The following is a 40,582-nucleotide window of genomic DNA, read 5'->3' as shown; positions in this document are numbered from 1 at the left end:
CGCCCTCGCCAGCGAGGGCGTCCCCACCGCTACCGCCCTCCGTGAAGCTCAAACCCACTACAACTCCACCCGGGCCCGCATGATTGCTCTCCAGGAGGAGCTGGATTGGCAGGTGTACTCCCTGTACGACTTGCACTCCGAGGATTTGCGCCTGCCTGAATTCTCGGCTGTGCCCAAACTCGCCCTCGGCGAGCGGGCTTTCGAGATCGTCCTTGCGCGACAGGTCGCGGCTGGCGAGGCCAGTGGCGAGTGGTTCAAGCGGCACGGCTCGACGCCAATCACGGAGATCCCCGCGCACTGGCCCGCCGACTACCAGGCGCTCGTGCAGAGGCGGATCGACGTCATCGAGTCGAACCGCGCTATCGGCATGGTGGAGCGGCCGGAGTACAAGCGGCGCTGGGCCACCGAGGGCTGGGACGCGATGCGGCAGAAGGCGCTGAAGTCCTGGCTGCTCGACCGAGTTGAGGACCGCGCGCACTGGTTCGACGCCAGCGGCAACCCCACTGTCATCACCCTCGCCCGTCTCGCCGAAAACCTGTCCGCCGACGAGGACTTCGTGTCCGTCGCCGAGCTGTACGCGCCCCGGCAGGACCTCGCGAAGACCGTAAGGGAGCTGCTGTCCGAGGAGCACGTGCCGTTCGTCTCCGCGCTGCGGTACAAGCCGTCCGGGCTCAAGAAGCGCGCCGACTGGGAGTACGTTTGGAAGAAGCAGCGTGAGGCGGACGCTGCTCCCGACGAGCCCACCAAGCGGCAGATCCGCAAGGGGACGCCCGTGCCGCCGAAGTACACCGCGGCGGACTTCCTGAAGCCGAGCTACTGGCGTGCGCGCGGCAAGCTCGATGTACCCAAGGAGCGGTTCGTGTCGTACGGCACGGCCAACGCACAGTCACCAGACCTGTATGGGTGGGCCGGCTGGGACCACTTGGAGCAGGCCCTCGCGCTTGCCTCCCATATCCAGCAGGCCGGGCTCGGTGAGGATGACCTCGTGCCGTACCTGGCCGGGCTGCTTGAGCTGCAGCCGTGGCTGGAGCAGTGGCATGGCGAGTACGACCCGGAGTTCGGGGCGTCGCCGGCCGCCGAGATCCTTGCATTCCGGCAACAGAAGCAGGGCGAGCTCGGGCTGACCGACGACGCGCTGCGGGCCTGGCGCCCGGCCGCGGCCACCCGCGGCAGCGCGAAGAAGGCAGCCGCGCCCAAGAAGCGAACGGGCGCGAAGGCCGCCGTCCAGATGTCCGTCACGGACAACGTCACCGACGCCGCCACCGGCGCAGAGTCCGACTGATCAGGGCGAGGAGCTTAAACACCATGGCGTTCATGAGCAGGAACAACACTCGCCCCGAGGACCGGCCGCTTCTGCGGGAGCTGATCGACATCCCGGAGTCGGTGTCCACCTCTGACTTCGTGCTGAAGCTGAACGAGGCGGTCACCCCCGAGGGGGCTGAGGCGGCCCTGAAGGACTACGTCGTCACCGACCGGCTGCTGGGTAATTTCGACGAGGCCCTGGACCTGATCAAGTCGGCGCTCGACAGTCACTCGTCGAAGGCGGCATATCTGCACGGTTCGTTCGGTTCCGGTAAGTCGCACTTCATGGCGGTGCTTTACGCGCTGCTCTCGCGCAACCAGGCCGCTCGGAACCGTAGCGAGCTCGATCCGGTGCGGGCCCGGCACTCCTGGCTGGACGCGGGCGACCGTAAGTTCCTGCTGGTGCCGTACCACATGCTCGGCTCCAAGTCTTTGGAGCAGCGGGTGCTCGGCAAGTACGTGGAGCACGTACGCAAGCTGCATCCGGACTGCCCGCTGCCGCAGGTCTACCGGACCGACGGGATCTTCGAGGACTTCGCCGAGCAGCGCCGCCGTAACGGCGACGACTGGGTTATCGCACAGCTCGCCGATGCCGGTGGGCAGGAGGACGAATGGGGTGATTCTTTCACCTGGACCAGCAGCCTTCTCGACGAGGCCATGGACGCGGTGGAGGAGCACGAGAACACCAAGAGCCTCGATCTGGACAATCCCTCCACGCCGAGGGAACTGCGTGCCCGCCTCGTGCAGGACCTCACAAGAACGCTGTTCCCCGCCTTCGCGCGCAATGCTTCCGAGGACGCCAGCGGCTTCATCTCCCTCGACAGGGGGCTCAGCGTCATCGCGGCGCACGCCAAGGCGCTGGGCTACGACGGGCTCATCCTGTTCATGGACGAGCTGATCCTTTGGCTGGCCACTCTCATCCACGACCAGAAGGTGCTGGGCAGGGAATCCAGCAAGGTGACGAACTTCGTGGAGGGCGGTGACGAGCGGCGTGCCATCCCGGTGGTGTCGTTCATCGCCCGTCAGCGCGATCTGCGTGAGCTGGTCGGTGAGGAGATGTCGGGTGCCGCCGAGGCGGCAGTGCAGGACACCTTGAAGCTCAACGGCGGGCGTTACGACGAGATCGTCCTGGAGGACCGCAACCTTCCTCAGATCGCGCAGGCTCGCCTGCTCAAGCCCGTGCCTGGGGCCGAGGCGAAGGTGGACGCGGCGTTCGCCGAGGCCAAGAAGCTCGGCCCGGACGTCTGGGACACCCTGCTGGGTCACGACAAGTCCACCACCGGCGCGGACGAGGACGCTTTTCGGCGGACGTACCCGTTCCCGCCGGCGTTCATGGACACCCTGGTGCATATCTCTGCCGCGCTGCAGCGCTCCCGCACCGGCCTGAAGCTGATGAGCCAGCTGCTCGTCGACCACCGTGATGACTGGCGGCTCGGACAGCTCGTGCCGCTCGGCGATCTGTATCCGGCGATCGCGGGCGGCGGCGACAAGGCGTTCAGCGGGGAGACCAACGTCCACTTCGAGGCTGCCGACAAGCTGTACCGGGACAAGCTGCGCCCGTACCTGCTGAAGACCAACCAGGTCACCGAGGATCAGGTCGGGGCGTACCGACGCTCTCCCGAGAGCCTGGGCGACCCGCAGCTTGCGGCCCGGTGCCGCGACTTCACCGGCGACAGCCGGCTCCTGCAGACCCTCTTGCTGTCGGCGCTCGCGCCCAGTGTGCCCGCGCTCGCCGACCTCACTCTCGCTCGGCTGCACGCCCTCAACCACGGTTCCATCACCACCCGCATCGCGGGCACCGAGGTCGGCCGGCTCGAGCAGAAAGTGAAGGAGTGGGCGGCGACCTTCCCCGAAATCAAGGTCGCCGGCACCGGGCCGGGCGCCGTGGTCCGACTGGAGCTCACCGGCGTCGACCTGGACGCCGTCCTCGCCAACGCACAGGTCCACAACAATCTGGGCAACCGGCGCGCCAAGATGCGCAGCCTCCTCAAGGACGCGCTCGGGGTTGGCGACGGGCCGGGCGGCTTTGACGCATACGACGTGCTCGACCTTGTGTGGAAGGGCACCGAACGACAGATCGAGGTGGTCTTCGGCCACGTCGCCGACGTCGACTCGCTGTCCGAGGCGACCTTGCGGCCCAGCCAGGACGACGCCTGGCGACTCGTCGTCGATTTCCCGTACGACGAGGGCGAGTTCGGTCCGATGGACGACCTGCAGCGGCTGCGTGCCCTGCGGGAGAAGCCGGGCGGCGACTCGCGCACCCTGGCCTGGCTGCCCACACACCTGACCGACGCCTCCCGCAGTGACTTCGAGCGTCTCGTCGTCATCGACAAGGCCCTCGCCGACGAGGCCCGCTTCGACTCCGAATTCGCACGCAGCCTCAACGCTGACGACAAGGCGCGCGCCAAGAGCATGCTGCAGTCGCAGCGCAACATCCTCACCGAGCGCGTCAGCCAGGCGCTGCGGCAGGCGTACGGGCTCGCACAAAAGCAGGAAGGGGTCGTCGACCTCGGCTTCGATACCCACCTGGTCGCGCAGCAGGATGTGCCCGAGCTGCGGCTTCCTCTCGGTGCACCCCTGGACGCTGCCGCCCGCGACCTCGCCGGCAAGCTGCTTGCCCACCAATACCCCGCCCACCCCGACCTGGACCCCGACGGCACCGGCAAGCCTGTGAAACCTGCCGAGATCAAGACCGTCTTCGAGTACGTGCGCAAGGCCGCCGAGGACCGCGACGGACAGGTCGAGGTCGATGGCAAGGACCGCAAGATCATGGCGCGGATCGCGGGCGGTCTCGGCCTCGGCACCATGCGGGAGGCGTACTACAGGCAGTCCACCACCTGGCCTGACCACTTCACCAGCCAGGCCCGCCGGGACGGAACCGCCGAGCCGACTCTGGTCAAGCTCTCCGACTGGAGCGACCTTCCCGAGCCGCGCGGACTGCCCGAGCCGCTTCGTCGGCTGCTCGCAGCCGCCTACGCGGAGATGACCGACCGGGTGTGGGTACGCGGGGGTGTACCCGTCGAACCGGCGCCCGCACCGCATGAGCTGAAGCGGGACTACGCCCTGCGCGAGCAGGCGCTGCCCAGTGAGGAAGACTGGACCGAGGCGCGCAAGCGGTACGAGACCGTGCTCGGGGACCGGGCGCCGCAGCTGCGGCGCGGGCGGATCGTCAACCAGTTCGCCGGACAGATCAAGCAGGCCGCCGCCGCTCTCGCCCAGGACGCCGGGCGGCTCGTCGGGGAACTGGAGAAGCACCGCGCCTTCCTCCGCCTTGATGACGACTCGCCCCGCCTCGTCCTCGCCCGGCGGGCGCAGGAGCTGGTGAAGTCGGTGACGGAAGCCGGCATCGAGGCCAAGACCGTCGTTGACCGGCTCGCGCGCTTCGACCTCGGCGACTTCACCGCACACCGCTACGCCATGTCCCTCAAGAGCGCCGGAAAGGTCGCCGCCGCGCTGCAGAACACCAGCTGGGACCAGTTGGGCCTGGCCGACACTCTCGGCGTAGATGGCGCAGCCGTCCTGGAGCGGGTGCGGGATGCCGCCGCCGGTGATCCGGGGGACTACCCCGACCTGCCGGGAGTGCTCAATGCCGGCGGCCGGGACGTGCTGTCCCTGCTGAGGTCTCGGCAGAGCACGGCCGAGCGTCCCCAAGCGCCCGCCGCCCCGATGCCGAGTTCCGACGGCGTGGACCTGAACGGCGGCTCCGCCCACCCGCAGGTGCTGCCGGAACCGGTGGCGCAGCCGGGGCCCCGTACGCCGTCGCGGTCCGTGGCCCGCTCCGGCGGTGGGCGGACCACCGCTGCACGGGCTGGCGCCGAGCTGCAGGCGGCGCTCGCGGCGCTCGCGGCCGAGAACCCCAACGCTGCCGTCGAGGTCGTCTGGAAGGTTGTCGACTGATGTCCGACACGGTCACCACAGCGCCCGCGTCCGCCGGTCTCGCCCGGCTGCCGGCGGGGACCGTCCGCCAGTACCTCGCCGCCCGCAGCCGGCTCGGCGACGGCACGGTCCGCGTCCTGCTGCTGCGGGCCGATCCGGCCTGGGACGGGCCCGCCGTGCAACAGACAGCGGGCGGGCTGCGGGCGCGCGTGGCCGTCGGGCCCTCGGTATTGGCCGTACACGAGCAGATCCTGGGCCACCTCGACGCGGCAACTCCCCCTGACCCCAAGGTCCTGGTCGTCCTCACCGACCGCGAGGACACCGACCTCGACCCAGGGCTGCTCGCCCGCGTCTACGGCGGCAGGATCCGGTCCGTCGACAACTGGGAGGTCGTGCAGGAGGCGTTCGACGCACGTGGCCTCGACGGGCGACTGCGCAGCGAGACCTGGGCGGCCGAAGCGCTCCTCGACGCTGCGGCCACCCGCGGCTGGCCCTCGTTGGGTAAGGGAGTGCTCTCCCGAGACGAGGCGCTCACCCGGCTGGCTAGGCGCCGTCTCAGGCTCGGCCGTCACGACACGGATGCGCTGGGCGGGGCCGCCGCACACGACGACGGAGACCGTATCGACCCCGTCGCACTGTTCCGATGGACCCTCACGCCTGGCGGCCCCGACCTCCTGCGCGACCTGCGCGGACCGGAGCGGGCCGGCTTGGCCCGCTTCCTCGCCGAACCCGAGCAGGGCGGCTCCACCGGAAAGATCATCACCGCCCTGGTGGACGCCGAACACGGTGCAGACGCAGCCGCCTACGCGGTCGTCTGCGCCGCCTTGTGGGGGCACGCGGAGGCCGACCACGACTTGTACCGGGCGCGGGGGCGCGCCGAGCGGTGGCTCGGCGACCAGCCGCCAGCCCAGGGCGACGACCTCGACGGACTCCTGGCCTCCTTCGGATCCAGCGGCGAGGCGTTCGTCCGCGGTCTCGTCGACCGGGGCGAGCACCGGCTCGCCGACCCGGTCCTGACTCGGGCCGCGCAGCTCGTGGCACAGTTCGGGGCACAGGCTGCCGCGACTGCCAGCCCGCTGCTCTCGGCCGGACTCGATGCCCGCTTCACTGCGGCTGGTCGTGCCCTTGCCGACGGCGGCACCGACACGATCACCGCTGCCGTCACCGCGCTGGCCGACCATGCTCTGGCCGCCGACGGCGCCACCCGCGCGCGAATCGAGCGGGTGAGGATGGCGGCGCGCTTGCGGCAGTGGCTCGCCGGCTCGCCTGAGGCCGATATCGCCTCGGTCGCTGACGGCACCGCCCGCCAGATCTGCGAACTCGGCTGGGTAGACCGGGCCTTGGAACACCTCGAAGCGGGCGGCGACCCGGACGACGTACTCGCCGACGCGTACAGCCGGATCGGCGCGCAGGTGCGGGACAAGCGCCGCGAGCTGGACCGTGCATTCTCCGAGCGGCTCGCGGTGTGGACCACGGGTGGCACCGCCCCCGGCGCCATGCTCACCGTGGAGAGCGTGCTGGACCGCGTCGTCGCGCCCGTCGTGGCCAGCCCCGGCCGACGGGTCCTGCTCCTGCTTGTGGATGGGATGAGCGTGGCGATAGCTGCGGAGCTTGGCGAAGAACTCCGGGGACAGTGGGCCGAGTTCGACCCGCTGCCCACCGTGGCCGGACCGCCCGTCCGGCGCGCCGTGGCCGCCGCGCTGCCCACCCTCACGACCGTATCCCGGACCTCGTTGTTCGCGGGCACCCTGATGAAGGGCGACCAGAACGACGAGAAGCGGCTCTTCCCCCAGCACTCCTGCTGGAACGGGGCACCGGCGGTCGTCTTCCACAAGGACGACCTGCGCGGCCCCGACACCGGCTCGCCGTTCTCCACCGCCCTCACCGAAGCCCTCGCCGATGAGCGCACCCATGTCGCGGTCGTACTCAACACGGTCGATGACCGCCTCGGCAAGGAGCAGAAACTCGGCGACGGCGCGTGGCGGGCCAGGGAGATCGGCGGTCTGGAACCGTTGCTGCGGGCTGCCCGTGCGCATGGCATGACCGTGCTGCTCACCTCCGACCACGGCCATGTAGTCGAGCGGCGCGGCACCAAGCTCGACGCGGCCAGCGGCACGATTGGCTCGGCCCGCCACCGCACTCCTGGTGGACCCGTCGCTCCGGCCGAGATCGAGCTGTCCGGACCTCGGGTGGTCTGGCCGGAGCCCGGATCGCGGATCGTCGCGTTGCGGGACCACGACACCCGGTACACCGCGCTCAAGGCGGGCTACCACGGCGGGGCAACTCTCGCAGAGTTCACCATCCCGCTCCTCGCCCTGCTTCCCTTCGGCGCCGAGCCGCCGATCGGATGGCGGGAGCTGGGCGACCCGACCCCCTCCTGGTGGACCGAGGACGGCGAGGGTCGTGGCGTCGTCGAGGCCGGAGCCAAGAACGAAGCGGACGCAGGTGCGGTGCCCGACGCAGCCGTGGTGAGCCCGCGCCGGAAGCAGACCAAGAAGGCCGCCCCGCCTGCGCCCGAGGGCGCCATCAGCCTGTTCGGCGAGGACGAGGTGGTAGCCCCCGTACCGCGGGAACCCGGGGAGTCGGCGGCCGAGTCCGAGACGGCAGCCACCTCCAACCAGTCCGAAGACCCTGCGGTTGCCCTGGTCGAGCGGCTCATGGCCACCGAGCTGTACCAGGCACAGCTGGACCTGCTCGCACGCAAGTCTCTGGCCAAAGCCGCCCCGCAAGCCTTGGCCGCGCTCGTTGAGGCCGGCACCCTGCCGATGACCGCCCTGGCCGAACGCGCCGGCCAACCCGCCACCCGGGCCCGCGGCTTCGCCACGACCCTGGCCCAGATCCTCAATTACGACGGAGCTCAGATCCTGGAGATCCTTCCCGACAACCGCACCCTGCGCCTGCACCGCGCCAAGCTGATCGAGCAGTTCGGGCTGTGAGCCAGCACACTGCGGCCGCGACGGGCGGGCCGGTCTCCCGGCCCGCCCGGTCCGCGGGCTGGATGCCAGGCTTTGGCGTCGGGATCCGGCCAGGTGGGCGGCCGGGTGGGAGACTGTTCGGGTGAACGCGTTTGGATCTTCAGCATCAGGGGCCGCCACCTCGATCGGCGTCGTGCGACGGCGCGCCGTGGTGGATGCGCTGCGGCGCGGGGCTGTCCCGGAGAGCGGCCTCGACCTGCTCGCGACCGGCCTGGGCCGCTTCGAAGGGGCAATCGACGAGGAACTGGACGCCGTCGCCAGCGGCGGCTCGGTGTTCAAGGCCGTGCGTGGTGAGTACGGATCCGGCAAGACCTTCTTCACCCGCTGGCTCGGCGAACGCGCCAAACGACGCACGTTCGCCGTAGCCGAAGTGCAGGTGTCGGAGACCGAGACCCCACTGCACAAGCTCGAGACCGTCTACCGGCGGCTCACCGAACGCGTGACCACCGTGAGTTTCCCACCCAGCGCACTGCGGCCGGTCGTCGACGCGTGGTTCTACGCCCTGGAGGAGGACGCGCTCGCCGACGGCGTGAGCGAGACCGAGCTGCCGCAGGCCGTGGACCGGCTTCTCACTGCCCGGCTTGCCGAGGTCTCCCGGCATGCCCCCGCGTTCGCCACCGCCCTGCGCGGATACAAGCAGTCCCTGGACGCCGGAGACGAGGCCACCGCCGCCGCGGTCATGGCCTGGCTCGGTGGCCAGCCACACGTCGCCGCAGCCGCTCGGCGCAGCGCAGGCGTCCGCGGCGACCTGGACCACTTCGGTGCCTTCGGCTTCTTGCAGGGCCTGCTCACCGTGCTCCGGGACGCCGGGCACGCCGGACTCGTCCTCGTGCTGGACGAAGTGGAGACCCTGCAGCGGGTTCGTTCCGACGCACGCGACAAGGCGCTCAACGCGCTGCGGCAGCTCATCGACGAGGTTCACTCCGGTCGCTTCCCTGGCCTGTACCTCGTCATCACAGGAACGCCTGCCTTCTACGACGGACAGCAGGGTGTTCAGCGACTCGCACCACTCGCCCAGCGCCTCGCCACCGACTTCACCACCGACCCCCGCTTCGACAACCCACGGGCCGTCCAGATCCGGCTGCCTGGATTCACCGAGCAGTCACTGACCGGCCTGGGCGCCACCATCCGCGACCTGTACGCGGAAGGCTCCCAGTCCCCCGACCGAATCAAGCAGCTCGCCGACGACTCGTATCTCACCGACCTGGCACGGGCCGTGGGTGGTGCTCTTGGCGGAAGGGTCGGAGTAGCACCACGGCTGTACCTGAAGAAGCTGGTCGGAGATGTGCTCGACCGGATCGACCAGTTCCCCGACTTCGACCCGCGCACGCACTACAAGCTCACGGTCTCCAGCGGCGACCTCACCGCCACCGAACGGAACTTCGCCGCGCCCACGCCGGTCGCCTCTGCGGACGACCTCGACCTCGAGCTCTGAAGAGCCCTTCCTCGAAGTCCCGACCTCTGACGACCAGCGCAGGAGCCATAGACGTGCAGGATCAGCCGCGCGCCACCGACCCAGTGGAACGCCTCGACCCGGTGGTCCTGCACCACATCGTCAACACGCTCGGGTGGCCGGATCTGCGCCCCCTGCAGAAGGCGGCCGTGCACCCGCTGATGGACGGCGAGGACGCGATCCTGCTCGCGCCGACCGCCGGCGGGAAGACGGAGGCCGCCACCTTCCCGATGTTGTCCGCAATGCGGGAAAAGCACTGGACCGGCACCTCCGTCCTCTACCTGGCCCCCCTGAAGGCACTCCTGAACAACCTGGTGCACCGGGTCGACAGCTACGCCCAGTGGCTGGGCCGCCGAGCCGCGCTCTGGCACGGCGACACCCCCGAGTCCGTACGCCGCCGCATCCGCACCGAGTCTCCCGACTTCCTGCTAACGACGCCCGAGTCCCTCGAAGCGATGCTCATCAGCGTCAAGACCGATCACACACACATGCTGGGCCGCGTACGCGCCGTCGTCGTCGATGAGGTGCACGCCTTCGCGGGGGACGACCGCGGCTGGCACCTGCTCGCCGTACTCGAACGCCTGGAGCGACTGACCGGCCAACGGATCCAGCGCATCGGCCTCTCCGCCACCGTCGGCAACCCCGACACCCTGCTCACCTGGCTCCAGGGCGCCAGCCCCGCCGACCGCCCCGGCCGAGTCGTCGCCCCCGGAGTGACCCTGCCGGCCAGCGCGACCGCAACAACCGACGCCGAAAATCTCCCGCGCCCCGCCGGCGAGGTGGAACTCGACTACGTCGGGTCCCTCGCCAACGCTGCCAAAGTGATCTCCGCCCTGCACAAGGGCGAAAAACGGCTCGTCTTCTGTGACTCGCGCAAGCAGGTGGAAGAGCTCGGCGCGGCACTACGAACACGCGATGTCACCGTGTTCCTCTCCCATGCCTCTCTCTCCACTGACGAACGCGCCCGCTCCGAGCAGGCATTCGCCGAAGCACGCGACTGTGTCATCGTCTCCACCTCAACCCTCGAGCTCGGTATCGACGTCGGCGACCTCGACCGCGTCATCCAGATCGACTCACCCAGTACGGTGGCCTCTTTCCTGCAACGCATCGGCCGTACCGGACGCCGCACCGGCACCTCCCGCAACTGCCTGTTCCTCGCCACCCGGCCCGACGCCCTCCTCCAAGCCGCCGGCCTCCTCACCCTGTGGTCCCGAGGCTGGGTCGAACCTGTCACCCCGCCCCCCTCGCCCCGCCATCTCGTTGCACAACAACTCCTTGCTGTCACCCTGCAGGAACACCGCCTTGGCGACCGCCTGTGGCCCGAACAATGGAACGGTCTGGCTCCCTTCGACCGCTCCGCCGCCCCCCTCCTGTCCCACCTCGTCGAAGGCGGATTCCTCGACAGCGACGGCGGCATGCTGTTCATCGGCACCGAAGCCGAGAAGCACTTCGGCCGTCGCCACTTCATGGAGCTGACCGCTTCCTTCACGGCACCACCCGAGTTCACCGTGCTTGCCGGACGCACGGAGATCGGGACCACCGACCCCACCGTCCTCACCGAGGAACGCCCAGGCCCGCGACGCCTGCTCTTGGCCGGCCGTAGCTGGCAGGTCACCTTCATTGACTGGGCTCGACGTCGCGCCTTCGTCGAACCCGTCGAAGACGGCGGCATCGCCAAATGGCAGGGAAGCGAAGCCCGCGGTCTCTCCTACGCCCTCACCCGCGCCATGCGCGACGTCCTCCTCGGCACCGACCCTGACGTCCGCCTCACGCGCCGCGCCACCGCCACCCTCGCCGAACTCCGCATGGACCGCGCACCCCACGAAGTACACCCAGCAGGCGCCTTGTTGATCCGCAACGCCGACGCTACCCGTTGGTGGACTTGGGCCGGCTATCGCGCCAATGCCACTCTCACGGCCTCCCTCGGCAACCTCGCCGACCCCGTTCAGCGCCCCACCGACACCCACGTCCGTCTCCGTCAGGACCTTAGGCTCGACGACTGGAACATCGCCCGCGCTGAACTCCCTAACTCCCTCACTTTTCCCACCGTCGACCCGCGCGCCGTCCGCGGCCTGAAATTCTCCGCGGCCCTTCCGCCTCGACTCGCCACGACCACGCTCGCCGAACGCCTCGCCGACTTCGAAAGCGCCCTTGCCGCCGCCCGCGAGGTCGTACGAGTGGATTGGAGCAGCTGAATACCCACCTTGGTCTGCCGACCTTCAGGCAGCAGCCGAAGCCTCCCTCAACAGGAACCGGCCGCTGACGGTCGCTCCAAAGTCAGGCAGCGCCGCACAGTCCTACGCAACGACGCGGGGTCTGGTGTGGGATATTCCGGTGGCTGACTCGGGCGGGGACCATTGGCTGGGGACGCTGTGACAGCCCTCTGGGCTGGAAGCCGTCGAGAGTTCGCCGTCGTGTCGTTGGAGTGATCACCGCTACAGGCGACGTGGTCGCTCGGAATCGTGCAGGAGCGCGTCGAGTTGCTGGCCAAGAAAAGTTGCAGGCACGCATAGGGGGGATCAAGCGTTCCCTGACGTCAGGCATTCAGCGGCTGCTACCCAGCGCGTCACGCAGATCGTCCGTGAAGGATTGCCAGGATGCGAGCTGTTTTACGGGCCCTGCACGGTCCAGCATCTGAAGGAGACGTGCACGGTTCGCGGAGAAGCGAGCTTGGAGTTTCTGCAGACCGCGACCCCTTTCCTCGCTGGCCGTGGCGATCGCTTGCTTGAGCACGGCCTTGGGATCTGACACCGACTCTACTCGTGCCGGCTTCGGAAGGTTGAGTGGCACCTTGCCGTTCGGGTTGCCTGCGACTTCGCGGATCGCAGCCTGATCGAGCAGCAGCCATGCCTCAAGCATCCGCACAGGGATCACGGGCACATGCGCCACGCCGGGGCTCACTGTGGCCACAGCTTCCGCGATTTCCGTACGTCGACGATCCGGGGGCCCGCTGTCAGAGTCGCGGTGGATGACCACGAGGTCGTACGCGTGGCCACTGTCACTAAGTTGCTGTGCGGCTCGTAGCTTGTCCTCGACCGTGCGACCGGGCTTCTTCGGCAGGCGGTCCAGCTCGGGAACCGTTACCAGGATCTCCCTGCCCATATCGGCTGCAATCGCCTCGATGTGAAACCGCAGGCCCGTGTCACTGGATCCCTCGCAGAGGTAGAGGGCACGCACGGTCATGAGGCGCTCTCCTGAAGGGTCAGCCGATCCTCCGGCGAGGACGTGAGGTACGCCAGGATGTCGGCCTTGGTGCCGTAGCCCTTTTCGGCGCCGGCGGCACGCCAAGTATCGGCCAGGGGACGCAGTCGCAAGCCGCGCGCGACCTTGCCGCTAATCCCCGGAACGGTGGTGGTATCGGCGATCAGCAAGTCCGCCGCGCCGACGAGTCGTACAACGCCTGGCGAGTGCGTGTTGATCAGAACTTGCCGGAAGGGATTGTCCTCGTCCACAGGTAGCGACGGATCGACCGCCAGATCGCGTACGAGTTCGACCATCGCGGAAAGGTTGGCTGGATGGATGCCGTTCTCCGGCTCTTCCATGCAGAGCAGGCCATGCGTCTGGGGGTCTTCCAGCAGGACGCACAGGGCAAGGAAACGCAGGGTCCCCTCTGACAGGCTGCGGGCTGGCAATACCATGCCGTCGATCTCGTGGAGTTTGATCGTCAGGAGTTCCCGTGTGTCGTCAGCATCGACGTGCAACGTCTTGACGTGCAGTCCCGACAGGTCCGACAGGCGCCCTGCGACCCGTGAATAGACACGTGCGGGGTCCTTTGGAGACTTCTCCCGGGCCACGCGGTCCAGGCTCCTCGGTAGGTGCAGGCCGTCGGGCTGCATCTCGCTGGGATCCGAATAGCGGTCGGAGGTGCGTAGTGCGGAGGGTTCGAGGGCCAGTCGGCGCCAAGACTGCATTTCCCGCCGGGCAGCCAGGATGGTCGGGTCGTCGTTCCTGTTGATCGTGGAGAGCATGGTCTGGGGCGCCCGGCTCGCCGGTGCCGGGCGCGGCTGGCCTCTGCGGCCGGCATCGGCGTGAATGCTGATGACGGCGTCGCCCGTCTCGAGAGACGTGGAGATGTAGGGAGCGGTCGAGCGGCGTGCACGCACCACGGCCTTGCGAAAGTCTGTGGCGCGGTGTGGGAAGCGTAGATGTGCGGGAGCCTCACCAGGGCTGATCCGGCTGAGATTCTCGTACCGCAGGGTCAGCCTGCCGCCCCGCTCACCGCGCTGCGGCGGCTGGTAGCCGAGGTGGAGCTCGTAGCGGAGGAACGTGGACGTCGGTTCGGCCAGTCGGCCGAAGTCGTCCTCCACCTCACCGGGGACGATCATCTCTGCAGCGAACGTCATCAGGTGCTCGCCGTCCGAGTAACCGTTCCAGAACAGGTCTCGCGCGTCACCGTGCAGCGTGCCGTGGGTTCCGCGGACTGTCTGGGCAGCCTCGATCATGGAGAGGTCGGCGAGCAGACTCAGGAAGTGGATCGCGTCGAAGACGTTCGACTTCCCGGTGCCGTTCTCTCCCGCGATGCAGGTGAAGGGACCGAACTCGACTCTGAGATCCAGAAGGTTCTTGAAGCCACTGACTTCGAGCCGTGTCAGCATGTGTCCCCTCGTTGGTCCGATCTCAGCGTGCCCCCTGAACCGCGCTACCTGGCTGTGTTACGGCCGGTCCGCATAGGAATGATAGTGCGTCAGGCAACGACAGGCGGATGCATCTGATGCTGACCGGCGACGAAACCGTGGCTTCGCCCGGAGAGCTGGCAGGATGTATCCGACGAGACAGTGGGTCGAGGACGTCGACGACGTACGGAGGAGAGGTCGCTGTGCCTCCGAGTGACGGAGCTGATACGGGGACGTCCTCAATGGACAGGGCCGCGTTTGTCGCTGACGTGCGGAAGCAGGTGCGGGCGCTGGAGGCGGACCTCCGCGAACGCAGCGAAGACGTCGACAGGTACCGTGGCGGCCTGCGAGCTATGTACGAACACGCGCGGGCATCCCGTCGCACTGCCGCCACGTATGGCGCCTGGCGGGACGAGCACATCACCCAGGCTGCCGTTGCGTGGGTGATGGGCACGGTGTTCGTGCGCTTCTGCGAAGACAACACCCTCATCGACCGGCCCTTCATCGCAGGGCCGGGCCAGCGATTGGCGGAGGCGGAGGAACGGCAGCACGTTTATCTTTCGGACCATCCTGGGACCAACGCCCAGGACTGGCTGGCCGAGGCGTTCACGCACCTGGCCGAGTCACACGTAGCGATGGCCCGCATTTTCGACGGGGCGCGCAATGCCTTGTGGGCACTGCGTCCGTCGCCGCAGGGTGCTGCTAAATTGATTGCGTTCTGGAGAACTCGAGGCGAAGACGGATCCCTTCGGTTCGACTTTACTGATCCGGAACTCGGTACCCGTTTCCTCGGCGACCTGTATCAGGACATTAGTGAGACCGCGCGAAAGGCTTTCTCGCTAGTTCAGACGCCTGCCTTCATCGTGGATTTCGTCCTGGACCTCACGGTGGATCCAGCCATTGCGGAGTTCGGTCCCCAGGGGTTCCGCGGAATCGATCCAGCCTGTGGGTCGGGAGAGTTTCCGCTGGGACTCTTCGAGCGGCTTCTGAATGCCTGGCGTGCGGCGGCTCCCGGAACCCCGGATTCCGAGCTGATCCACCGGACCCTGGATTCTGTCCATGGCTGCGACATCAACCCGTTCGCCGTGAGTGTCACCCGGTTCAGACTGCTCATGGCCGCTGCGAGGGAAAGCGGTTGCAGGCTGCTGAGTGAGTTGCCGGGGCATGTGATCAACGTGGCGGTAGGTGACGCCCTGCTGGACGGGCGCGGCGCGCCAGGGGGTACCTCGCTGCACCTCCTCGAAGACTGGGAGGGGGACAGTGCTGGCACGGTTGAGGATGTCGACGAATTTTCGGAGACGTGTGACCTGCTCGGGCGGAATTCCTATCACGTCGTTATTTCGGAACCCCCCTTTATCGCGGTGCGGGACAAGGCAAGAAACGCGGCATACCGAGCAGCCTATGACGTGGCCTCAGGTGTGTTCCCGCTTTCGGTACTCTTCACGAAGTGCATGTTCCAGTTGGCGGTGAGAAAGACCAATGACGCTCCCGGCGGCTATGTCGGTCAGTACACGACCAGTTCGTTTGCCAATCGTGAGTTCGGTGAGAAGCTGATCGATGAGTTCCTTCCGAGTGTGGCATTGACGCATGTCATCGATACCTCCGGCGTGTACGTACCTGGCCATGGGACCCCGACCCTGATTCTGGTCGGCCGGAATGCCCCGACCATGGGCGACACCCGTGTGCGGTCGGTCCTCGGCGTGCACGGTGAGCCGACGAAGCCAATGGATCCGGCTGAGGGGATCGTGTGGAAGTCGATCCTCGATCAGATCCACCGACCCGGCAGCACCTCTGAATGGGTGACCGTCGAAGACGAACCCCGGCAGCGCTTCTCCCGCTTCCCATGGACACTGAGTGGTGGTGGGAGCGCGGACCTCATGGACCTCATCTCACGCGCTCCCCGGCGATTGGCCGATGTCCTGGCCGACGGGGCTCGGGTTGTTGCGGACCTGGGACAGCCGGATGTCTTCTCTCTTGGGCGACCTTGGTTCCTTCGGCACCTGGACTCGGCCAGGCTGGCTCAAGGCATTGTCACTGCCGAGACCGTAGGGGACTGGCGCGCGGCAGTGTCGACGGACGTTCTGGCCCCGTATGGAGAAGACGGCACACTTCTGCCCCTGGATGTCAGTGCCGCATGGGGCCGGCACCTCTGGACGATGCGCCAGGTTCTTCGGTCGGCTCTCGGGGCACGTCAGTCTTCGAGATCCGGTGACGGGCCCTGGTGGGCATGGAGGTATCGGTCTCGCGATGCCGGTCAGGGGCCATTGATCACATTCGCAGCGGTAGCTACGCATAATCGCTTCGCCTTGGAACAGGGTGGACGGGTGTTCAGCAGGACCGCGCCCGCACTTCGACTGGCGCCTTCCGTAGCGCAGGGCGAATATATTGCGCTACTGGGAGTGCTCAATTCGTCGACGGTCTGCTTTTGGCTCAAGCAGACTGGATCCGCTATCGGCGCCGATGGGCCTGGAATCGCCCAGCCTGGTGAGGAATGGGCCCGGGCCTACCGCTTTGCCACGGCGTCCCTCTCTCGTCTTCCCCTGCCGGCCATTGTTCCATCAGATCGCGCGCGACAACTGAACGCATTGGCCCAGTTGCTGAATACCCATGCGCCGAGCACGGTCTGCGCGGAGGAAAATCCACCCACCCGAAGCGCCTTGGACGTGGCCAGCGCCGCCTACAAAGCGACACAGCGTCAGATGATCACCCTTCAGGAGGAACTGGACTGGGAGGTCTATGGTTCCTACGGAGTCTTGTCTGCCGATGAGCGTGAACGCCTGACGATCTCCACCGATGTTGCACTGCCTTCGCTGCGGCTGGGGGAGCGGGCCTTCGAAATCGTGCTCGCACGCAGAATGCTCGCCGAGAAGGCTTCGGACTCGTGGTTCGTACGGCATGGTGCAACACCCATTACCGAGATCCCCCGGCACTGGCCGACTGCCTACAAGGACGTCGTCCAGGCAAGAATCGACGCCATCGAGACCCACCGGCAAATCGCTATCGTCGAGCGACCGGAGTACAAGCGACGGTGGTTGCAGGAATCATGGGAGAAGCAGGAGGAGCGAGCCCTCCGTAACTGGCTGCTCGATCGTTGTGAGGACGAGCAACTCTGGTTCGAGCGCAGGAACGGTGCCAAACACCCGTGTCCCCGCACCATCAATGAACTGGCGCAGCGTCTAGATGCCGATGCCGCAGTGCGTTCCGTGGCCGCGCTTTATGCGACTGACCATCTCGGGAGACGAGACTCGAGGCTCCGTGACGTGCTTGCGGCGATCCTGGCTGATGAGCACGTGCCCTATGCATCGGCTCTGAGGTACAAGGAATCTGGGCTGCGGAAACGTGCCGATTGGGAGCAGGTTTGGCGCCTCCAGCGCAGCGAGGATAGGACGGGAGAGTCATTGGGAATCCCCGTCCCGCCGAAGTTCAGAGCCGCCGACTTCCGCCAAGCTCACTACTGGCCTCTCCGCGGCAGCCTGGACATTCCCCGTGAACGCTTCGTGTCCTATCCCAGCGCTGCTGGCGCGCAGGGCAGCCTACTGTTCGGTTGGTCTGGCTGGAGCGATTCGGACCGTGTTCTTGTGCTTCAAGACCTGGTCAATGCGCTCCAGCAACAGGGGCGCCCGAGGCCCCACGAAGTTGCTCCCCTGCTTGCCGGCATCCAGGAGCTGATCCCTTGGGTACGTCAATGGGAGACATTGACTGCGGCCGGTTCGGATGTCGGGCAGGCTGAGAGATACCAACGGGAGCTCGACGATCTATGCGCGGCCCACGGGCTCAGTGTCCAGGACTTGACCTCCTGGAGGCCACCGAAGGCTGCTTCAAGGGGCAAATGAACGTGCCACCGCGGGGTATTCACTTCCGTGGGCTGCCCGCCGGCCAGGGACAGATCGCGAAGGCCGGCCCAGATCCGCTCCGCAGCATCTCCATCCACGTAGACGATGTAGGAGCGAGGATCCGGCAGTTGGAGTCGGACTGCGGCGAGTACGGGTGGGCGGTCTGGGCGATCCGCTCCTCGCCTATTGGGATTCCCAGGTCGGCGGCGTGGAGTTGAGCGGTGGCCTGCACGTACGGCTTCCAGCGGCCGCTGGGTGGGGACCATGCCCAGGTCTGCCAGGGGCCGCCGTCGGTGCCGTTCGCCGGAAGCATGGCGGTGAAGGTGAGGGTGACGGGCGCTGCCTACTGTTTCCTGAACGGTCGACGGTGGCGCTGGTGGCGTGGCGTCGCAGCCAGATGCCCGTGGGAGTCACGCTCGGTCGGCAGGGGTCGCATCGTGATTCTGAATTTGAACCGGCTGAGCTTCGCAAGGCACACCAGACAACGTCGCTCTACCCCGCTGTCCATCCCACCTCACCTGTACGTGATCAGGTGAACCCCCAGTGTGCCCAGGCTTCCACATGCACCATCAGGTTGTCGCGCGGTGGCCATGGCCGCGCCTGTCTCCGATAGGAATCGGCCACAACCGCTCCTCGTGCCTCGAGCAGTGGATCTCCTCGCTTCGTCAGCATGTACGGTCCGTGGAACAGCCTGGTGGTCGAGGGCACGGGGGAGTCTTGAATCTTCAGCACAAGGCGGGGAACTACGTCAACGCTTCGTGGTCCATGGTGCGGCTGCGGGACTTGATCTACGACATGCTGGGCCTGCTGTTCACGGAGCTCAGCGCTCATGGCGGGATGGCGGGTGACGACAACGCCGGCCGGGCCTTCGCCGCCGTCTACAAGCCGGCCGTGAAGACCGTCTTCGATGCGGCCGGCCTCGCTCACCAGGTGATGGCGAACGGTGCGGGTGCCATGCTGAAGGCCACCGAGGACTTCCTCAAGCAGGAGAGCGCGATCGCCGCCTCCCTGCTCGGCCAGAGCGTGGGACCCGACATCGGGGCGCAGCCTTCGAGGCCGGACTGCAATCCGCGTGCCAGCCACAACGCCGAGGAGCTCCCCGAGGTCGTCGGCGAGACCAGTTGGACCGACCAGTACCTGCTCAGCTCGCGCTTCCACGGCCAGCGGGACAAGCTCCGCAAGACGGCCAACGCCTGGCGTTCGGCGGCGGGCATCCTGGACGACGCCTACTGGGACTCCGAAAGCGCCTGGCGTACCGCGACAGCGCAGCAGCTCGGCGAGACCGCCGCAGCCGTCCAGACCTTCTTCACTGTGTTCGTCGGCAAGACACCACCTCCCTCCGAGGTCGGCGAGGACGAGACCCTGATGGCGAACCTTCCGTCCGCCTGCCGGATGATCGCCCACGCCTGCGACGCGTACGCGGATCACATCGAAACGGCGCTGAAGAGGATCCCGGACGAGGAAAGCCCCCTCTTCGGCGAGCCACTCGCCATCTGGGAACGACCGCAGTTCGGTGGTGAGGGACACGACGGCGGGCTGCACGAGCTCGTCGTCGGCGACATGCGCATCGCGCGCCTGGGGAACATCGCGCCGGCGCTCGACAGCTCGCAGGCCAAGGTCCCCATGCCGCAGCCGGACGGAGGCGGCTTCCTACCCCTTCCGTCCCTGCCACCCTTCCTCGCGCCACTGATCCGGGTACCTCTCCTGGTCCCCGTGGGCTACCGGCCGCCGAACGGCCCTCGCGTACAGCCGATAGCCCCACCGACACCTCCAGACCCGCGCTTCCCGCCCCTCAGCGCCCCTGAGCAGCAGAACTTCCAGACATGGCTGAACTCTCTGCGCGCCGGAGACGTGTCCGGCGGGAAGCCCGCAGAGGTCGCCTACCAGAAGCGGGTCGCTGGATACCCCGAGTACGAGGTCCCCATCCCACCCGGCATCAGCCCCAACAGCACCCTGATGGTCGACGGCTTCCGGAACCGCGACGGCATGGCGATCGAGGCCAAGTACGTCAACAAGCCGAACAAGCCGTGCTACCGCTCACTCGACGAACTCCGCGCGAGCCACCAGACCGGCAAGAAGGACTTCCTGTACGACAAGGACCGCAAGGAACTCACGAAGTACAACGCCGCTCTCAACGACCCACGCAACAAGGAGATGCGGGGCGTGGAGACGGTCACCAACAACCCGGATTCCGTGGCCTACTGGCGCGTGATGATGGCGGCCTACGGCGTCAAGGGCTACGCCCGATACGTACCCTGACCAACGGCAGCACACGATGAGGGAGCGAGCGCGTGGACGCGTCCGAACTGGCCGAACTCCGCACCATGTACGTCTTCGGCCCCACCGAGGGTTCCACCTGGGGCCTGACCTACGAGGGGATCGAGGCCAAACTGCGCGAGCGGAAGACGGATACGTTCATCCGTATCGATGAGGGAGAACAGGGTCCCGTTCGTGGGTCCGTCATGCACTTCGGCATCATGCTCGGCGAGGAGGAGCTGGAGGGCATGGCCAAGCTGTCCCCGGAAGGCATCGCCATCGAGGACTGCACGGCCCATGCCGCAGCGGAGTTCGTCAAGTGGCTGTGGGACAGCGTCGTCCCGGACAGCAGCAGCATCACCTTCAACACCGAATGGGGCCTTGAGGCCGACCTGCCCGACGCGCTCGTCCCTCACGTCCCCCGCCCACGCCTCGTGGCCACCTTCCTCGCCCACCTCGAAGCCACCGGCGGGCTGGACTGACAGCGAGCATCCCCCTGGGGATCACGGCCACATGAAGACCTTTCGCGCCTCGGGCGAAGCGGCTGTTCGCGATGCCGGCCCAGTTGGTGCTCCGGTCATCCTGAGTAGCGCGCCCGGCTCGTTCGCCTAGGGAGTGCTGGCGAAGCGCCCCCAGCCCTCACCCAGCAGGTACATGCGGGCCGGCTTATCGCCCGAGCGGTCCTCTAGCTACGCCGGCAGACGGCCGGGGGCGGATAGCGGGGAAGCGACCGCAGGCTTGCGCTTGTCGGTTAACCAACCGGCCGCTAGGGAAGGCCGTCCGCCTGGCACGCGCGAGCCTGGTCAGCTCGTCGCGGTGGCGGGTCGTCCTTGGCGAGATGGGGGGTGCGGGCATGGCGGAGGAGGCCCTTGGTGGGCTGGGGATGCCGGAGAGAGAAGGCCGTCAGTGCTCAGTGGCACTCGGTCGCGGCTGTGAGCCGGCGGAACGGGGGCTGTGGCACCAGGTGGCGAGCTCGGAGGGGTGTGGAGTACGAGGTCGGGGCCGGCGGTGGTCAGGTCGGCGATGTCGGCGTATCCGTAGCTGACGGCGATGGCCCGTAGGTCGGCGGCACGCGCGTGGCGTACGTCGCTGCCGGTGTCTCCGACGTATGCGGTTGCGCCGGCTGCAGCCCGACGGGAAGTTCGAGGAACACATCCGCACCGAAGCCCTGATCGCCACCCGCCCATGAGTCGATGGTGTTGGCGGCCGAATTCCGCCGCCGATTACGGAGGCGCCCTGTAGCGTGACCGGCCTTGACGATCGGAGGAGAGCCATGCCTGAGAAGACCACGGAGTCTGACCGTACGTACGCCGCTCACTACGCCGACGTTCACCTGATCGTCCGCCAGGGCGACGAGATCCTGATGGGGCGACGCCGCAGCCAGCCTGTGTTCCCTGGCATGTACCAGGTACCGGCCGGGCTGATGGAGGACCACGAGCCCGCCACGCTGGCAGCCGCCCGGGAGTTTACCGAGGAAACGGGCGCCGCCGCCGACCCCTCCGACGTGCGGTTCGTGCACCTGATGCACCATGTGTCCACGCACGCCGGGTCACGGCGGATCGCCTTCTTCTTCGAGGTCGTCCGCTGGCACGGCCAGATCGGGAACCCCGAGCCAGACAAGTGCGAGGGCTGGCAGTGGCACAAGCCCAGCAGCCTCCCCGCGCCTCTGCCTCCGTACCTCGCGGTCGCCCTGCGGCACATCGCCGACGGCGTCACGTACAGCGAATACGCTTGGCCCTCCGCATGAGTGCCGGCGACATGTGGATGCGGCCGGTGCGCAGTACCGGGTACCAGCCGAATATTGCCACACCTGCGTGAAAGGAAGAACGCATGCCGGTCCGGGAGTTAGCCCGTCGCGCCGTGGTTGCGGATGCGCCTGCGCTGGTCCGGCTGCGATGGATCATGTTCGGGTCGCCTGGTACAGAGCCCGCTCCGCGATGGGCGGCGGAGTGCACAACGGCATTCGCCCAGCGCCTTGACGACCCGCTGTTCGCCATCTTCGTCGTTGACACGGGGAGCGGCGGCCTGGCCGCGTGCGCCGCTGGAACCTGCACTCCTCGACTCCCCAGCCCGGGGAACAGTGCCCCCTATGTCGGGCACATCGGGTCAGTGGCCACCGACCCGGCGCACCGCCGTCATGGGTACGGCTGGGCCTGCGTTACGGCCGCGCGTGATTGGCTAGCCGGGCAGGGCTGCACAGTCATCGATCTGTACGCCTCGGCGGCCGGCCGCCCTCTGTACGAGACGATGGGCTTCGTTGTCCGGCCTGATGTCGCGATGATCTGGCGCGCACCGAGCGCGAGCAGTGAATGGTGACTGGTCAGGGCCTCGGGCAGAGCTGGCAGCCAGCACCGCTGAGTGAGGTCGCCGCGCTGTTCTCGAAGACGGCTGCCCCGTGGTGGATCGCGGGCGGTCATGCCATCGAGCTCGCCACGGGCCGGTCGTTCCGCGAGCATCACGACATCGACGTCCTCGTGCTGCGCCGAGACCAGCTTGCCGTTCAGGAGGTACTCGTCGGGTGGCAGTGGTGGGCTGCTGACCCGCCTGGGAACCTACGGCCGTGGCGGCCTGGCGAGCTCCTGCCGGTTGGTGTGCATGACGTCTGGTGCCGCCCCACCGCGTCGGCGCCGTGGCGGATTCAAGTGATGCTCGACGAGGCCGAGGGCGACGAGTGGGTGTCGAGGCGGGACCGCTATGTGCGGTGCGACCTCACAGACCTGGGGGCAGTCTCCGCGGCCGGCATCCCCTACCTGCGGCCGGAGATTCAGCTCTACTACAAGGCGAAGCAGCCGCGGCCCAGGGACGCGGTCGACTTCGCCGCGGTGCTGCCGATCCTCGACACCGGACAGCGGGAATGGCTCGTGCAGGCGATCGGCAGCACGTACGGGCCGCACCCGTGGATCGAGCAGCTCGGCGAGTAGCGTCGGAACCGGACAGTCAGCGTGCCTTGACGGGGACGCGAAGCGCTGTGTGAACGGCGGGGCGAGGTACCCCCGTTGGGGGCGTTACCTAGTCAGGAAATCGTCCCACGTACGCCTCTGCTCATCGGGGTTTCGGCGTGGGCAAACGTGCGCAGGGCGGCTGCCGTGAAGGGCATAGCGGTGGTGTAGACCGCCGCGGGCACGGGTGTCCCCTGCCAGGCTGGCGATCTGGGGGCGTTCAAGCGGTCATTGCTCCGGGTCGGGGATACTGGTGCGTCGGTGATCTGCCTGGGTGACCTCGTTGTCGCGCAACGCGCCATAGGGTGATCGCGATGTCTGGTTGTGACTGCGCTCGCCTACCTGTCCGGGACCCGCGGGACCTCCGCAGCAGACTTCCAGGTCTCCGTCACTATCCCTTCTCGGCGGAACTACGTCTCGTTCGGGCGCCTCTTCCCCATCATGACGCTCAACTTCTGCTCTGGTCGTAACTTCACGCCCAGGGGGAATGCGACCATCCGGAATCTTCCAATCCGCTAGCAGGGCGTCAGCGACGGCCTCTTCGTAGACGGCGCGGCTTTCCCGTTCCATGGCCTCGGCGAGCTCTGGCTCCCAGGCGGTGGCCTGGGCTTTGCCGCTCAGCTGGACGTGATCGCTGTCGGTACGCACCGCGCTGAGGTAGTCCTCAGTGCTCATTCGCCAAGGTTCGGCCTGGTAGCGGGTTCGGAGCTGGTTGGTCATATCGATGCCCGGCCAGTCGAAGTCGCCGTGATAGCGCAAGGTGCCGCCAGCTTCGACGATCAGTTGCGCCAGCCGGTGAAACGCGGTCGAGGGGCGCCCCTCGGTGCAGATCAGCGGCGGACTGCTGGCACCGAGCTCACCGGCGGCACGACGGAGCACGGCCGGGTTCTCGCATACGTACACCGTTGGCAGGTTCACGGTGATCGGAAGGGTGATGAGCTGGTGGAGGGTGATGTGGAATGGAGTGCCGTAGCGGGCAGCGTCGGTGAGCCACTGGCCCAGCCCCTGGCCGGTCGCCGGCAGGTTGAGGACGAGGACACGGCTGGCCAGGTCGTCGACGATGACGTCGAAGGCGTCCCACAACTCGCGCCGGCTTTCGGCCCCTGATCCGACTGGGACTCCGCGTGCCATGGCCAAGGCCCGCAGGACCAGTGTCGGCAGAGAGCCGCGGCCGGGATTGAGGGCCTTGGTGTCTCCTGTGGCGGCGTCGGCCAAGGCGGGCAGCATGATCGGTGGAGCGTCGCTTGGCCGGCTGTAGAGGTGTTCCAGGACGCGGACGGCCTGGCTGAAGAGGTGAGTGTCCTTCTTGTTGATCAGCCCGGTGACGGTGCCGTCGGACACAAGGTCGGCCAGCCATTCCCGGTACCAGACGTGCTCGGCGTGCAGCGGGCTGGCCTCGCCCTCAGCGAGGATCCTCTGCCGGGCCTGATCGAGTGCGGCCCGCTCATCGGCCCGAAAGCGTAGCCCGGGGCCGATCCGCTCTAGGACATCGCGGAGCGACATGCCCGTGATGTTGCGGACGCTTTCCTCCAGCACGGAGAGGGGGATGGTGATGCGTTGGACGTCGGGCGACCGGTACGTACCGGTGATGCCGATGATGGCGTTACGTTCGGCCGTGGTCGGGTTGCCCAGGCCGATGGAGCCCTTGACCTCGCCGCCGTTGCGCTCGAGCGAGCGCCGGGCAGCAGCCAGGAGCCGGCGGAACTCGGGAGCCCGGTAGCGCTCGTATGCTTCTGTCGACCCCGTCATTCTGTCTCCTCGACCTTGTCGTTCGTCGGCTCCTCCTCGGGGATGTCCGCGAGCAGCCCTGCCCCCGCGGGAACGTGCCGGCGGGGCGTGAAGCCAAGGAGTTCGGCGGCAAGATCGTCGGATCCGGGGTACTCGAGGTCATCGAGGATCTGCTCGCCGTCCCAGACCAGCAGCATGGCGGAGACGGTGTGGGACGCCTCGTCGTGCTTCATGTCGTAGTGGGAGATCTGCGGCACGTCAGGGTAGGTGATCCACAGGTCGTAGCCCGTCATGAAGAGGTCGAGGTCGAACTTGGCTGTCAGGGCGAGCAGGTCGGGGCGGTACTTTTCGTCGATGCCGGCGAAAGCCTCGTCGAGGGCGATCAGCCGCGGGCAGGTGGGGTAGGCGGAGCTGTACTGCGCGTGGGCGGCTGCGAAGAGCGGAAGATGGATGGAGGCAGACTTCTCGCCGCCGGACATCACGCTGTGCTTGGCCTTGGTGAGCAGTTCTCCCTTCTTCCGCTCCTCCTCGCTCATGCCCGGCCGGAACAGCCGGAGTTCGAACTTGCGCCAGGCGCGATAGTCCAGGACCTCCGCGATCACCTGCTGGTAGCTCCTCTTCTTGTCGGCAGCAGCCCTCGCGCGGATCTGGCTGCGCAGGTGGGAGCGGAGCTCGGCCAGTCCGGCCGGTCCGAGACCAGAGGCGTCCTTGTCGAGCAGTTTGTTGACGGCCTGCTGGGAGTCGGTGAGCGCGTCGGAGGTGATCCAGTTGATGCCCACGGTGGTACCGGAGGACATCGGCTTGGAGCGGGTATCGGCGTCCATGCTTTTGACCAGGTCGCGGGCGGCGACGGTGCGATCGTGGATCTGCTCGGCGAGCCCGGTCAGGAGCCCGTCCTCCAGGACAGTCCGTTCCCTGTCTTCCAGCAGCACGCTCTGATCGGCGAGCTGTTCGGCCAAGCGGCGGGCGAAGTCCGCTACGGGCGCGGGGCCTTCGCTGTCGGTGACCCGGGCCAGGATGACGTCACCGGCCGGCTCCCACTCGAAGAGGTAGCCTTGATCGGACTCCAGCAGGGCTGCCTCCAGCGCGGTGATAGCGCTAGAGATCTTGGATGTCACGGTCTTCAGGAGGCTCGCGGTGATCGGCCGGCCCCGGGTCGCCTCATCGAGCGCGTTGACCAAGGAAGCGACGGATGCGGGGACGACGCTCTGGGCGGCTTCGATGCCCGTGAGGGGAATGCCGGGCGAGGTCAGGCTGTCCATGAGGGCCTGGACTGCCTGCTCGGGGCTCGGCCACATGTCGTGGGGCAGCCAGATGGTCTCGGCGTTCGCTTCGAGGAGGCCGAGAAGGTCGGGCCGGGCATATGGCTCCAGCGTGAGCGTGGTGCGCACCTGCTCCGCCACGGCCGTGGCGAGTGCTGTACGGCCGAACTCCAGGGCATGGTCAGCCTTCAGAAGCCGGTCTCGATGCTCTTCCGCATCCTTCTTCGCACGGTCATACGTCTTCTGCGCCGTGGTGAGCTGCTCCTCCGCGTCCGCGATCTGCTGCAGAATCTCCTGCAGAGGAGCTTCGAGCGTCGCTTCCTGGGTGCGCAGACGTTCCTCCTGAACGGCGAACTCATCCCTACGCGCCTGTAGCGCCTCAGCCTGCTCTGAGCAGGACTCGGTCTGCGCTTCGATGATCTCCTTGCGGCCGGCGATGTCGCGCTCGGCCGCATCGGTCTGCTCACGGCAGGTGGAGAGCGCCTTGCCGGCGTCGGCGAAGTCGTCGATGGCCTGCGCGACGTTGTTCAGTTCCTCACGAAGGGCGGGCAGCCGTGCGGCCGTGGCAGCATGCCGAAGCTGCCGGTTCTTCTCATGGGCGCGCGCAATCGCCCCGTCGAGCCGCTTGCGGGCTTCGGTGAGGCGGCGGCGTGCGCCGGCGGCCTTCTCCGCCACCACCGCCACCTGACCCACCGCCTGGATGATCGGTTGGGTGCGCGGGAGCTCATGCCGGGCGCGGTCGAAGTCGTCGAATGCTTCCTGCGCGTACCTCTGCTGCTCTTCGATGCCGGCGAGCTGAGCTTCCAGGACGGCGATGGATTCTTCGAGCAGGCGCAGCCGCTCGCGCCGGCGGGCGGCTCGTGCCGTGGCCCCGATGTACTCCGGCTGACCCTTGGGATGCGCACCGACCTGGATGCCGAGGCAGAAGTGCGAGCCGGTCGTGACCGCAGGAGCGCGCAGCACGCCGTCCGTCGCAGGGACGTCGTCCGTTACGGCGATGGACGCCAGGACAGCCTGTACGGCCGCGGCGGTGACGAGCTGCTGATCTTCGACGACCAGTACGTCCGCCAGGGTTCGTCCGGTCGGCCGCTGCGCGGGAGCCAGTGGGCGCAGATAGGCGTCGGCGACCTTGTCGTGCAGTGCCTGGTCGGTCAGCGCAAGGTCAGGGTGCAGCCAGGCGGTGAGCAGGCCCGCTGCGTACAGGGCGCCCTCCACCGCAGCCGCGTGATCGTTGGGAACGTCCTCGGCGAACCGCACAAGCTGCCACAACGGCGCACCGGGCCGCGCATCGCGGCTGGCGGGGCGCAGGTCACTGGGCGGGGGCGCGTCGTCGCCTTCCGCTGCCACGGTGTCGCGCTCTGCCAGCCTGGCTCGCAGAGCGCCGGCGATGTCGCCGTACTCCCGCTTCAAGGTCTCGACGCGGGTCAGAGCACTGGTGCGGCGCTGGTCGGTGAGAGAACGAAACACCTCCGGCAGCGAGGCCGCTTCGGGTTCCCCCACCGCGTCGATGGCGGCACGCAGCACGTCACCGTCGGCGGCGACCAAGACCGCGGTGTCGTCACTGCCGCACCAGCGGCTGATGAACTCCTCCAGCTCCTGGCCGGCCGTGGCACGGACGATCTCGAGCTTCTCAGCTGCTGCGGCGGATTGCCGCTCGGTCTCGGTCAGGTCACCGTTCGCCGCGTCGGCGTGCTCCTGCTCGCGCTCCTGGTCCTTCGCGGCGTTCTCGGACGCGCTGAGGTGGGCGCGTACGTCCTCCACTTCGCTGCGACGCGCGGCAACCCGGCCCGCCACGTCCGTGTCCAGATCGGCACCGATGTCCAGTGTGTCGTCGTCGTGCAGGACGCCGCAGCGGCGCGCTGCGTCCATGAGACTGTGGGTGTGCCGGGAAGCGGCCTTGCGCAGCTCATCGTGTCTCAGGAGAGCGCGTTCAGCCTCCCCTTTGAGTGCGGCCAGGCCCTCCTGGGCCCGGTTGAGGTGGCGGCCGCTCTCGGCGATGCCCTGGCGCTCGGTGCGTACGCGGTCGCGCAGCTCCTTGAGACCGTCCTGCTTCTTGATGGCGTCGTGGTTCTTGTACTCGGCCAGGCTCGCGCTGAGCTCTTTGCACCGGCGTTCGGCGGTATCCCGCTCGTGCTGTGAGGAGGCCAGCTGCCGCTCGGCGGTGCGGCGGTCCTCTGCCGCCTCCATGATCGTCTCGCACTGGGCGGCTGTGTCCTGAATGCGTCCGGTGACATGGTCCACGCGGTCACGGGCATGGGCGCGCAGATAACTGGTGTATTCGCGCAGGAAGGTCCGGACCGCGGTGTCCGCCCCCGTCAGGGCGTTGAGGAGCGCTTGGATCTCGGCGAGGTTCTCGAAATCGCGGGCGGCCTGCAGGATGAGGTCCTCGTCGACGGGGCGCAGGCCGGCGGTGAGGGTGTCGGACACCTTGACCGGGTCGAGGTCCTTGGCCAGGAGAGGGCGCCGGAGCTGGAGCAGAAGGTTGACCAGCTGGTTGTAGCGCTCGCGGCCCAGCCCGAACAGCCGGTCGTCGATCGCCTCCCGGTACGCCTCCGCCGTAGCGTAGGTGGCTCCTTCACCCAGGAGCTTCTTCAGGGCGTTCTCCCGCAGCGGGCGCGAGGCGGCGTCCAGCAGGCCGAAGTCGATGCCGACTCGGCCGTCGGTGACGAAGAAGAAGCGGGCCGGCGTGGACATCGGCTTGGTCACCCGCATGCCGATCCCTACGGTGACGGCTTCGAGGACCTCACCGTTGGGTGCGGTGCGGGCGAACTCCATCCACACATAGCCGTATGCGGACTCCTGCCCTTTGTAGAGCAGGTTCGACTTCATGGTGCGCTCCTCGCCGCTGAACGGATCGAGACGCCTCGCGTCGAGGACACCGTCCAGGACCAGGGGGAAGAGAACCTCCAGGGCCTTGGTCTTGCCGGAACCGTTGTGCCCGCGCAGGACCAGGCGTCCGTCGGCGAAGACGAACTCCTCGTCGGTGTAGTCCCATAGGCCGATCACTCCGGCGCGGGTGGGCTTGAAGCGGACCTCCGACTGGTCAGCGGTGCGGGAGTGAGGGATGAGCTTCATCGAGAGGTTTCCTCAGTGGGGAAGTCAAGAGCGAACTGGCCGTCGTGCGCGGGGCGCGGTAGGACGGCGGTGATATTGCGGTAGCGACCGGCCGCGGGCCGGACCAGAATCCCGCCGGGGACGATGTGGACCAGGCGCAGGTCCGCCAGGAGCGCGACTGCCTCCGCCAGTAGCCCGCCGGGATCGGCCTGCCACTTGTTGGTGAAAGACGAGGGGCCGAACTCTTCGTAGAGCTCGATGATCATCTGCTCCAGCGTGCCGAGTTCCACGAAGGGCAAGCCCGTCTGCCCCTCATGCTCCGGGGCGTCCGGATCGGCCTCGGTCGCGTGCTCGTCAGCGTCCGCGTGCGGGTCGTGGGCCAAGGCTTCGAGCGTGCCCGCCTGCGGCAGAGCCATGTCGATGCGGCTGAGCAGGTCCGCTTGTTCCTCTCCTGGAGCGGTGGGCAGGAGGTAGTGAAGGCTGCTGGCCCGGTCCGGGTCTTCCCGCAGGTCCGCGATCTTCGCGAGTATCAGCCCGGCAGTCCGGTTGACGGCTCCGCCGCGGCCGGGGAACCGCTTGTCCGTAAAGTGCCCTGTGGTGTCTACGAGCATGATGCCCTCGGCCCGGCGCTCGACAGGCAACCCGGTCAGCCGTGCGATGTCCTCGGCCAGGGTGGGCTGGCGCAGTGCTATCGCGGTCTCCGCGTCGGTGTCGCTGAAGTAGACCACCGGGTACTCGATCAGCAGCCGACGGGCTCGCTGGGCAGCAAAGCGTCGACGGGGGTCGCGCCCGGTGCCGGCGGTCGGAGTGTCCAACAGCCCAGCAGCGCTGACCAGGTGCTGCAGCGGCTTGTTCGGCCGGAAAAGCGCCGCGCAGGTGTCGTGGTCGATGTCGAACAGCGCGTCCCCGCGGTCGTGGTCACGGGCCCAGTCCTCCATGGAGCCATCGGAGATCCGCAGTGCACCCCGGTCGACGAGCCAGTCCATCACGTCAACGACCGCGTCCTTGTGGCCTGGTGCGGTCGCATCGAAGCCCAAGTGCTCGATCGTGTTCGCGGACGGCGTGAGCAGTTTGACGAGATCGGCGAGGTTGATCTCGATGCGCGACCTGTGCAGGCAGGCCAAGATCAGGCAGAGGTAGGCCAGCCGCCGCCGGTCGAAGGGTCGCTTGCTCTTCACCGTGAGGAACGCCTGGCTGGCGTCGAAGGCGTCCAGCCGCCGCAGCAGCCGTGCGTGACGGGCGCTGGTCTGCAAGGAGTAGCCGAACAGGTCACGGAAGTCCTTGGCCAGTTCGTCGGCCCATTGCAGCACCAGCGCAAGCGCCTTGGCCCGCGGGTAGCTCTCGGTGACGACGCCATGCAGCAGCATGAGCCGGGCCGCTTGCTGGTACGAGCCAAGGTCTGCGGTCTCCACGGAGGCGGCTACGCGATGGGCGGGCATCAGGATTTCTCCGTTCGGCTTCGGCGCATCGCACCATGGGGCTTGATCTCCAGGGCGAAGCCGGGCAGGTGCAGCGTGCCGGTCTCGGTCCGCAGCTGGCTGCCGCGCTCGTTCGGGATCAGGCGCAGCGTCAGGACGTCGCTGCTGCCGGTGCCGGAACGCAGTCGCCCCGCGACGACCGTTCGCACCTGCAGGGCACGGGTTAGCAGCTTGAGCACGGCGCGGGTCTCCGCCTCGTTCAGCACCCGGTCGTGCGGCCCATGGTCCAGGAGATCCTTCGCGGCCTCCCGGTCCGCGGCCCGATCCGCCAACTGCTGTTCACGTAGCCGGGCATGGGCACCACGGCGGGTACGGACCGGTTGCGGGCCACCCGGTGCTGGCCGCTTGCCGTGCCGGAACAGGCTGATGCTGACCTCTACACCAGGCGCATCCCACCACGTCGTCCGCGGCGAGATCTGGTCATCGTCGTCGTGGGCACCCGACAGATGACGTACCGAGCGGAGGTCGAAGGCGGCAGACACGAGGGCGTTCGCAGCCTGCTCATCCGGCGCAGCTGCTGCCCAGGCGGCAAGATGCCGGAGTTGGGTGGTCCGGCTCACCCCTCCTCGACGTGACTCCGTCACCTGCCGCAGCAGGGCGATGACCCCCGAAATGGCCGTGCGCGTAGCGCCTTGCAAATGGGCGGCCTTGGTCTCCATGGGGCCGTCCGCCAAGAACCATTGGCGCAGCCCGATCCAGCGCCGCCGCCAGTCCTCCAGGCGTGCGGACGGCCGCATCATGGGCCGCTCATCCACTGCGACGGCCCGCTCCAGCAAGGTCTCGACCCCGGTGTCTTCCACCTCGTACACGGCCTCGGCCAGCCGGGGCGCGTAGCGCTCCAGTTCCGCTGTGAACTCACTCATGTGTGCCAGCAGCGCGTGCTTGTAGCGCAGGAAAGTCTCAGGAGAGACATCTGTCGTGCGCGCCACGTCGTTCAGGGTCAGATAGAAGCGCGCCGCCCGCTGGGTCATGTCTTCCAGCACGCTGTCGAGGCGTGCGAGCTTGCGGTACACCTCGTCCCGGTCGCCTTCCCGGTTCGCTGTCGCCAGCGCCTTGAAGTCCGTCAGGATGTCGGCGAAGACCAGCCGCGACAGGTTCGCGTCCTGTACGCGGGAGCCGATGACCTCCTCCACCGCGCGGTAGACGCGGTAGCCGATCTCCGTGAACTGGTAGACCGATTGCCGGTTCCGGTATGCGGCAAGATTGCCGCACCGCAACGGATCTTCCACTCGATAGAGGACCTGCTCGTCGTCCGAGGAGAGGTTGTCGAGCATGCCCCGCAGATTCAGATCCGCAGCAGACGGTACCTCGTCGTGTTCTGTGGCGAGCTCCTTCAACGTGTTCGCCACGTCGTCAGGGTGAACCTGTAACTGGTGTACCGCTCGCAGTACGTTCATCGCACGCAGCACCCACAAATATGCGACAGGATCATCGCGCTGCGTGAAGTTGAACAGTCGCAGGCGGTCGCCCACCGTCAATGAATCAAGATCGAATGACTCGGAGACTCCAGAGTCATCACGCTGGAACACTTACGCCGCCCCTCATCTCGGCACGCATTGCGCATACCCTGACAGACACCACTGACAATCGAGGCCGGAAGAGAAGCGGCTTCCCCCTCTTCAGCGCTCTCGGCAGAATCGAACGGCCTCGCCTCCTCCGATCGTTTGGCCGCCTCGACTCGTTGCCGCCACCCTCGCGAGTCTCGGCAACGCCCTCGCCATCGCCCGCGAGCCGATGCGCCTGGAATGGGGCGACTGAAACCAAGTTCCAGGCCACGATCTTCCAGAACTGTTGGATACGCAGAGTCGCCGCTCAGTACGGTGAACAGCGAGGGGCCTGCGAGAGGTCGTGGTTCACGAGGGAAGGAGTGGTTATAACTCTCCCCCCAGGCGAGCCCGTCCGCGGTGCCGTATGACTGGATCGGTGCTGAGGGCGGCGTCAGCGAGCTGATGAATGCGCCAGTACACCTGGACTCTGCGGACGGCGTTCGGAGCCGCCTGGTGGGCGACCTGAAGCACATGGGTGGGGTCGGTGAGGTCGAGACGGACGGCGAGGCGGGCGAGGTCGGACAGCGGGTCGCCGAAGGCGGCGAGTTCCCAATCCAGTAGCAGTGGCCCGCCGGCCGCGGGCCTGACGAGGTGGCCCGGCTGCAGGTCGTGGTGCAGCAGTCTGGGCTCGATGTTCAGGTCCGTGGTGTCGAGTTGGCGGCGGAGGGCCGCCGCGGCGGGAGCGAGGTCGGACGCGGCAGTCGTGTACGTGTCGAGACGGTCGTGAAGGTAACGGCGCCAGGTGCGATACCGCCGGGCTCCGGCAAGTCGGCCGCTATGGGGGCCCGTGATGCGGTGGACGGCGGCGAGGGGGCCGGCCAGCTCGTGAAGGAGCTGGCCGGCGGGCACGGGCTCGGCGTGGACCGCGGTTTGCGCGGTCCACGCCGGACTGCCCCCGGGGTTGGCCCCAAGTAGCTCGGGAGCCGGGGCGCCGTGCATGGTGAGGAGGGCCAGGGCGGCGGCCTCGTTGGCGGCGCGGTTCGGGTCTCCGTAGTGCTTGAGTACGTACGGCACTGGGCCGTCGACGTACCAGACGCGGTTGGCCTGTCCGGTCGTGATCTCTCGGGCACCGTCAGGGACCCTGCCGTCTATCGCCGCCACGGGTTCAGGCGACGTCGCCGAGATAGCCGGATGAGGGCTGGCCCGTGGCGAGGGCGGCGATCGGCTGCCGGAGGGCGTGGGGCAGCAGGTTCAGACCGGGAACCTTCTCCAGTTCCACCCATTCCAGGCCGGTCTGCACATCGTCTTCGGCGTGTCCGCCGAGGCGGCCGGGGTCGCCTTTGGGGGTGCAGTGGAAGATCGCTTCGATGCGGTGGGTGCCGGCCTCGGTGTCGGCGTGGTCGTGGTTGGCGCCGATGTACTCGCGCAGCCACAGAAGCTTGTCCACGGTGACGGTCAGGCCGGTTTCCTCGTGGACCTCGCGGCGGGCGGTCTGGTCGAGGGGTTCGCCGGGGTTCTGGCCGCCGCCGGGCAGGAAGTAGCAGTCCTGGCCCTCCCAGTTGGCTCGTTGGAGCAGGACCTGACCATCGTGGACGACGACGGCTTTGGCGGAGGTGCGGATGGTCGGGGTGACAGGCTCGGCCACGAGTGGGCTCCAACTCTGCTTCGGTGGTGGTTGGGAAGGGTTTTCAGCGTTCAGTCTTGCCGAATCCGCGGTGGCGTCCGGCCGCCTTCGCGAAGATCAGCTGCCAGGGTCCGGCCAGTCGTACGAATGGCTGGAACGGGCTGGCTGCGACCAGCGATGCCAGGTGGGCCGGGGACGTCCGGGGCAGCGGGGCGAGACCGGGTGGTGGGGCGACGGCCGCGTGCAGGGCCGGGGCGAGGGCCAGTAGCCGGGCGGTGGCCACGGGGCCGTGCAGCAGCACGCCGGCCGCCGCAACGGCCGTCCAGACGGGCCCGGCCCACCAGGCGGACAGGACGGCCGCCGCGATCAGCGGGGCGCCGAGCACCCAGGCGGCCTCGTCCACCCACTCCCGGGCCACCAGGACCACCCTGGCTGGGCGGGAGAGGGCGGAGGGAAGGTGCGCAACGGCGGCCGCGTGACGGTCCGGGCGGGCGGAGGCGGTGAAGGCCAGCGCGTGGAGGTTGGCCAGTCCGGAGGGCTCGGTGTAGGGCTCGTCGAGGACGGCGACGGTGGAGGCGGTGAGGTCGGCGCCGAGCAGGGACAGCCGGTGCCCTGTACCGAGGTCTTCCATCGGTTCGGGGAAGCCGCCGAGCGCGCGGACAGCAGGGAGATGGACGGCCATGCCGCAGCCCACCCCGTACACCATGGGCCGCAGCCACATCCGGACCGCCTCCGGCAGACGGGAGGCGGCCAGGAATCGGTGGAGACGGACGCGGGCGAGTTCGATGCCGAGCGAGCGCCGCAGCTGGTAGGCCCATTCCCCCTCCAACAGGAGACCGACCGGGCCGGCCGGAAAGGGGCGGCGGGCCAGCAGCGGCAGCCGCTGCTGCTGGATGAGCGCCGGGGCGTGCCGGGTGCGGGTCCGGTGTGCGGTGGCCTCGGTGGCGAACGCCTGAAGGGTGCGGCGGTCGGGGGCTGCGTCGGCGTCGTAGACCACTGCGTACGTGTCGTCAGCGTGCTCGTCCTCCCTCCACCCGAGCGGGCCGAGAACCTGCTGCAGGCGGTCGAGGGCGAAGTTGAGCTGTCCGGCCTTGCGTCCGCCGACATCGGGCTGGTGGAGGTGCACCAGCGGCAGCCCTCCGTCCGGCAGGCTGGCGGCGAGGGACGTCACGATGTCGGCGGTGGTCGGCTCGGTGTCGAACAGTTCGGTCAGCACCCGTAGCCGGTCGGCTGGTCGTGCGGCGTTGACCGTCTCGGCGACCTTGCGGCAGCGGGCGGCCGGAAACAGGCCCCGCAAATGCCCTGCCTCCAGCGGGGTGTGGGCTGTCAGGGCCGCCAGCCGGTCGCGGTGTCCGGCGCGTGCGGAGACTTCGCGTTCGGTGGTGATGACCACGACGGCGGCGCGGTCGCGCGGGTAGTCCAGTGCCCTGAACGCGGTCACCGTCTCCTCCGCGATGGTCTGCTCGCGCAGCATCGGCAGCAGCACCACCAGCCACGGCACCGTGTCCTTCCCCGCCTGCGTCCCCGTGGGTGTGCTGCCGGCGGAGGCGAGGAGCCACCTCGCGCATACCTCGACCGCGATCAAGGCCCACAGCGCGCGGGCCAGCAGCAGCGCCAGCAGGACGGGCACGGTCGTCTGTAGCCACATCTCGGCCGCGGTCACCGTGCTTCCTCCATCAGTTGGTAGACGCCGCGCATTTGGTCGGCGACGAGGGGCCAGGCGAACTGTTCCGCCCGTTCACGGGCGGAGGCCCGCCTGGCGGCGTGCGCGGCGGTGCCGGTCTCGGTGAGGACCTTCTCCACCGCCTCCGTCGCCGCGACGGCGTCACCGGGCGGGGGGAGCAGGGCTGCCTCTCCCGTGTAGTGGCAGATGCCGCCGACGTCGGTGGCGACAACCGGTGTGCCGCAGGCCATCGCCTCCAGGAGCGCGTTGTTGGCGGTCGCGTCGAGTAGCGGCAGCAGCATCACGGCTGCCTGCCGGTACAGCGCGACCAGGGTCTGCTCGGCGACGCCTTCGAGGACGCGAGCGGCCGGGTGCCAGGCCCGGGTACGGGCCTGGCGGGTGACGACGACCAGCTCGACGCCGTCACCGTAGCGGCGGTGCAGCCGCTCGTGGACCGCGTCCAGGACGGTCCAGTCCCGCAGCCACCAGCCGACGGTCAGCACCAGCGGTCGGTCCGACGGGGGCGGTGCGGGCGCCGGAGTGAAGGCGGTGGTGTCGATCCCGTGGGATACCAGGTGCACGCGGTCGGCGGGCACCAGGTCGGCGAAGAACGTCACCTGGTGCGGGTCGAGGACGACGATGCGTTCGGCAGTCGGCGCGAGCTTTCGCCACGTGCGGGCCGGCAGGTGCTGCTGGAGGTATGCGGGCGGCTGGTGATAGGTGACGGCGGTCGGGCCGAGGCGGCGGCGGGAGAACCAGTATTGCTCGTCCCCGTACAGCACGTGGGCGGCCGAGCGAGAGGCCAGCAGGTGCAGGTCGGTGACGAAGTGCTCGGCCGGGTAGAAGGGCAGCGGGCAGCTTCGGGCGAGCAGACGGTGGGCCTGACCGGCCGCCCTGGTGGCGAGCGGTCCGGCGGGTGGGGTGATGCGGCGGACTTCGGGGAGGTGGTCGAGAAGGCGGTCGTAGCCGCCGTGGGCGGTGTGCCAGGGGACGCGGACGACGGAGGCGATCACGGCGGCTCACGCCTCCTTCGGGGCGAGAAGACCGAGGGACCGCAGTCGGCCGGTGATGGCGTGGGGGCGGTTGAGGTGGACGACGGGCTGGCCGTCGGCCTGGTTCGGGCGGAGATGTTCGGCCCAGCGGCGGCGGTGCCGGCGGTGGTGAGCCGGGCCCCACCACAGGATCGAGTCGCGGGCCAGCAGATGGCTGAAGGTCTCCCGGTTCCCGGCGAACAGCTCCTGCCGGGTGCCGGCCCGCCGGAGCGAGCGGCGGATCAGCCGGGGCAGGCAGACCCTCAGCGGCAGGTCGAGCCAGATGACGAGTTCGGCGCGAGCAAGCAGCGTCTCGCCGACTTCGCCGCCGTAGTTGCCGTCGGCGATCCAGATGTCCGAGGCCAGGGCGTCGCGGACCCGGGCGTGAAAGATCTGCGGACCGACGGGCGTCCACCTCGGTCCCCAGAACAGCTCGTCCAGGTCGAGGTGGGGCAGTCCGGTATGGGCCGCGATGGCGGCGGCGAGGGTGGACTTCCCGGAGGCCACCGGGCCGACCAGCGCGATGCGCTTGGGTATCACGGAAGCCTCCTCGCGACGGCGTCAGCGAGCCGTTCCAGCAGGTGAGGGGTGTGCACTCCGACTGTCACCTGCATCACCGGCACCCGGGCGACCAGGTCGTCCATGACGTCAGCGGCCTGCCGGGCCAGTTCGCCCTCGGGACGGGTGCGGTCGGCGAACCACGGGCGCAGCCAGTCCTCGTCGTGCGGGGTACAGCACACGGCGGCGAGCGCGGCGCGAGCCGCCGCCGCGCCCGGGAAGGCGATGCTGATGTCCCGGTCGTCGTCATGGAGCCGCGGGAGCACGACGAGCCGCAGCGGGGCGCTTTCCCTCACACGGACGGTGAAGGCGCCAGCGAAGTCGTGCGGGGTGCACGAGGCTTTGCGGGACGTGCCGAAGTCGGTCGGCAGCACGCTGTGCGGCGGAAGACTGCTGTTCGGGGCTAGCGCAGACAGGGTGCCGCCGGCGATCCGGACCGAGATCGGTACCCCGACCACGCTCGCGGCCGACTCGGTGACCAGTACGCGGTCAGACCCGACGAGGTCGGCGCGACGGTGGGCGGCCAGGGCCGTGAGCAGGGTCGTCTTGCCGGCCCCGGATGGGCCGACGATCAGTACCCCGTGGCCGTCGACCGCCGCGGCTGCGGCGTGGAAGGCGGTCCAGCCGCGGTGTTCGGCGCAGCGCAGGACGACCTCGCGGATCACCCGCAGGGCGTACCGCTCGCCGCGATCGGTCCCTGGATGCAGCACGATGTGCAGCCGGCCCGTCGCGTCGCGGGCGTACAGGTGGTCTGCCGGCAGGTGCGAGGCGGGGTCGGGCCTCCACCAGCGGACCTGCCCAAGCCATGAGGCCAGGTACGGCTCGCCGCGGAACGGCAACACCTCCAGCGACTGTGCACCGGCCAGGCGGGCCCCGTGATCGCGAAAGAGGTCTTCGCTGTGGTGGATGCGTATCTGCGTGAGCTGCCCGCACATCGGCGCTGGCGAGGTCTCGGGGGAGAAGTTCTCCAGGTGGATGCTCTGGTCAGCATGGAAGGTCTCGTCGGTACGGACGTCGAAGCGGTGCCCAGCGAAGGCGACCGTCCCGTTGCTGCGGCCGCTCACCTTCGTCCCCCTGTTGCCGCCATGGCGTCGGGTGCCTGAATGAGGAGTTCTTCAGTGGTGCCGTGCACCAGGCGTCGGGCGATATCGATGCCCATCTTCACCGCGTGGTCCATGTTGCCGATCTCGTACCGCCACGTCCCGAACCGGCCTCGCGGGTAGATCCCTTGGGACTCCATCCACGGCACCACTGTGTCCAGGGCCTCATCACGGTCGAGGGTGGGTATCGGGTAGGCGTAGTCGATCAGTTCCAGGTGGGTACTGGCCAGCGGCGCGTCCTCGGGCACGAGGCCGTGGCGCCGCAGGGCCTGGTCGCAGTCACGTATGAGCCGACGGTGGTCCAGCCGGGTCCCCGGCAGCAGGGAGGTCTCGGTCATCCACGCGCTGAATGCCGTTGTGTCGGCGCCGGGGACGTTGGCAGGCGCGTACTTGCTGAAGTTCGTGGCCCGGTAGAACGGCACCTCAGGCTGCGGGAAGTACAGCCAGGACCGTTCGTCGGTGGTGGGGGCCTCGTAGCCGAGGCCGACCATGGCCACCGTGGTGTGCCGCAGCCGTCCGGCTGCCGCTCGCACCGCGTCCGGGGCGCCGGCCGTGATGGCGGAGAGCTGGTCAAGGGGACCGGTGGCCACCAAGTGGTCGAAGCCGATGAGCTCGCCGTCGGAGAGCGTGACAGTGCGGGCGGCCGGGTCGACGGCGACCGCGCGGACTGACGTCCGCAGGCCGTCGTCGAGCCGTGCGGCCAGGCGGCGCCAGATCTCTCCGGTGCCGCCGCGGGCGGGGAAGGCGAAGGTGGCGTTGGGCCCCCACCGGCGGGCCGGCGGGACGGTCCCCGAGAAGGCAGCCAGGATTTCACCGGGATCGACCGGGGCGACGCGTTCGGCGACCCAGGACGAGGCCATCTGCTCAGGAGGCATCGCCCAGACCTTGGAGTTGTACGGGCCGAAGAACCGCTCCACCAGGCCCGATCCGTACGTCGCCTGCAGCCACGTGGCGAAGTCCATACCCGCGGCCATCCCCTCCTCGCGCCGCTGGCAGGCGCGAAGAAGATCGTGCACACACGCCTCGGCGTCCTCGGCCGGGAGGCGATGGAGGTACTGCTGGAAGGGGTAGGGAACCCACCGGTCGCGGAAGCGGACGTAGGATGACCGGTCGTGATGCAGCAGCTCGTCGGGGGCGAACAGCTCGGCAAGCAGCCTGTCGAACTCGCCGAAGTGGGAGAAGACCACGTGCCCGCCCAGGTCCCAGGTGAAGCCGGCCGGATCGACCACGGACGAGGCAAGTCCGCCGGGCAGAGGGGCAGCCTCCAGCAGCGTCCAGGAACGGTGACCCAGCCGCTTCAACTCGTCCGCGCAGGCCAGGCCACAAGGGCCGGCGCCGAGAATGACAATCCTCTCGGAGGGTAAGGCGTGCGGTGAATCGGGCATGAAGCCTCCTTCGATCGGCAGGCGGTAAGGCTCTGGCCCGCTTCCGGCGGGCGCGGTGACAGTACGGGGGCGGGGTGACCCCACCGCCGATGCACGGGGAAGCGGCGGGGTCACCCTGCTCAGCGTCGGCTTCGACCACGAGGGGTTGGTGTATGAGCGCGGGCCGCCGACAGGGGCCGGTCGGCGCAAGCCGGAGGAGCCTCAGGTCGCCGGCCCCTCGGTGTCCGGGTTCACGTGTGCGTTGTGGATGTGGAAGTAGGCCACCTCCACCTGCTCCTCGAAGCCCTTGCCGTCCGCGAGCGCCTGGAACATCGTCCCGCTGACGGACCGGCAGTAGTCGCAGGTCTCCACGTTGGCAGGGCCCTCGCGGCGCGCCATGGCTGCACGGGCCTGCTCCACTGCTTCAGGGGACAGCCCGTCCAGCAATTCCTCGATCAGGTCCGTGTCATCGCTCACGCCGCCATCGTGGCCACTGAGGACCCTGGAAACTCTTTCACTTGAGCGAGAGTCCCAGCTGCCCCTACATGCCGATCCAGCCCGCCATGTTCCGCAGCGGCTCCGGTGTCCGGCGGGAGAGGTGAACGAGTCCGCGGATGGTCTCCCTGGCACCAGGGTGATAGCGAGTCTGCTCCGGCGCCGCCCGCCGCGCCGCCCAGAGCGACCTCAACGACGGTTCTGCTTTGCCCAGTTCCATCTCAATGCGGGCCCGGTCGATGAAGAAGTGCGCGCGGCGGGACGTCGCGAGCGAGGCCGGCAGCTTGATCGCCTTGGCCTGCCGCAGCGCCTCGTCGTACTGCCGCATCTCCATCGCCACGGTCATCTCGTGCAAGGCCACGTTCACCGGGCCGAAATTGAGCCAGTGCACCTTGCTGGCATCGCCGACCCGCCCCGCGTACTCGCGGGCCCGCGCGATGTGCTCGGCGGCCGCGCTAGCGTCCTCCGCCCGCGCGGCAAGCACGGAGCCG

General features: G+C 68.3%; 26 protein-coding genes and 2 pseudogenes. 11 read left to right on the top strand and 17 right to left on the bottom strand.

Annotated elements, in window-relative coordinates:
- From pglX (CCN56_RS03200) to CCN56_RS03180, 5 genes are all read left to right on the top strand, one after another.
- Window positions 1-1,282 (top strand): BREX-2 system adenine-specific DNA-methyltransferase PglX (gene pglX / locus CCN56_RS03200; RefSeq protein WP_107484089.1); only part of this gene is annotated, 1,282 nt, incomplete at its 5' end.
- Between the two features lie 23 nt (window positions 1,283-1,305).
- The gene (locus CCN56_RS03195) at window positions 1,306-5,199 is read left to right on the top strand and encodes a phage resistance protein (protein ID WP_086823282.1); all 3,894 of its coding nucleotides are present in this window, start codon (window positions 1,306-1,308) and stop codon (window positions 5,197-5,199) included.
- Window positions 5,199-8,114: a BREX-2 system phosphatase PglZ gene (gene pglZ / locus CCN56_RS03190; protein ID WP_086823279.1), complete on the top strand. Its 2,916-nt coding sequence runs from the start codon at window positions 5,199-5,201 to the stop codon at window positions 8,112-8,114. Before CCN56_RS03195 ends, pglZ begins: the two co-directional genes overlap by 1 nt.
- A 163-nt stretch (window positions 8,115-8,277) precedes the next feature.
- Window positions 8,278-9,588 carry a BREX system ATP-binding protein BrxD gene (brxD, locus tag CCN56_RS03185; protein WP_086823293.1) on the top strand — a complete coding sequence of 437 codons (1,311 nt, stop codon included), beginning with the start codon at window positions 8,278-8,280 and terminating at the stop codon, window positions 9,586-9,588.
- Between the two features lie 53 nt (window positions 9,589-9,641).
- Window positions 9,642-11,801, top strand: coding sequence for a DEAD/DEAH box helicase (locus CCN56_RS03180; protein WP_179199660.1), 2,160 nt, complete (start codon window positions 9,642-9,644; stop codon window positions 11,799-11,801).
- Between the two features lie 349 nt (window positions 11,802-12,150).
- Here CCN56_RS03180 and CCN56_RS03175 read toward each other — a convergent pair whose 3' ends face one another.
- Together CCN56_RS03175 and CCN56_RS03170 are read right to left on the bottom strand one after the other, a co-directional pair.
- Window positions 12,151-12,789 carry a hypothetical protein gene (locus CCN56_RS03175; protein ID WP_086823276.1) on the bottom strand — a complete coding sequence of 213 codons (639 nt, stop codon included), beginning with the start codon at window positions 12,787-12,789 and terminating at the stop codon, window positions 12,151-12,153.
- Window positions 12,786-14,201, bottom strand: coding sequence for an AAA family ATPase (locus tag CCN56_RS03170; protein ID WP_086823273.1), 1,416 nt, complete (start codon window positions 14,199-14,201; stop codon window positions 12,786-12,788). The genes CCN56_RS03175 and CCN56_RS03170 overlap by 4 nt, the downstream gene beginning before the upstream one ends.
- Window positions 14,202-14,461: 260 nt before the next feature.
- Between CCN56_RS03170 and pglX (CCN56_RS03165) the strand changes: the two genes are divergently transcribed.
- Window positions 14,462-18,052, top strand: coding sequence for a BREX-2 system adenine-specific DNA-methyltransferase PglX (gene pglX, locus CCN56_RS03165; protein ID WP_086823271.1), 3,591 nt, complete (start codon window positions 14,462-14,464; stop codon window positions 18,050-18,052).
- A 19-nt stretch (window positions 18,053-18,071) separates the two neighbouring features.
- On the opposite strand, the pseudogene CCN56_RS45725 reads toward pglX (CCN56_RS03165), so the two are convergent.
- A pseudogene (locus CCN56_RS45725) lies at window positions 18,072-18,374 on the bottom strand (hypothetical protein); the annotation flags it as partial.
- Window positions 18,375-18,769: 395 nt separating this feature from the next.
- On the opposite strand from CCN56_RS45725, the gene CCN56_RS44170 reads away from it, so the two are divergent.
- Window positions 18,770-20,311 (top strand): restriction endonuclease fold toxin-2 domain-containing protein, encoded by a 1,542-nt coding sequence (locus CCN56_RS44170; protein WP_256961701.1) that lies wholly within the window; start codon window positions 18,770-18,772, stop codon window positions 20,309-20,311.
- 32 nt (window positions 20,312-20,343) lie between these two features.
- Window positions 20,344-20,790 (top strand): hypothetical protein, encoded by a 447-nt coding sequence (locus tag CCN56_RS03155; protein ID WP_086823268.1) that lies wholly within the window; start codon window positions 20,344-20,346, stop codon window positions 20,788-20,790.
- A gap of 321 nt (window positions 20,791-21,111) precedes the next feature.
- Here CCN56_RS03155 and CCN56_RS45720 read toward each other — a convergent pair whose 3' ends face one another.
- Window positions 21,112-21,495 (bottom strand): HAD hydrolase-like protein, encoded by a 384-nt coding sequence (locus CCN56_RS45720; protein WP_107484088.1) that lies wholly within the window; start codon window positions 21,493-21,495, stop codon window positions 21,112-21,114.
- Between the two features lie 86 nt (window positions 21,496-21,581).
- On the opposite strand from CCN56_RS45720, the gene CCN56_RS03150 reads away from it, so the two are divergent.
- The 3 genes from CCN56_RS03150 to CCN56_RS03140 all read left to right on the top strand — a co-directional run bounded on the left by CCN56_RS03150 (window position 21,582) and on the right by CCN56_RS03140 (window position 23,229).
- Complete coding sequence (locus CCN56_RS03150) at window positions 21,582-22,055, top strand: NUDIX domain-containing protein (RefSeq protein ID WP_086823265.1); 474 nt, start codon at window positions 21,582-21,584, stop codon at window positions 22,053-22,055.
- An 83-nt stretch (window positions 22,056-22,138) separates the two neighbouring features.
- Window positions 22,139-22,624 carry a GNAT family N-acetyltransferase gene (locus CCN56_RS03145; protein ID WP_086823262.1) on the top strand — a complete coding sequence of 162 codons (486 nt, stop codon included), beginning with the start codon at window positions 22,139-22,141 and terminating at the stop codon, window positions 22,622-22,624.
- On the top strand, window positions 22,618-23,229 hold the full coding sequence (locus CCN56_RS03140; RefSeq protein WP_086823259.1) for a nucleotidyltransferase domain-containing protein: 612 nt from the start codon (window positions 22,618-22,620) through the stop codon (window positions 23,227-23,229). Before CCN56_RS03145 ends, CCN56_RS03140 begins: the two co-directional genes overlap by 7 nt.
- A gap of 246 nt (window positions 23,230-23,475) precedes the next feature.
- On the opposite strand, the gene CCN56_RS03135 is transcribed toward CCN56_RS03140, so the two are convergent.
- The 13 genes and pseudogenes from CCN56_RS03135 to CCN56_RS42905 form a co-directional block, all read right to left on the bottom strand.
- Window positions 23,476-24,996, bottom strand: a complete 1,521-nt coding sequence (locus CCN56_RS03135) for a TIGR02679 family protein (RefSeq protein WP_256961699.1) — start codon at window positions 24,994-24,996, stop codon at window positions 23,476-23,478.
- A complete protein-coding gene (locus tag CCN56_RS03130) occupies window positions 24,993-29,312 on the bottom strand; it encodes an SbcC/MukB-like Walker B domain-containing protein (protein WP_086823256.1) in 4,320 nt (1,439 codons plus the stop codon). Before CCN56_RS03130 ends, CCN56_RS03135 begins: the two co-directional genes overlap by 4 nt.
- Window positions 29,309-30,703, bottom strand: a complete 1,395-nt coding sequence (locus CCN56_RS03125) for a TIGR02678 family protein (RefSeq protein WP_256961697.1) — start codon at window positions 30,701-30,703, stop codon at window positions 29,309-29,311. Before CCN56_RS03125 ends, CCN56_RS03130 begins: the two co-directional genes overlap by 4 nt.
- Window positions 30,704-30,729: 26 nt before the next feature.
- A complete protein-coding gene (locus tag CCN56_RS03120) occupies window positions 30,730-32,298 on the bottom strand; it encodes a TIGR02677 family protein (RefSeq protein ID WP_086823250.1) in 1,569 nt (522 codons plus the stop codon).
- A gap of 342 nt (window positions 32,299-32,640) precedes the next feature.
- Window positions 32,641-33,417 carry a phosphotransferase family protein gene (locus CCN56_RS03115; RefSeq protein ID WP_179199659.1) on the bottom strand — a complete coding sequence of 259 codons (777 nt, stop codon included), beginning with the start codon at window positions 33,415-33,417 and terminating at the stop codon, window positions 32,641-32,643.
- Window positions 33,418-33,421: 4 nt separating this feature from the next.
- The gene (locus CCN56_RS03110; protein WP_179199658.1) at window positions 33,422-33,901 is read right to left on the bottom strand and encodes an NUDIX domain-containing protein; all 480 of its coding nucleotides are present in this window, start codon (window positions 33,899-33,901) and stop codon (window positions 33,422-33,424) included.
- A gap of 43 nt (window positions 33,902-33,944) precedes the next feature.
- Window positions 33,945-35,543 (bottom strand): hypothetical protein, encoded by a 1,599-nt coding sequence (locus CCN56_RS03105; RefSeq protein ID WP_086823241.1) that lies wholly within the window; start codon window positions 35,541-35,543, stop codon window positions 33,945-33,947.
- The gene (locus CCN56_RS03100) at window positions 35,540-36,556 is read right to left on the bottom strand and encodes a glycosyltransferase family 4 protein (RefSeq protein ID WP_086823238.1); all 1,017 of its coding nucleotides are present in this window, start codon (window positions 36,554-36,556) and stop codon (window positions 35,540-35,542) included. The genes CCN56_RS03105 and CCN56_RS03100 overlap by 4 nt, the downstream gene beginning before the upstream one ends.
- Before the next feature lie 6 nt (window positions 36,557-36,562).
- On the bottom strand, window positions 36,563-37,114 hold the full coding sequence (locus tag CCN56_RS42910; RefSeq protein ID WP_107484087.1) for a hypothetical protein: 552 nt from the start codon (window positions 37,112-37,114) through the stop codon (window positions 36,563-36,565).
- The gene (locus CCN56_RS03090; protein ID WP_086823235.1) at window positions 37,111-38,196 is read right to left on the bottom strand and encodes a hypothetical protein; all 1,086 of its coding nucleotides are present in this window, start codon (window positions 38,194-38,196) and stop codon (window positions 37,111-37,113) included. The genes CCN56_RS42910 and CCN56_RS03090 overlap by 4 nt, the downstream gene beginning before the upstream one ends.
- The gene (locus CCN56_RS03085; protein WP_086823216.1) at window positions 38,193-39,617 is read right to left on the bottom strand and encodes an NAD(P)/FAD-dependent oxidoreductase; all 1,425 of its coding nucleotides are present in this window, start codon (window positions 39,615-39,617) and stop codon (window positions 38,193-38,195) included. Before CCN56_RS03085 ends, CCN56_RS03090 begins: the two co-directional genes overlap by 4 nt.
- A 201-nt stretch (window positions 39,618-39,818) precedes the next feature.
- The gene (locus CCN56_RS03080; protein ID WP_086823213.1) at window positions 39,819-40,073 is read right to left on the bottom strand and encodes a hypothetical protein; all 255 of its coding nucleotides are present in this window, start codon (window positions 40,071-40,073) and stop codon (window positions 39,819-39,821) included.
- A 64-nt stretch (window positions 40,074-40,137) separates the two neighbouring features.
- Window positions 40,138-40,582 (bottom strand): annotated as a pseudogene (locus tag CCN56_RS42905) (transcriptional regulator); the annotation flags it as partial.

The organism is Streptomyces sp. NRRL B-24572 (assembly GCF_002156145.1).
GTDB classification, from domain to species: Bacteria; Actinomycetota; Actinomycetes; order Streptomycetales; family Streptomycetaceae; genus Streptomyces; species Streptomyces vietnamensis.
The sequence above is the reverse complement of the archived record's forward strand: the minus strand, read 5'-3'. Positions and strand labels throughout refer to the sequence as shown.

Excerpts from the sequence above, each read along its gene's own strand:
- CCN56_RS03195 (WP_086823282.1), top strand. The coding sequence starts at position 1,306 with ATGGCGTTCATGAGCAGGAACAACACTCGCCCCGAGGACCGGCCGCTT.
- pglZ (WP_086823279.1), top strand. The coding sequence starts at position 5,199 with ATGTCCGACACGGTCACCACAGCGCCCGCGTCCGCCGGTCTCGCCCGG.
- CCN56_RS03175 (WP_086823276.1), bottom strand. The coding sequence starts at position 12,789 with ATGACCGTGCGTGCCCTCTACCTCTGCGAGGGATCCAGTGACACGGGC.
- CCN56_RS03170 (WP_086823273.1), bottom strand. The coding sequence starts at position 14,201 with ATGCTGACACGGCTCGAAGTCAGTGGCTTCAAGAACCTTCTGGATCTC.
- pglX (WP_086823271.1), top strand. The coding sequence starts at position 14,462 with ATGGACAGGGCCGCGTTTGTCGCTGACGTGCGGAAGCAGGTGCGGGCG.
- CCN56_RS45720 (WP_107484088.1), bottom strand. The coding sequence starts at position 21,495 with ATGGGCGGGTGGCGATCAGGGCTTCGGTGCGGATGTGTTCCTCGAACT.
- CCN56_RS03150 (WP_086823265.1), top strand. The coding sequence starts at position 21,582 with ATGCCTGAGAAGACCACGGAGTCTGACCGTACGTACGCCGCTCACTAC.
- CCN56_RS03145 (WP_086823262.1), top strand. The coding sequence starts at position 22,139 with ATGCCGGTCCGGGAGTTAGCCCGTCGCGCCGTGGTTGCGGATGCGCCT.
- CCN56_RS03140 (WP_086823259.1), top strand. The coding sequence starts at position 22,618 with ATGGTGACTGGTCAGGGCCTCGGGCAGAGCTGGCAGCCAGCACCGCTG.
- CCN56_RS03135 (WP_256961699.1), bottom strand. The coding sequence starts at position 24,996 with ATGACGGGGTCGACAGAAGCATACGAGCGCTACCGGGCTCCCGAGTTC.
- CCN56_RS03130 (WP_086823256.1), bottom strand. The coding sequence starts at position 29,312 with ATGAAGCTCATCCCTCACTCCCGCACCGCTGACCAGTCGGAGGTCCGC.
- CCN56_RS03085 (WP_086823216.1), bottom strand. The coding sequence starts at position 39,617 with ATGCCCGATTCACCGCACGCCTTACCCTCCGAGAGGATTGTCATTCTC.